This window comes from Streptomyces sp. NPDC056600, from assembly GCF_042792855.1.
Lineage (GTDB): Bacteria > Actinomycetota > Actinomycetes > Streptomycetales > Streptomycetaceae > Streptomyces.
In genome coordinates, this window is the sequence record NZ_JBHTVQ010000052.1 from 1 (window position 1) to 50,939 (window position 50,939).

Below are 50,939 nucleotides of genomic sequence, written 5' to 3' on the forward strand. Positions count from 1 at the left end.
GCCCCCGCGGCCGGGCCTTCGCGCGTCCGCACACGCCCTGAGCTCCGTCGCCCGCACGCCCTGACCGCCCTCGCCCGCGCGACCTGCCAGAATTGCCGCGCAACCTCGAGGCTTCAGAAGGCGGTACGGGATCGTGACGACACCCCTGGCAGCGTCCATCGAAGGCAGGATCGCCGAGGAACTCGGCGTACGGGAGCGGCAGGTCCAGGCCGCGGTGGATCTCCTGGACGGCGGGTCGACGGTGCCGTTCGTCGCCCGCTACCGCAAGGAGGCGACCGACGGGCTGGACGACGCCCAGCTGCGCACCCTGGAGGAGCGGCTGCGGTACCTGCGGGAGCTGGAGGAGCGCCGCACCGCCGTCCTGGAGTCGGTGCGCGAGCAGGGCAAGCTCACCGAGGAGCTGGAGGCCCGCATCCGGGAGGCCGAGACCAAGGCCCGCCTGGAGGACATCTACCTGCCGTTCAAGCCGAAGCGGCGGACCAAGGCGCAGATCGCCCGCGAGGCGGGACTGGAGCCGCTGGCCGAAGGGCTGCTCGCCGATCCGTCGGTGGAGCCGCTCGCCGCCGCGGCCGCGTTCGTCGACGCGGACAAGGGCGTCGCCGATCCGCAGGCCGCGCTGGACGGCGCCCGGGCGATCCTCACTGAGCGGTTCTCCGAGGACGCCGACCTGATCGGCGAGCTGCGCGAGCGGATGTGGACGCGGGGCCGGCTGGTCTCGAAGGTGCGGGAGGGCAAGGAGGAGGCCGGGGCGAAGTTCTCCGACTACTTCGACTTCGCCGAGCCGTTCGCCGAGCTGCCCTCGCACCGGGTGCTGGCGCTGCTGCGCGGCGAGAAGGAGGAGGTCCTCGACCTCGTCCTGGAGCCCGAGGAGCCGGTGGAGGGCCCCTCGTCCTTCGAGGGGATCGTCGCCCACCGCTTCGGCGTCGCCGACCGCGGCCGCCCGGGCGACAAATGGCTGAAGGACACCGTGCGCTGGGCCTGGCGGACCCGGATCCTGGTGCACCTGGGCATCGACCTGCGGCTGCGGCTGCGCACCGGCGCCGAGGACGAGGCGGTGCGGGTGTTCGCCGCCAACCTGCGCGACCTGCTGCTGGCCGCGCCGGCCGGCACCCGCGCCACGCTCGGCCTGGACCCGGGGTTCCGCACCGGCGTCAAGGTGGCCGTGGTGGACTCCACGGGCAAGGTCGTCGCCACCGACGTGGTCCACCCGCACGTGCCCGCCAACCGGTGGGACGAGGCGATCGCCAAGCTGGCCCGGCTGGCGAAGCAGCACGCCGTGGAGCTCGTCGCCATCGGCAACGGCACGGCGTCCCGGGAGACCGACAAGCTCGCCGGCGACCTGATCGCCCGGCACCCGGAGCTGAACCTGACCAAGGTGATGGTCTCGGAGGCGGGCGCCTCGGTGTACTCCGCCTCCGCCTTCGCCTCGCAGGAGCTGCCGGAGATGGACGTGTCGCTGCGCGGCGCGGTCTCCATCGCGCGGCGGCTGCAGGACCCGCTGGCCGAGCTGGTGAAGATCGACCCCCGGTCGATCGGCGTCGGCCAGTACCAGCACGACCTGTCCGAGGTGAAGCTGTCCCGTTCGCTGGACGCGGTGGTCGAGGACTGCGTGAACGGCGTCGGCGTGGACGTCAACACGGCCTCCACCCCGCTGCTCGCCCGGGTCTCGGGCATCTCCTCCTCGCTCGCGGAGAACATCGTCCGCCACCGTGACGAGAACGGGCCGTTCCGTTCGCGCTCGGAGCTGAAGAAGGTCGCGCGGCTCGGACCCAAGGCGTACGAGCAGTGCGCGGGCTTCCTGCGGATCCGCGGCGACGACCCGCTGGACGCCTCCAGCGTCCACCCGGAGGCGTACCCGGTGGTGCGCCGGATGGTGAAGACGACGGGGCAGGAGGTGGCCTCGCTGGTCGGCAACACCTCGGTGCTGCGCTCGCTGCGCCCCGAGCAGTTCGTGGACGACATCTTCGGTCTGCCGACGGTGACCGACATCCTGAAGGAGCTGGAGAAGCCCGGGCGCGACCCGCGGCCCGCCTTCCGCACCGCCAGCTTCAAGGACGGCGTCGAGAAGATCTCCGACCTGGAGCCGGGGATGATCCTGGAGGGCGTGGTCACCAACGTGGCCGCCTTCGGCGCCTTCGTCGACGTCGGCGTGCACCAGGACGGCCTGGTGCACGTCTCGGCGATGTCCCGCACCTTCGTCAAGGACCCGAGGGACGTGGTGAAGCCGGGTGACATCGTCCGGGTGAAGGTGCTGGACGTCGACATCCCGCGCAAGCGGATCTCGCTGACGCTGCGTCTGGAGGACGAGAAGACCGCGGAGCGTCCGGCTCGCGGCGAGCGGCAGCAGCAGCGCGGCGGGCAGCGTCCGCCGCAGCAGCGCCGGCCGAAGGAGGGCCGGGGCGGCGGCGGGGACGGCCGCCGCGCCCAGCCGCCCGCCGACAGCGCGATGGCGGACGCCCTGCGCCGGGCGGGCCTGCTCTGACCCCTGCCGTCGGGTGACCCCCGCCGGGAGGGGGCGACTGGGCGGGGCGGCTCACGCGCCGGGCGCCGGTACGGCCGGCGGCTCCCCCGCCGGCCGCCGGACGAGGGCGAGGGACGGTGCGACCTCGGCACCTCTGGTCGGGAGGCCCGGGCCGGGGCGGCTCCCGCGTCGGCCGCCGGGTCACGGGCCGGTTCGGGCGGCGGGGCCGGGGCGGAGCGTCCCCGGCCCCGGTGTCAGTGCGGGACGGCCGCGACCGTCAGTGCGGGACGGCCGCGACGCGGACCTCGCCCGAGGTGCGGGCGACCAGGAAGGCGTCGCCCCGTACCGCGCCGGGGTCCAGCGGGAGCCGGTGGCTGCCACGGGACAGCACGTTGTCGAAGGCGATGTGCTCGTGGGTGCGGCGGAGCCGGTCCATGCGGTAGACGGTGAGGCCCACGCGGCAGTCGGAGCTGACCTCGACCACCGCCTCGCGCTCGGTCGCCCGCAGCGCGGCGAGCCGGCGACGGTCCTCCGGGCGCCGGTCCAGCGCCTCCTCGGTCTGCGCCACCAGCAGCGGGATCACCGGGGCGAGGCCGTCGACGTACGCCACCTCGGCCCCCGCCCGCCGGAACGCGGCACGCACCTCGCGCCGCCGCTCCTCCCCCACCGCGCGTCCGAACGCCACCACCCCGTAGGCACGCAGTTCCTCCGGCGGCACCTCGGCCGGGTCGTCGCCGATGTCGGCCCCTATGCCGATGGAACGCAGGGCGGCGGCGAGCTTGTTGAGCACGGCGGCCCGCGCGCCGATCAGCAGCACCCGGCGGCCCTGCGCCTCGGTGCCGCGGGCGGACTCCAGGAGGTTGGTGAGGGCCTCGCGGTACTGCGCCCCGCGGAAGCGGAAGGGGCCGAGACCGTGGTAGCCGTTGAGCCGCAGGTCGGGGTGGTCGTCGCTCTGCCAGGCGAAGTCGCGCCACACGTAGTCCTCGCCGTCCCGCTCGATGACCGCCGTGACCGCCCCGCAGGCGAGGTCGGCGCACTCGGGGCAGCCGTAGACGAGGTACCGCCCGCCGGGCAGCGGGGCCGGCGCCTCCAGCAGCAGCGCGCGCACCTGCTCGGCGAAGATGACCGGCGGCACGTCGGCGGCGAGCGGGGAGACCGCGTCCAGGTCCGCGAGGCGGAAGAGCAGCGGACGCCCGTCGACGACGAAGTCGGTGAAGTCCCGGTGGGTGACGTGCGCCCCGTCGGCGAGGACCGCGCCCGCGCGGGTCGCGGGGGCGAGGGCGAAGGACGCGTGCGTCGCGTGCTCGGCAGCCATGGTCCGAGTATTCCCACAGTGCGGGCGCCCTGTTCCCGGTCCCCGGCATTCCGTTACGGTCCGCGGATGGAACGGGATCGACACGGTGAAGTGATCGTCGTCGGCGGCGGCGTCATCGGCCTGACCACGGCCGTGGTGCTGGCGGAGAGCGGCCGTCGGGTGAGGCTGTGGGACCGGGGCTCCGCGCTGCCGGCCGCCTCGGAGGTGGCGGGCGGCCTGTGGTGGCCGTACCGGATCGAGCCCGAGGAGCGGGTCGGCGACTGGTCGCTGGTCTCCTACGAGGTGTACGCCGCGCTGGCCGCCCGGCCGGAGGAGACCGGGGTGCGCATGGTGGCGGGTGTCCACGGCGGCGCCTTCCTCGGCGAGCTCGGCCCCTGGGCCGCGCGGGTTCCCGGGCTGCGGGAGGCGACGCCGGGGGAATGTCCTGGTGGCGGGCTGTGGGCGCGGGTGCCGCTGATCGACATGCGGGTCCATCTGCCCTGGCTGCGGGAACGTTTCCGCACGGCGGGCGGGATGGTGGAGCGGCGCGAGGCGCGCTCGCTGGACGAGCCGGCCGCCGAGGCGCCGGTGGTGGTGAACGCGACCGGGCTCGGGGCGCGGGAGCTGGTGCCGGACGGCTCGGTCCATCCCGTCCGGGGGCAGCTGGTGGTCGTGGAGAACCCGGGGGTGGACACCTGGCTGACCTCGGTCGCCGACGACCGGGAGGGCTCCACGTACTTCCTGCCGCAGCCCGGGCGGCTGCTGCTCGGGGGCACGGCGGAGGTGGGCGACTGGTCCACCGAGCCGGATCCGGCGACCGCCGAGGCGATCGTGGCGCGGTGCGCGGCGGTGCGGCCGGAGATAGCGGGGGCGCGGGTGCTGGAGCACCGGGTCGGGCTGCGGCCCGCGCGGCCGTCGGTGCGCCTGGAGCGGGAGACCCGCGCCGGGGGGCGTGTGCTGGTGCACAACTACGGCCACGGCGGCGCCGGCGTCACCGTCGCCTGGGGCTGCGCCCACGAGGCGGCGACCCTGGCGGGGTGACGGCGCGGTTCCGGGACCGGCTGCCGCCCGCGGACCTCGCGACTCCCCGCGCCGGTTCCGGCGCCGGGAAGTCGGCCCGGGTGGCGGCGTGGTCGGGCAGGCGGGCAGCGGGCGGGGTCAGCCCTCCAGCAGGGCGTGTCCGAGGGGCGTGAGGCTGTGCAGGACCGCCGTCCCGGTGCGGACGGTGTCGACCAGCCCCGCCGCCCGCAGGACCGCCGCGTGCCCGCTGGCCGCCGCGAGGGAGACGCAGGCGCGCTCGGCGAGCGCCGTGGTGGTGGCCGGGGAGCGCAGCAGGCCGAGCACGTGGGCCCGGGTGCGGCCGAGCAGTGCCGCGAGCGCCTCCGGCCGGCCGTCGTCGGCGGCGCCGTCGGCCCCGTCGTGCAGGGGATAGACCAGGACGGTCGACGCCTCGGGGCGGTACATCACCATCGGTCCGGTCGTGAACCACGACGGCAGGAGCAGCAGCCCTCGTCCGCAGAGGGGAACGTCGTACGTCGACGGCGAGGGCAGGTGCAGCGTCGGCGGCTGCCACCGCCAGGTCGTGCCCAGCGTCGTGAGCAGGGCGTCGACACCGCCACGGAGCACCATCTCCGACCGCAGCGCGCGGTCGGCGAGGGTGTCGCGGCGGATCCGCGGCCAGAGCGGTTCGACGTGCGTCTCGAAGTAGCGGCGGGTGTCCTCGCGCAGGGCGCGGGTCGCGGCCGACGGGCCCTGCGCGAGCTGGCGCGCCCAGCGGCCGGGGCGGGCCGGACCGCCGTGCCGGCCGAAGGCGTCCGGCACACCGAGGTCGAGTGCCAGCCGCTCCGGGGGCGTCGACGCGGCCGCGTCCAGGCCCTCCGCGAAGTCGTGCGCCGCGGGCTGGAGCAGGAAGTCGGGGAGGAACCCGTCCTCGGCGACCAGTTCCGCGAGCACACCGGCCCGGGCGGCGGCGCCCGGACGCAGGGACCGGTGCCACTCCCGGGCGGCGGACCGCGGGCGGTGCGCGGGCACGGCCCCTCGGCCCATGCCTCCCCGGGCCCCGAGGCGCAGGCTCAGCCGGACGCTCAGGGCGGTTTCGGACAGGGCGTTGGCCGCCGGAGCCAGCGTGATCCGGCGCAGGTCGTCGGCGGTGAAGTGAAGGCGGATCATGCCGGCCGATTATCCGCCCGGCGGAGCCTTTCACCCAGGGGTGAAAGGCAGTGTGTTCCGCGCGCGAAGCCCGCACGCTCCTTCCGACCGGCTCCTTCCCGCCGCCGGCCCTGGTCCCGCCGCTCGCCCGCCACTTGGCGCCGGGCCGATGCCCCGTTCCCACCGCCACATCCCCCCGGAGGTCACGCCGATGCGCCGCGTTCCCGCCCGAACAGCCTGCCTCGCAGCCGCGCTCCTGCTCGCGACCCTCGCCGGCGCGCCCGCCCCGGCCGTCGCACGGGACCTGCCGGACACCTACGTCGTCTCCCGGGAGGACGGTGTCCTGCCCGAGGGGATCACCGTCACACCGAACGGCACGATGTTCGTCTCGTCCGACGGCCTGGGCACCCTGTACCGGGGCCGTGTAGGCGACCCGGACCTGAAGCCGTTCCCGGCGCGCGGACTGGAGGAACGCTCCAGCACCCTGGGCGTCCACACCGACCGGCGCGGCCGTGTCCTGTCGGTCGGGGGCGCGACGTTGACGGTCCACGACCGTCACGGACGGCTCCTCGCCGGCCGTACGGCACAGGCGGGACCGCTCGGCGCCCCCCGCCTCAACGACCTGGCCGTGACGAAGGACGCGGTGTACGTGACCGACTGGGACAACCCCGTCATCCACCGTGCGGAGCTCCGGGGCTCCACACTGGGCCCCCTCGAACCCTGGCTGGACATCCGCTCCGCGTTCCCGCGGTTCCCGGCCCGCTACTGGCTCCTGAACGGCATCGTGGCCGACGAGTCGGGCAGCACGCTCCTCGTGGCCTCGAACGGCACCGAGGCCGTGTGGCGCGTCGACACCGACGACAAGGAGGTCACCCCGCTCGACCTCGGGGACCAGTCCTTCGGCGCCGACGGCATGGTGCTGCGCGGCCGGACGCTCTACGCCGTGCTCAACTACGGCGCCCCGCACGGCGTCTACATCGCCCGCCTCGACGCCGAGTTGCGGACGGGCACGGTGACCCACCGCCTCACCGACGGGGAGCTCGACCTGCCCACCACGCTCGCGGTGCACGGCTGCCGTCTCTACGTGGTCAACAGCCAGAACGACGAGCCGCCGGGCCGTCCCCCGTACACCGTGACCGCCCTCGCCGACCCCACCTGCGGCGACACCCCTTGATCCTGGATCCTCGGTGACGACCGAACGGCCCGGGCCCCGCACATCTCCGCCGGGGTCCGGGCCGTGGGGCAGCGTCAGATCGGGGAGTCGTCGGCCATCGTGGAGCCCGAGGCGGGGCCGTTGCCCTGGGCGGGTCGCACCTGCAGCTCGAAGTCGCCGTCGAACTTCCGGTAGCCGGTGACCACCGCGTCCTCCAGCGCCTCGCTGGCCGCCTCCTCCCGCAGCATCAGCGGGTCGCGCCGCAGGTCCCGCATCAGCGCCCAGCAGATCCCGATCATCACCAGTACGAAGGGCGCCGCGGCGAGGATGGTCAGGTTCTGCAGCCCGGTGAGCGCGTCCCCCTTGCCGCTGCCGACCAGCAGCATGATCGCGGCCACCGCGCCGGTGACCACGCCCCAGAAGACCACCAGCGGCTTCTGCGGCTCCAGCGCGCCGCGCTGCGACAGCGTGCCCATCACGATCGAGGCGGCGTCCGCGCCGGAGACGAAGAAGATCGCGACCAGGATCATCACCAGCAGCGAGGTGGCCGTGGCGATCGGGTATTCCCGCAGCACCGCGAAGAGCCGCCCCTCGACCGTGGACGCGTCGCCGAGCATGTCGCGCGCCTGCAGCTGCATGGCCGAGCCGCCGAAGATGGCGAACCAGATCAGGCTGACCGTGCTGGGGACCAGGATGACGCCGCCGATGAACTGGCGGATGGTGCGGCCGCGGCTGATGCGGGCGATGAACATGCCGACGAAGGGCGTCCAGGAGATCCACCACGCCCAGTAGAAGACCGTCCAGCTGGACAGCCACTCGTCGACGGTCGCTCCCCCGCTGATCTCGGTGCGCCCGGCCAGCTCCGGCAGGTCGCCCAGGTAGGCGAAGAGCGAGGTGGGCACCAGGTCGAGGATCACGATGGTGGGGCCGGCCACGAAGACGAAGACGGCGAGCACCAGCGCCAGGACCATGTTGGTGTTGGAGAGCCACTGGATGCCGCGTTCGACGCCGGAGACGGCGGAGAGGACGAAGGCCGCGGTCAGCACGGCGATGATGGCCACGAGCAGCCCGGTCCCGGCCTTCTCCAGCCAGCCGACCTCCTGCATGCCGGAGCCGATCTGCAGGGTGCCGAGGCCGAGCGAGGCGGCGGAGCCGAACACCGTGGCGACGATGGCCAGGATGTCGATGACCCGGCCGACGGCCCCCTCGGCGTGCCGGCGTCCGATGAGCGGGGTGAAGACGGAGCTGATGGTCTGCCGGCGCTTCTTGCGGAAGGTGCTGTAGGCGATGCCGAGGCCCACCACCGCGTAGATGGCCCAGGGGTGCAGGGTCCAGTGGAAGAGGGTGGTCGCCATGGCGGTCGACATGCGCTCGCCGACGCTGCCGGGCCGGGTGCCGGGCGGGGCGTCGACGAAGTGGGCCAGCGGTTCGCTGACGCCCCAGAACATCAGGCCGATTCCCATGCCGGCGCTGAACATCATGGCGATCCAGGAGACCGTGCGGAACTCCGGCTTCTCGTGCTCCGAGCCCAGGTGGATGCGGCCGTAGCGGCTGATCGCCAGCCAGAGGGCGAAGATCACGAAGCAGGAGGCGGCCAGCACGAAGGCCCAGCCGCAGTTGTGGATCAGCTCGCCGAGAAGCGTCCCGGAGACGTCCTCCAGCGAGTCCGTGCCGAACGCGCCCCACAGGACGAAGGAGAGGGTCAGCGCCGCGGTCACCCCGAAGACCACCCAGTCGGTGCCCTGGTGCTGAGGACCGGGCAGGCCGGCCTCGGTGCCGGGCAGGGAGCCCTTGTGGTGGTGTTGCGAGGGGTCGGGAACGTCTTGCGACACTGCGGCACCTTTCGCCGAGCGGATCTTGGTCTGGTTCCGCTACGCAGCTACCACCTATCCCGCGTTTCTCACCTGCGTAATCCTGGTGTCGCTCCCCGTGTGCGGCCGGGCGGGCGTCCCGGCCGCACACGGCGCGGGTCAGCCCCGCTCCGGGGCCGACCCCCCGGCGTCCTCCGGGTGGGTGACGCGACGGCGGACGGCGAACCAGCCGGCCACCAGCGCGGCGGCGACGACCGGGATCAGCAGCAGCGTCCTGCGCCCGACCTCGGGGTCGCCCCACATCAGGGCCAGCACGGCGAGCAGGAAGGCGATGGTGACGATCTCCGTCACCGGACTGCCCCACAGCCGGAAGGCGGGCCGGGTCAGCAGTCCGGCCCTGGCCCGGCGGACGAACACCAGGTGGCAGACCATGATGATCACCCAGGTGCTGATGATGCCCAACGAGGCCACGTTGAGCACGATCTCGAAGGCCTGCCCCGGCATCAGGAAGTTGAGGCCCACGCCCAGCACGCAGACCGCACCGGTGAGCAGGATGCCTCCGTAGGGCACCTGGTTGCGGTTCATCACGCCGGTGAACCGCGGCGCGGAGCCGGCCGCCGCCATGGAGCGCAGGATGCGGCCGGTGGAGTACAGGCCCGAGTTCAGCGAGGACATCGCGGCGGTCAGCACGACCAGGTTCATCACGTCGCCGGCCGCGGGGACGCCGATGCGGGAGAGCACGGTCACGAACGGGCTCTCGTCGCCCGAGTAGGCCGAGCCGGGCAGCAGCAGCGCGAGCAGCACCACGGAGCCGACGTAGAAGAGGCCGACCCGCCACATGATCGAGTTCACCGCGCGCGGGACGACCTTGCGGGGCTCCGCGGTCTCGCCGGCCGCCGTCCCGACCAGTTCCAGGGAGGCGTAGGCGAAGACCACGCCCTGCATCACCAGGACGACGGGCAGGACGCCGTGCGGGAGCAGTCCGCCGTTGTCGGTGATCACCGACAGGCCCGGGGTGGTGCCGCCGACGTCGTGTCCGGCGACCAGCAGGAAGATGCCCACCAGCATGAACACGACCAGGGTCGCGACCTTGACGATGGCGAACCAGAACTCCATCTCGCCGAAGTACTTCACCGAGATCAGGTTGGCGGTGAGCACGACCGCGAGCGCGGCCAGGGCGAGCACCCACTGCGGGATGTCGGAGAACAGGCTCCAGTAGTGCGTGTAGAGGGCCACCGCGGTGATGTCGGCGATACCGGTCGTGGACCAGTTGACGAAGTACATCCAGCCCGCGACGTAGGCGCCCTTCTCGCCGAGGAACTCCCGGGCGTAGGAGACGAAGGAGCCCGAGGAGGGGCGGTAGACGACGAGTTCGCCGAGCGCCCGCACGACGAAGAAGGCGAAGACGCCGCAGACCAGGTAGGCCAGGGCGAGGGCGGGGCCCGCGCTCGCCAGGCGGCCGCCGGCGCCGAGGAAGAGACCGGTGCCGATCGCCCCGCCGATGGCGATCATGTTGATGTGCCGGGCCTTGAGGTCCTTGCTGTAACCGGCGTCCCCGGCGTCCCCGGGGGGTTCCGCATCCGGGCGGGTGGCCGCCGGGCCGTCGAGGGGCTTCGTGACCGTGGCGGTCGCGACGTCCTTGCTCACGCGTGTTCCACTCTGTTGCTCCCCGGTGCGCTGGTGGCGCGGGGGTCGGACGGTACACGGCCCGCCACCGGCGCTTTTGGCGTCCTACGGGTGCGGGCCGGGAGTGAATGTCTCATTCCGCATGACGATGCGCAGTGGCGGAGTTCACACCGTGTCTTTCGCAGTGGTGGTGAGACAGCAATACTGTTGCGCATGAGGACCGACACCCAGGGGCCCACGCTCACGGTCGACGAGCTGGCCGCGCGCGCCGGCGTGACGGTCCGGACCGTGCGCTTCTACAGCACGCGCGGGCTGCTGCCGCCGCCCGAGATCGGCCCCCGGCGGGTCGGCAGGTACGGTCCGGAGCATCTGGCGCGCCTGGCGCTGATCGAGGAGTTGCAGCGGCAGGGCATGACGCTGGCCGGCATCGAACGTCACCTGCGCGGACTGCCGGACGACGTGACCGCCCATGACCTGGCCCTGGAGCGGGCCGTGGTGGCCTCCTGGGCCCCGGAGAACTCCGAGACGCTGGACCGCGCGGGCCTGGAGCGCCTGGCCGGGCGCCCGCTGGACGACCAGGACCTCGAACGGCTGGCCGAGCTGGACGTGGTGGACCGCCAGGGCGAGGACGCCTTCCGGGTGGACACCGGTCTGCTGCGCCTGTGCGTGGAGGTGCTGGACATGCCGTTCGCCCAGGAGACGCTGCTGGAGGCGCGCGCGGTGCTCACCGAGCACTCCCGGTCCGCCGCCCAGGCGTTGTCCGGGCTGTTGCGCGAGGCGTCGGCCGAGCGGGACGCCGAGTCGGTGCGGTCGCTGTCGGCGCACATGCAGCCGCTGCACGGGGGTCAGCGGGCGTCGGTGAAGACCTCGCCCTTCTCCGCCTTCTCGATCAGCAGCGCGGGGGGCTGGAACCGGTCGCCGTACTTCTCCGCCAGCTCGCGGGCCCGGGCCACGAAGCCCGGCAGGCCGCCCGGGTAGCCGTTGACGTACTGGAGCACGCCGCCGGTCCAGGCCGGGAAGCCGATGCCCATGATGGAGCCGATGTTGGCGTCGGCCACCGAGGTGAGGACGCCCTCCTCGATCAGCTTCACGGTGTCCAGGGCCTCGGAGAACAGCATGCGCTCCTGCATGTCCTCGAACGGGATGCGGTGGCCCGGCTCGGTGAAGTGCTCGCGCAGGCCCGGCCACAGGCCGGCCCGCTTGCCGTCCACGTAGTCGTAGAAGCCGGCGCCGCCGCTGCGGCCGGTGCGGCCGAACTCGTCGACCATCCGGTCCACCACGGCCTCGGCCGGGTGGGAGACCCAGGTGCCGCCGGCCGCCTCGACCGCCTCCCTGGTCTCCTTGCGGATCTTGCGCGGCAGGGTGAGGGTCAGCTCGTCCATCAGGTTGAGCACCTTGGCGGGGTAGCCGGCCTGCGCGGCCGCCTGCTCCACGGAGGCGGGCTCGATGCCCTCGCCGACCATGGCTACGCCCTCGTTGATGAAGTGGCCGATGACGCGGGAGGTGAAGAAGCCGCGCGAGTCGTTGACCACGATCGGCGTCTTGCGGATCTGGCGGACCAGGTCGAAGGCCCGGGCGAGGGCCTCGTCGCCGGTGCGGGCGCCCTTGATGATCTCCACCAGCGGCATCTTGTCGACCGGGGAGAAGAAGTGCAGGCCGATGAAGTCGGCCTGGCGCTCGACGCCCTCGGCGAGCTCGGTGATGGGCAGGGTGGAGGTGTTGGAGCACAGCAGCGCGTCGGGGGCGACGACGTCCTGGATCTCCTGGAACACCTTGTGCTTGAGCCCGGTGTCCTCGAAGACCGCCTCGATCACCGCGTCGCAGCCGGCCAGGTCCTGGACGTCGGCGGTCGGGGTGATGCGGGCCAGCAGGGCGTCCGCCTTCTCCTGGGTGGTGCGGCCGCGGGAGACGGCCTTGGCGCACAGCGTCTCGGAGTAGGCCTTGCCCTTGGCGGCGGCCTCGGCGGAGACGTCCTTGAGGACGACCTCGATGCCGGCCATGGCACAGGAGTAGGCGATGCCGGCGCCCATCATGCCCGCGCCGAGCACGGCGACCTTGGTGACCTTGCGCGGCTCGATCCCCTGGGGGCGGTTGGCGCCGGAGTTGACGGCCTGAAGGTCGAAGAAGAACGCCTGCGTCATGTTCTTGGCGGTCTGTCCCGCGGCGAGCTCCGCGAAGTAGCGGGACTCGATCACCTGGGCGGTCTCGAAGTCGACCTGGGAGCCCTCGATCGCCGCGGCCAGGATGGCGCGCGGGGCCGGGTAGGGGGCGCCGTTGGTCTGCTTGCGCAGGTTGGCCGCGAAGGCCGGCAGGTTGGCGGCGAACTTCGGGTTCGACGGGGAGCCGCCGGGGATGCGGTAGCCCGGCAGGTCCCAGGGCTGGGCGGACTCGGCGTGGGCGTCGATGAAGGCGCGGGCCCGGGCGGTCATCTCCTCCGGGGTGTCCACCACCTCGTCGACCAGGCCGTTGTCCAGGGCGCGGCGCGGGCTGTACTGGGTGCCCTGGAGCAGCACCTTGAGCAGGGCGTCGGTGATGCCGAGCTTGCGGACGGTGCGCACGACGCCGCCGCCGCCCGGCAGCAGGCCCAGGGTCACCTCGGGCAGGCCGATCTTGGAGCCGGGCGCGTCGAGGGCGACCCGGTGGTGGCAGGTGAGGGCGATCTCGTAGCCGCCGCCGAGGGCGGCGCCGTTGATCGCGGCGACGACCGGCTTGCCGAGGGTCTCGATGCGGCGCAGGTCGCGCTTCATCTCCAGGCCGCCCTCGAAGAGGTCGCGGGCGGTCTCCGGGGTGACCTTGATGAGCTCGCGCAGGTCGCCGCCGGCGAAGAAGGTCTTCTTGGCGGAGGTGACGACGACGCCGCGGATCGAGTCCTTCTCGGCCTCGAGGCGGTCGGCGACGGCGTGCAGCGCCTCGCGGAACGCCTGGTTCATGGTGTTGGCGGACTGGCCGGGGGCGTCCAGGACGAGCGTGACGACGCCGGTCTCGTCCTTCTCCCAGCGGATGGCGGTGCTGTCGGTCATGACGGGGGTCTCTCCGTTGGATTCGTGAGGTCTCGTGGTTCCGCCGGGCTGTGTCAGAGGCGTTCGACGACGGTGGCGATGCCCATGCCGCCGCCGACGCAGAGGGTGGCCAGGCCGTAGCGCTTGTCCTGCCGCTCCAGTTCGTCGATCAGGGTGCCGAGGATCATCGCGCCGGTCGCGCCGAGCGGGTGGCCGAGCGCGATGGCGCCGCCGTTGACGTTGACCTTGTCCAGGGAGAGCCCCATGTCCTTGACGTAGCGCAGGACGACGGCGGCGAAGGCCTCGTTGATCTCGACCAGGTCGATGTCGTCGATGGTCAGGCCGGCCTTCGCGAGCGCCTTGCGGGAGGCGGGGGCGGGGCCGGTGAGCATGATGGTGGGCTCGGAGCCGGAGACGGCGACGGAGACGATGCGGGCGCGCGGGGTGAGGCCGTACCGCTCGCCGGTCTCCTTGTTGCCGACGGCGACCAGGGCGGCGCCGTCGACGATGCCGGAGGAGTTGCCCGCGTGGTGGACGTGGTCGATCGACTCGACCCAGTGGTACTTCTGCAGGGCGACGGCGTCGAAGCCGCCCATCTCGCCGATGGCGGCGAAGGAGGGCTTGAGCCTGGCGAGGGAGTCGGCGGTGGTGCCGGGGCGCATGAACTCGTCGTGGTCCAGCACGGTGAATCCGTTGCGGTCCTTGACCGGGACGACGGACCGCTTGAAGCGGCCCTCCTTCCAGGCGGTGGCGGCCCGCTCCTGGGACAGTGCCGCGTACTCGTCGCACTCGCGGCGGGAGAAGCCCTCCAGGGTGGCGATCAGGTCGGCGCTGATGCCCTGCGGGACGAAGTCGGTCTCCAGGCTGGTCATCGGGTCCATCGCCCAGGCGCCGCCGTCCGAGCCCAGCGGGACGCGGGACATGGACTCCACGCCGCCGGCCAGGACCAGGTCCTCCCAGCCGGAGCGGACCTTCATGGCGGCCATGTTGACGGCCTCGAGACCGGAGGCGCAGAAGCGGTTCTCCTGCACGCCGGCGACGGTGTCGGGCAGGCCCGCGGCGATGGCGGCGGTGCGGGCGATGTCGGAGCCCTGGTCGCCGATGGGGCTGACCACGCCGAGCACGATGTCGTCGATCGCCGCGGGGTCGAGGTCGGGGAAACGGGCGCGGATCTCGTGGATCAGTCCGACCACGAGGTCGATCGGCTTGGTGCCGTGCAGGGCCCCGTTGGCCTTGCCGCGCCCGCGGGGGGTGCGGATCGCGTCGTAGACGTACGCTTCGGTGCTCACTGGTCAGCCTTTCGCAGGGGTGCGGAGTGGTCGTCGGGTGCGGCGGGGCGGTCGTGGTCGGGGGTGCGGCGGTCGTCGGCGCGGTCGCCCGCGGCGTGGCCCATGGCGGCACCGTCATGGGCGTGGCCGTCGGCGTGGTCGTCGCGGGAGCCGGCCAGGAGGGCGGGCAGGTCCCAGTCGCGGGCCACCTCCTCGGTGCCGGATCCGGAGCGCACCGGGCCGGTCCGCACGCTCCCCGGGGTGAGCGAGAAGCGCGGGGCGGGCGCCGGCTGGACGATGCCGGAGTGCTCGACGAAGGTCGACCGGGCGGCGAGGTGCGGGTGGTGCGGGGCCTCGCGCAGCGAGAGGACCGGGGCCACGCAGGCGTCGGATCCCTCGAAGACGGCCGCCCACTCGTCGCGGTCACGGGTCGCGAAGCGCGCGGCGACGGCCTCCCGCAGGGCGGGCCAGCGGGACAGGTCGACGTGCGCGTCCCGGAACTCCGGCAGGCCCAGCAGGTCGAGGAACCGGGCGTAGAACTGCGGTTCCAGGGCGCCGACCGCGATGTGCCCCCCGTCCGCGCAGGCGTACACGCCGTAGTAGGGGCAGCCGCCGTCGAGCAGGTTGGCCCCGCGCCGGTCCTGCCACTGCCCGCCGGCGAGCATGCCGTGGATCAGCGCCGACAGATGGGCCACGCCGTCGACGATGGCGGCGTCGACCACCTGTCCGGCTCCGGTGGCGCGGGCGTGGTGCAGGGCCGCGAGCACGCCGGTGACCAGGTAGAGGGAGCCGCCGGCGAAGTCCCCGAGCAGGTTCACCGGGACCACCGGGGGCCGGCCGGCCTCGCCGATCATGCCGAGGACGCCGGTGGGGGCGAGGTAGGAGATGTCGTGGCCGGCCCGGTCGGCGAGCGGGCCGTCCTGGCCCCAACCGGTCATCCGGCCGTAGACCAGGCGCGGATTGCGGGCGTGGCACGCCTCGGGGCCCACTCCGAGGCGTTCGGCGACGCCGGGGCGGTAGCCCTCGACCAGGATGTCGGCGCGTTCGGCCAGGTCGAGGACGCGCTCGGCACCGTCGGGCGACTTGAGGTCGAGCACCACCGACCGCTTGTTGCGGTGGGTGACGTCGTACCGGGGGTCGGGGGCGACGGCGATGCCACCGGGCCGGTCGACCCGGACCACGTCGGCGCCGAGGTCGCCCAGCAGCATGGCGGCGAACGGGCCGGGGCCGATGCCCGCCAGTTCCAGCACGCGCACACCGTCCAGCGGTCCTCGCGGACCGCCCGTCCCGGGGCCGTCTCCCGGGCTTCGTGGCGTGTTCGCCACCGTCATCTCAGCCCCCACTGTTCGCGGCGCGCGGTCCCGGTGCGACCCCGGCCCGCATGTGACACAACTGATGTAACACCGGTGATGCTACGAAGGCGGGGGGCACCGCACAAGAGCCTGGAAAGCAAGCGCTCAGTCGGATGCCGGTCGTGCAGCGGTTCCCGGAGGCGGTCACGGCCGCGCCAGGGCCTCCCTGAGCGCCCTGCGGCACAGGGCGTCGGCGTGCCGGGTGGTCTCGGGCAGGCGGTAGCGGGGGGTCAGCGCCAGGGTGTGGGCGCAGGCGTCGTCCAGGGAGATCCGGTGGCCGGCCGAGACGAAGACCGGCTTCACGCCCGCGCGGGTGCGCAGCGCCCGGCCGACCTCCTCCCCGTCCAGGCGCAGCGGGGTGTGGTCGCCGCGGCCGGGGCCGGGCGGGTCGGCGGCGAGGACGAAGGGGTTCTTGGCGACGCCGACGGCGGGCAGTCCGGTGAGCACCCCCACGTGGCAGGCGAGGCCGAAGCGCCGGGGGTGGGCGAGGCCGTAGCCGTCGCAGACCACCAGGCCGGGCGGGCCGGGGAGGGCTTCCAGGGCGGCCAGGACGGCGGGGACCTCGCGGAAGGCGAGCAGCCCGGGGACGTAGGGGAAGGGGACCGGCCCGACGGCGACGGCGCGGCCGGTCACCTCGAGGGTGGCCGCGTCCAGGGTGACCGCGGCGGCCGCGACCACCCCGCGCCCGTCGTCGTAGGCCACGTCGACGCCGGTGACGGGGCCGGTTCCCGGGGGCGGGCCCTCCTCGTCCAGGAGGAGCCGCGCGCGCAGCTCCTCCTGGACGGCCAGGGCGGCCTCCTCGGTGGTGGGCCAGCCCTCGGGAACTCCTGCGGTGGCCGCGGTGACGGCCTGGGTGTCGGTCACGGCCGAAGAGACTACGGCCCCTCGGCGGTCACTTGCCCAGGGCCTTGCGCAGCTGCTCCTTGTTCATGTCGGAGCGGCCCTGGACGTTCTCCTTCCGCGCCTCCTGGTAGAGCTGGTCGTACGTCGGCCCCTGCGAGCCGCTGCCGGAGCGCTGTCCTCCCCGTTTGCCGGACGACATGTCCTGGGTGGAGGTGCGGCTCGCGGTCCTCGACTCGCCGGAGCGGGCGCGTTCCTTGTTGACCGTGCGTGCGGCGATCTCCTCGGCGCGGTCGGTGGAGGCGCCGCGGGACTTCTCGCTCTCCTTGATGTGTTCGTACTGCCTCTCCCGCTTGGGGCTGGAACCACGGGGCATGGTCACGCACTCCTTCATGTCGGCATGTCGGGAATCTGCGGAGACAGGTCGGATACCCATGTTCCGTACGGTCATGGAGGGGGCGCCATGCGGCGGAGACCGGACGGCGCGACGGCGCAGGGCGCATGGGAACGCCGATGCGGGGGACGAGTCCTGGAGATGCCGTGGGGGAATGGTGGCGGGGGGAATGGCCTCGGTGACGCAGGTCACGTGGCGGGGGTGTACGGATTTCCGCCGTCCGGCCTCTGTTCCATTGCGCGGGTCCGACCAGCCCGGCGTCCGGTCAGTCGACTTCCAGGGGAGCAGCCGTCTTGTCCACCGTCATCGAGCACCCGGTTCAGGCCCGTCTCGTCGCCGCGGTTCCGCGGATGACGGTGATCCCGTCGACGCTGCACTACGACACCGACGACCCGTTAGCGGTGCGGATGACCTTCCCCGGCCCTGCCACCCTGGAGGGGGTGGAGGTGTGCTGGACGTTCGCCCGGGAGCTGCTGACCGAGGGGCTGCGTGACGCGCACGGTCTGGGGGACGTGCGGGTGCTGCCCTACGCGGAGGGGCGTACGGCGCTGGAGTTCCACTCCCCCGAGGGCGCCGCGGTGGTGCACGTGGCGACCGACGAGCTGCGCCGGTTCCTCGCCGCCTCCGCCGCGGTGGTGCCGTTCGGCTGTGAGCACCTGCACCTGGACCTCGACGAGGACCTGGCCGAGCTGATGCGCGACGTGCTCTGAGGGGGCCGGGCGAAAACGACTCGCCCCGCGTCGGGCGGTCCGGGTACCCTGGGGGTGCTTCTGCTGCCGTCGATCGGAGAAGGACGTTGCTCGTCTGAGGTCATGAGACACCGCGCCGCACCCCCGTGTACCCCGGGGCTGTTCGCGTCGCGTGTGCGACCTCGGACGCCATGAGCCGTCCTCCGCCTGCAGGGCCTTTTCTCTCTCCCGGCCTCGGCACGGTGTCTCGATACGCGATCACCCGACCGCATCACACCACCGCGAGGCCACGTGTCAACCACCTCCGCACCTTCCGTCACCGCAGCGTCCCTGTCCTTCGCCTGGCCGGACGGCACCCCGGTCCTGGAGGAGCTGGACGTCTCCTTCACCGCCGGCCGCACGGGACTGGTCGGCGTCAACGGCGCCGGGAAGTCCACCCTGCTGAAACTGATCGCCGGGGAGCTCATCCCGACCGACGGGTTCCTCCGGGTGACCGGCGAGCTCGGCTACCTCCCGCAGAACGTCACGCTCGACACCTCGCTCCGTGTCGACCAGGCGCTGGGCATCGAGGCCAAGCGCGCCGCGCTGCACGCCATCGAGTCCGGCGACGTCTCCGAGGAGCACTTCGAGACCGTCGGCGACGACTGGGACGTCGAGGAGCGCGCCCTGGCCACCCTGGGTGAACTCGGCCTAAGCCACCTGGGCCTGGACCGCGCCGTCGGCGAGCTGTCCGGCGGCGAGTCGGTGCTGCTGCGGCTCACCGCGCTGCTGCTGCGCCGCCCCGACGTGCTGCTGCTGGACGAGCCCACCAACAACCTGGACGTCTTCGCGCGCCGCCGGCTCTACGACACCGTGGCGGGCTGGGGCGGCGGTTCCCGCGTCGTGGTCATGGTCAGTCACGACCGCGAACTGCTGGAGCTGACCGACCGGATCGCCGATCTGCGCGCCGGCGAGGTCACCTGGTACGGCGGCAACCTCACCGCCTACGAGGAGGCGCTGGCCGCCGAGCAGGAGGCCGCCCAGCGCACGGTGCGCGCCGCCGAGGCGGACGTGCGCCGCCAGAAGCGTGAACTGGTCGAGGCGCAGACCAAGTTGGCCAAGCGTAAGAAGTACGGCCAGAAGATGAACGAGCAGAAGCGCGAGCCGAAGATCGTGATGGGGCTGCGCAAGAACGCGGCCGAGCAGTCGGCCGGCAAGCATCGGGCGATGCACCAGGAACGCCTCGCCGGGGCCAGGGAGCGGCTGGACGAGGCGGAGCTCGCCCTGCGTGAGGACGACGAGATCCGCGTCGACCTTCCCGCCACGGCCGTCCCGCCGGGCCGGACCGTGTTCACCCTTGAGGACCTGCGGGTGGTCCACGGGGCGTCCCTGGACGGCGTGTTCGAGGTGCGGGGGCCCGAGCGCGTCGCTCTGGTCGGCCGCAACGGTTCCGGCAAGACCACGCTGTTGCGGACCCTGGCGGGCGAGCTGGCGCCGGTGGAGGGCGCGGCGGTCACGCACGTGCCGGCCCGCTTCCTGCCGCAGCGGCTGGACATCCTCGACGAGGAGCTGTCGGTCGCGGGCAACGTGGCGCGGTTCGCGCCCGGCGCCACCGTCAACGAGGTGCGGGCGCGGCTCGCCCGGTTCCTGTTCCGCGGGGCGCGGGCGGAGCAGCTCGCCGGGTCGCTGTCCGGCGGCGAGTGCTTCCGGGCGGCGCTGGCCGCGCTGATGCTGGCGGAGCCGGCGCCGCAGCTGCTGATGCTCGACGAGCCCACCAACAACCTGGACATGGCGAGCGTGCGGCAGCTGACCCGGGCGCTGGAGGGGTACCGGGGGGCGCTGCTGGTGGCCAGTCACGACCTGCCGTTCCTCGACTCGATCGGCGTCACCCGGTGGCTGATGGCCGACGGCGAGCTGACCGAGGTCACCCGGGAGGACCTGGAGCGGCCGTGACTCCACGGTCGGCGGGGGTGCGCGGTGCACACTCGGCGGTACCCGCGGCGCGCGCGCCGCGCTCCGCGCACCCCTGACGATCGTGAGGCAACGATGCTGACCACCGCCTTCGTCCCCGGCTCCCCCAACTGGGTCGATCTGGGGACGCCCGACATCAACGTGGCGATGACCTTCTACGGCGGCCTCTTCGGCTGGCAGTTCGGCTCGGCCGGCCCGGACGCCGGGGGCTACGGGTTCTTCACCTCGGGCGGCCGGACGGTGGCGGGCGGCATGGAGACCCGTGACGCCTCCGGCGCGTGGACGGTCTACTTCGGCTCCGACGACGTGGACGCCACCGCGCGGGCGGTCCGCGGGGCCAAGGGGTCCGTGCTGATGGAGCCGGACGACGTCATGGACAAGGGCCGCATGGCGATCTTCGCCGACCCGATGGGGGCGTCGTTCGGCGTGTGGCACGCGGGAACGCTGACCGGGCTCGAGGTCACCGGCGAGGCCGGGGCCCTGTGCTGGGTGGAACTGCACACCACGGACGTGGCGGGGGCGGCGGGCTTCTACCACTCGGCGCTCGGCTGGGAGACCTCCTCCGTCTCCTTCCCGGGCGGCGTCTACACCGCTGTCAACCCGGCGGGCGTCGGGGAGGACGCGACGTTCGGGGGTCTGGTCGGCTCGGCGGACGACCCGGCGGAGGGCGGCACGCACTGGCTGCCCTACTTCGCGGTGACGGACGTCGACGCGGTGACCGGCCGTGCCCGTGAGCGGGGCGGCTCGGTGGACCTCGGTCCGGTCGACGTCGAGGGCGTCGGCCGGATGGCCCGCCTCGCGGACCCGCACGGCGCCCGCTTCGCGGTGCTGCGTCCGGAGCCGCCCCGGGGGTGAGCGGGGGCGCCTCGGCTCCGGCGCCGTCCGCCGACGACGCCTCGGCCGGGCGGCTGCCGCGCCTGCCATGCCTGCCGCGCCTGCGGTCGGCTGGGCCGCCAGGGGGCGATGGGGGACCCCCTGGACGAAGTCCTTGGGGTGGCGGGCGCAGGGGCGGTGCCTCCGCGGCGAGCGGCTCGCCCCATCGTGCACAAGCCGACGGCCAGGTACCGCTGCCAGGTGCGTCCAGGGCAGAGGCAGCCGGGCCGGCAGCGAACGGGCAGGCAGCGAACGGCGTGCCCGCGGCGGCCGGCGGGCCCCCACTCAGGCCTTCCGGGCCCGGCTGGGCTGCACCCGCTTCGGCTCGCCGGGCATCTTCGGATGGTCCGGCGGGTAGGGCAGGTCGCCGAGCCCGTGCTCGGCCTCGTCGCGCCGCGCCAGCTCCAGCAGTGGCTCCAGGGAGAAGGCGTGGTCCTCCATGTCCGCGTGCACGTCGCCCACCTCGGCGTACCGGGCGGCCATGGTCCGGATGTCGAAGTCCTCGGGCCGGGCCTCCCCCACCTCCTCCCAGCGCAGCGGCGCCGAGACGGGGGCGTGCGGCCGGGGCCGGACGGAGTAGGCGGAGGCGATGGTCCGGTCACGCGCGGTCTGGTTGTAGTCGACGAAGATCTTCTCGCCGCGCTCCTCCTTCCACCACCGGGTGGTGACCTGCTCCGGCATCCGCCGCTCCAGCTCCCGACCGGCGGCGATCGCCGCACGCCGCACCTCGGTGAAGGTCCACCGCGGCTCGATCGGCACGAACACGTGGATGCCGCGCCCTCCGGAGGTCTTCGGCCAGCCGCGCAGCCCGTACTCCTCCAGGACCTGGCGCAGCGCGTGGGCCGCGGTGACCGCCTCCGTGTACCCGGTGCCGGGCTGCGGGTCGAGGTCCAGGCGCAGTTCGTCCGGCCGGTCGACGTCCGTCCCGCGGACCGGCCAGGGGTGGAAGGTCAGGGTGTTGAACTGCACGGCCCAGATCACCGCGGCGATCTCGGTGGGGCACATCTCGTCGGCGCTGCGGCCGCTGGGGAAGGTGATGTGGGCGGTGGGGATCCAGTCGGGATGGTTCTTGGGGACGCGCTTCTGGAAGAACCACTCCCCCTCGACGCCGTCGGGGAAGCGCTGCAGGGTGGTGGGCCGCTCGCGCAGTGCGCGCAGGACGCCCGGTCCGACGGCGAGGTAGTACTCCGCCACGTCCCGCTTGGTATGGCCCTTCTCCGGGAAGAGCACCTTGTCCGGGTGGGACAGGCGCACCTTCCGTCCTCCGGCGTCCAGTTCCACGGCGTCGTCACCCATGTGTGCCACGGTAGGCGTGCCCCGGGCGGCGCGCACACGCAGAATCGGCCCCATGGACCTGCCGGTGATGCCGCCCGTGAAGCCGATGCTCGCCAAGTCGGTGGCGAAGATCCCCGAGGGGATGCACTACGAGGCCAAGTGGGACGGCTTCCGCGCGATCGTGTTCCGCGACGGCGAGGAGGTGGAACTCGCCAGCCGCACCACCAAGCCGCTCACCCGCTACTTCCCGGAGCTGGTGACCGCGCTGCGGGAGCGGCTGCCCGAGCGGTGCGTGGTGGACGGGGAGATCGTCGTCGCCCGCGGCGGGCGGCTGGACTTCGACGCGCTGACCGAGCGCATCCATCCGGCGGACTCCCGGGTCCGCACCCTGGCGGAGCGCACCCCGGCCTCGTTCGTCGCCTTCGACCTGCTGGCGCTGGACGACGAGTCCCTGACCGGCCGTCCCCTCACGGAGCGCCGGGCCCTGCTGGAGCGGATGCTGCGCGACGTCGACCCGCCGGTGCACCTGGCCCCCGCGACCGGGGACGTCGAGGTGGCGCGGCGGTGGTTCGAGCAGTTCGAGGGGGCGGGTCTGGACGGGGTGGTGGCCAAGCCGCCGACGCTGCGCTACCTGCCGGACGAGCGCGCCATGTTCAAGATCAAGCACGAGCGGACCGCGGACGTGGTGGTGGCCGGCTACCGGCTGCACAAGAGCGGTCCGGTGGTGGGCTCCCTGCTGCTGGGGCTCCACGACGACCAGGGGGTGCTGCAGCACGTGGGGGTGTGCGCGGCGTTCACCATGAAGCGCCGGGCGGAGCTGGTGGAGGAGCTGGAGCCACTGCGGCTGGACGACGTCTCCGGGCACCCCTGGGCGGCATGGGGGGACGCGGCGGCGCACGAGAGCGCCCGGCTGCCGGGGGCGCCGAGCCGCTGGTCGGGGAAGAAGGACCTCTCGTGGGTGCCCCTGCGGCCCGATCTGGTCGTGGAGGTGGCGTACGACCACATGGAGAACGGGGCGCGGTTCCGGCACACCGCGCGTTTCCGCCGGTGGAGGCCGGACCGCACCCCGGAGAGCTGCACCTTCGCCCAGTTGGAGGAGCCGGTGCGCTACGACCTCGCGGAGGTGCTGGGCGTCAAGGGTTGATGACGACCTTGACCGCGCCGTCCCGCTTCTTCTGGAACATGTCGTACGCCTCCGGCACCGCGGAGAGCGGGACGTGGTGGGTGGCGAAGTCGTCGACGCCCAGCGGGTCCTCGTCGGTGAGCAGCGGCAGGATGTCGTCGGTCCAGCGCCGGACGTTGGCCTGGCCCATCCGCAGCTGGATCTGCTTGTCGAAGAGGGTGAGCATCGGCATGGGGTCGGCCATGCCGCCGTAGACGCCGGAGAGCGAGATGGTGCCGCCGCGCCGCACCAGTTCGATGGCGGTGTACAGCGCCGCCAGGCGGTCGATGCTGAACCGTTCGGCGAGCGGGCCGCTGATCTTGTTGGGCAGCAGCGCGGTGGCGTTCTGCGCGAGGCGGGCGACGGCGCTGCCGTGCGCCTCGGTTCCCACCGCGTCGACCACCGAGTCGGGGCCGCGACCGCCGGTGACGTCACGGATCGCGGCGACCAGTTCCTTCTCGCTGTCGAAGTCGCGCAGGTCGAAGGTCTCCACCCCGCGCTCGCGGGCCCGGCGCAGGCGGTCGCCGACCAGGTCGACGCCGATGACGCGCTCCGCGCCCTGGTGCAGGGCGATGCGGCAGGCCATGTCGCCGATCGGTCCGAGGCCGAGGACGGCGAGGGTGCCGCCCTTGGGGACGGAGGCGTACTGGACGGCCTGCCAGGCGGTGGGCAGCACGTCGGAGAGGTAGAGGAACCGGTCGTCCGCCGGGCCCTCCGGCACCTTGATCGGCCCGAAGTGGGCCTGCGGCACACGCAGGTACTCGGCCTGCGCGCCGGGGACGGCGCCGTAGAGGCGGGTGTAGCCGAAGAGCTGGGCGCCCATGCCCTCGCCGGTCACCTGCGTGGTCTCGCACTGGGTGTAGAGGCCCTGGCCGCACATCCAGCAGCTGCCGCAGGAGATCTGGAAGGGCACCACCACGCGGTCCCCCGGCATCAGGTTGGTGACCTCCGATCCGACCTCCTCGACGATGCCCATGGGCTCGTGGCCGAGGATGTCACCGGGGGTCATGAACGGGGTGAGGACCTCGTAGAGGTGGAGGTCGGAGCCGCACAGTCCGGACGAGGTGATCCGGATGACCGCGTCCGTGGGTTCCTCGATGCTCGGATCGGGGACGGTCTCCACCCGGACGTCCCGCTTGCCCTGCCAGGTCACTGCCTTCATCGCGTCGGACTCCCTGCTTCCGCATGCTCCTGTCCGTGCGACGGGTACCCGGACGGCCTACGCGAAACCGGCCGAACCGGCACGGTTCGGCCGCCGGAGGTGCGGTGGAGGGCACGGCAGGGTAGGGCACCACGGACCGGTGCACCCTGAGAGACCGACGGATCGGCGGGCGGTAGGCAGTGGGCGTGGGACTGCGGAAGTGGCGGCGGCAGCGGGTGGGGGCACGGGTACGACCGCGGTCGCGGTCGGGGCGGCGCGGCGGAGCGGGTGGTCGCGCCGTCGGGACGAGAACGGTGCTCACGGCCGCGATCACCGCTCTCGCCCTGACGGGCGGATGCACCAGCCCGGGCGGCCAGGACGACACCGACCCCTCCCCCACCCCGAAAGCGGCCTCCGGCGTACTGGCCGTCAAGATCGACAACGTGCTCCCGGCGAGGCCGCAGACCGGACTGGCGCAGGCCGACGTGATCTACACGGAGCAGGTCGAGGCGGGCCTCAGCCGGCTGATGGCCCTCTACTCCACCACCTTCCCCACGGCGGTGGGCCCGGTGCGCAGCGCCCGGGAGACCGATCTGCGGCTGCTGCGTGAGTTCGACGAGCCGGTGCTCGCCTACTCCGGCTCGCAGAGCCGGCTGCGGCCGCTCATCGAGGCCGCGCCGCTGCGTGCGGAGACCCCCGGGCGCCACCCGGACGCCTGGTACCGGGGCGACGAGCATCCCGCCCCGCACAACCTCTACCTGCGGCCCGGGCGCCTGGTGAAGTCGCCCGCCGGTGCGGCGGCGCTGGCCGCGGCGGGCTTCCACGAGGGCCCGGCCCCGGCGGGCGGCACGAGGGAGGAACGGCGGACGGTGCGCTTTCCTTCGGCCCGGTTCGCCTTCACCTGGTCCGCGGAGCGGCACGGCTGGCTGGTGGAGACCGACGGCCGTCCCACCACCGACGGCGGACGTCAACTGGCCCCGCCGACCGTGGTCGTCCAGTACGTGACGGTGCGCCAGTCCCGTTTCCGGGACCGCGGGGGCAACACCACGCCGTTCAGCGAGACGGTGGGCTCCGGCAGTGCCGACCTGCTGCGGGACGGGAAGGTCTGGCCGGTGCGCTGGCAGCGGCCGACCGCGGCCGACGGTACCCGTTTCACCACCGAGGACGGCGGCGCCGTGAACACGGCGGACGGTCAGGTGTGGGTGGTGCTGGCCGAGCGGTGAGGGCCGGGCGCGGCCGGGGCCGGTCAGCGCAGCAGGCGGGTGGGCACCGCGTCCGCCATCGCCTTGTAGCCGGTCGGGTTGAGGTGCAGGTGGTCGCCGGTGTCGTAGGCGGGCAGCAGCTTGGTGGGCGCCTGCGGGTCGCGGACCGCGCGGTCGAGGTCGACCACCGCGTCGAACACGCCGCTGTGGCGGATCCACTCGTTGACGCGCTGCCTGGCCCGCTCGCGGTGGCCGTCCGGGTCGTCGTACGCCTCGTTGCCGCCGATGGGCGTGAGGGTGGCGCCGTACACGGCGATCCCCTTGGCGTGGGCGCGCTCGACGATCTGGCGGTACGCGGCGATCAGGTCGTCCGCGGTGGCGCGCTGGGCCGCCTCGGTGGCCTCCGCGGTGCCCAGGTCGTTGACGCCCTCGAAGACCAGCGCCCACTTCACCCCGGTGCGGGCGAGGAGGTCGCGGTCCAGGCGGGCGAGCACGTTGGGACCGAGTCCGTCGTGCAGGACGCGGTTGCCGCCCGCCGCCTCGTTGAGGACGGCCACGTCGTCGGTGGCGGGAGAGCGCAGCAGCCGCTTGTGCAGCTGGTCGGGCCAGCGGTCGTTGCCGTTGGTGGTGGAACCGCGGCCGTCGCTGAGCGAGTCGCCGATCACCACGAGTCCGGCGGCGCGCGGCTCGTCGGTCCAGGTCTCCGCGCCGCTCAGGAAGTACCAGTGGTCGGTGCGGGTGGCGCCGGGCAGGTCGGCGTCGGTGGTGTGGTCGCCCTTGACGAGGTGCGAGGAGGTGCGGGAGCCGGGGTGGGAGGTCACCGACGAGGACGCCTGTCCGTCGGCCAGGTACACCGTGACGGTCAGGTTGGTCCCGGCCGGGACCTTCATGTCCACGGGGTCGGAGACCGTCTGGGCGCCCATCGGCACCACGGTCGAGGTCCGTCCGCCGAAGGTGACCTGCCGGGAGGTTCCGGGCTCGATCCCCGGGGCCCCCGCGGCGCCGTCGGCCGGAAGGGCCACGGAGACGCGGGTCAGGGGGAGTTCGGCCCCGCCGAACGCGTTGGAGAAGCGCAGGCGGAGCTTGTCGCCGGCCACGGTCGTGCGGATGGTCTGGCGCAGGGTGCTGTCGTCCAGGACCGACTCGCCGTCCGTGAAGGGCGCGGGCGGCATGTTGTTCGGCTCGGTGAGCTGCGGCATGGACGCCCAGGTGTCGACCCAGTGGGCGCCGCCCGGGCCGATCCCGGGGGTCCGGCCGCCGGCCTGGCTCTCGCCGGGCGCGCCGGTGGCGGTGGCGGTGACGGTCACCACGACGGCCACCGAGGCCACCGCGGCGGTGCGGAGCAGGGAGCCGGCGCGCTCCTGCAGCCGGAGCCGGGAGGCGGCCCGGTTGCGTCTATCGCGGAACGGGGTCGAGGACGACATGGGGGGCTCCCTCACGATGCGCGACTGCGCGCCCCGCGCCCGATGCCGGTGCGACGCGGGAACGCCTGGTTCGAAACTTTCGAGAATTACGCGAAAGTTTCCGCGAGGGAAGCTACGGAGCGCGGTCGCGAGCGTCAACACCTGGGACCGAATTGGCCGTTGGTGCGCGGCCGACATGTCCGGAACGCCCCGGTGGCCGCGTCGCGCCTTCCTCTGATCGGAGCCCTACGCGATCGAGGCCCCGGGCCGGCCGCACGGGCCTCGCCCCGTGCGTGCAGGAGGCGGCGGTCCTGGCCCACGAAGGCGATGCCCTCACGCGGCACGCCCTGGACGGCCGCGGCACGGTCGAGAAGCGGCTCGCCGCCTGGGGCGACGACATGCCGGAGGGCGACGTCCGGTGAGCGGCGCAACCTCGCGCCGCCTCCGCACACGGTCCACAGCGGGGTGGGCCAGGGTCCCGCTCGGCCGGAACCGCGGGACGCGCGCCGCGAGGCGAGGCGCGGTGGGGCCCTACAGGGGCCGCGGCGGCGCCTGGACCGGCTGCCGGAGTTCCTCGGCGGCCTCCGAGACGCGACGGATGAGGTCGACGAAGACGCCCTGTTCCTCGGAGCTCAGCGGGGCGAGGAGCACCTGGTTCATCCGGGCCGCGCGGAGCGTGAGCCGGCGGTGGACGCGTTCGCCCTCCTCGGTCAGGCGCAGCAGGTAGCGGCGCCCGTCCTCGGGGTCGCGGACCTTGTCCAGCAGCTCGCGCCGGATGAGCCGCCCGACCACCTCGGCGACCGTGGAGCGGTCCAGCGAGACCCGCTCCCCCACCGTGCGCTGGTCGAGGCCGGGCTCGGCCGTGACGGCGTTCATGACGGCGAACTGGGGCGAGGTGATCTCCTCGGACACCATCGCGTTCCACAGCAGGGTGTGGGCCTGCTGCAGCCGCCGGGCGAGGTGCCCGGGATGGGTGGTCAGGTCCACCGCGGCCATGCGCTCTCCCTGGGTGCGAGGTGATCGGTACACGGAACGATACCCGGTGACCTGCCTTTCCGCCCGTTCCGGGCCCACCTCGCTGCGGCGTTGAATTCCGCAGGTGGGATGGTTGTCCCTTGACGCCCGGGCAGAGCCGATGAAAGCGTGGACCAGCCCCGAGGAATTAGTCAGTGTCCTGAGTAAATCGACCTCCCCGGGGTCATGACTGCGGCAGGCGTGGTCCGAAGGGGAGTGCCGGCCTCTTCGGCCCGCGCCCCGCCCTCACGCAGGCCGACCGCACGAAGGCCGCCCGACCGAAGGAGGTCGCCGCCACCATGGCCCTCACCCAGCACGACATCGACGCGGAGATCGCCGCCGAGCGCGAGGCCTACGAGCAGCGCGTCGCCGGCGGCGCTCCGGTGGAGCACCACCCCGACCGCGGTTACGCCCCGTACCGCTCCTCGGTGCTGCGCCACCCGAAGCGGCCGCCGGTGAACATCGACGTCACCAAGGACCCCGAGCTGGTGGAGCTCTCCTCCCCCGCCTGGGGCGAGCGGGACATCACGGAGATCGACAACGACCTCACCCGTCAGCACCGCGGCGAGCCGATCGGTGAGCGCATCACCGTCGAGGGCCGTCTGCTCGACCGTGACGGCCGCCCGGTCCGCGGCCAGCTGGTCGAGATCTGGCAGGCCAACTCGGCCGGCCGCTACGCCCACCAGCGCGAGCAGCACGACGCCCCGCTGGACCCCCACTTCACCGGCGCCGGCCGCACCATCACCGACGGCGACGGCTTCTACCGGTTCACGACGATCCAGCCAGGCCCCTACCCGTGGCGCAACCACACCAACGCCTGGCGCCCCGCGCACATCCACTTCTCGGTGTTCGGCCGGTCGTTCACCCAGCGCCTGGTCACCCAGATGTACTTCCCGAACGACCCGCTGTTCCCCTACGACCCGATCCTGCAGTCGGTCACCGACGACGCGGCGCGGCAGCGGCTGATCGCGACCTACGACCACGACCTGTCGGTGCCGGAGTTCTCCCTCGGCTACCGCTGGGACATCGTGCTCGACGGCCCTAGCGCCACCTGGATGGAAGAAGGACGCTGACCGCCATGACGAAGATCGACCCCAGCCGCCCCGAGACGGTGCTGCCCACCCCGTCCCACACGGTCGGCCCGTTCTACGGCTACGCCCTGCCCTTCCCCGGCGGCCCCGAGGTCGCGCCGCTGGGCCACCCCGACACGGTCACCGTCCACGGCCACGTGTACGACGGCGAGGGCTCTCCGCTGCCGGACGCGCTCCTGGAGATCTGGGGTCCCGGCCCCGACGGCTCGGTGCCCGCGGCCACCGGCTCGATGCGCCGTGATCCGGCCTCGGGCGGCTTCGTCGGCCGCAACGGCCTGGAGTTCACCGGCTTCGGCCGCATCCAGACGGACGCCGACGGCCACTGGGTGGCCCGCACGCTGCGTCCCGGCGCGCGCGGCGGCAACGCCCCGTACATCGCCGTCTGCGTGTTCGCCCGCGGGCTGCTGATGCACCTGTTCACCCGGATCTACCTGCCGGGCGACGACGCCGCGCTGGCGGCCGACCCGGTGCTCCGGCAGGTGGCCGGGGACCGGCGCCGCACGCTGATCGCCACCGAGCAGTCGCCCGCGACGTACCGTTTCGACATCCACCTGCAGGGCGAGAACGAAACGGTCTTCCTGGAGTTCCAGTGACATCGCCGTCCCACCTCCCACAGCTCCCACAGTCCGAGGCCGGTCTGCTCTCCCCGGGGCGCGCCGGCTCCCCGGTGGCCGGGGCCACCGGCGACACCGCCATCCTGGCGGCGCTGCTGGACGCCGAGGCCGCGCTGACCCGCGCCCAGGCCTCGCTGGGCCTGGCGCCTGCCGAGGCCGCCGCCGCGGTGACCGACGCCGCCGTCCCGGACCGCTTCGACCTGCTCTCGCTGGCCCGACGGGCCGCGGCCGGCGGCAACCCGGTGATCCCGCTGGCGGCCGACCTCACGGCGGCCGTCGGCCCTGCGCACGGCCCGTACGTGCACCGGGGAGCCACCAGCCAGGACATCATGGACACCGCCACCATGCTGGTGGCCGCCCGTACCCTGGACCTGGTCCTGGCCGACCTGGACCGCACCGAGGGCGCGCTGGCCCGGCTGGCCGCCGCACACCGCGACACGCCGATGCCGGGGCGGACCCTGACCCAGCACGCGGTGCCCACCACCTTCGGGCTGAAGGCCGCCGGGTGGCGCTCCCTGGTGCTCGACGCCCGGGACCGGCTGAGCGCCGTCCGTGGCGCACTGCCGGTGCAACTGGGCGGGGCGGCGGGCACCTTGGCCGCGTTCGGCGCCTACGGGGCGGACGACCCGCTGCCGCTGGTGGCCGCCTACGCCCGCGAGCTGGAGCTCGCGGAGCCGTCGCTGCCCTGGCACACGCTGCGCACCCCGGTCGCCGACCTCGCCGGGGCGCTGGCGTTCACCGCCGGGGCCCTGGGCAAGATGGCCGCCGACGTCCTGACGCTGGCCCGCACCGAGATCGCGGAGCTCGCCGAAGCGAGCGGCGGCGGGTCCTCCGCCATGCCGCACAAGGCCAACCCGGTCCGCTCCACCCTGATCGCCGCCGCGGCCCGCCGCGCCCCCCAGCTGGCGGCGACGCTGTTCGGCTCGATGGCCGCCGAGGACGAACGCCCGGCGGGCGCCTGGCACGCCGAGTGGGAGCCGCTGCGGGACCTGCTGCGGGCGGCGGGCTCGGCGGCCGAGCAGGCCGCCGAACTCACCGAGGGGCTGCGGGTGGACGCCGCGGCGATGCGCGCCCATCTGGGGGCGACCCACGGCCTGATCGTCTCCGAGCGGCTCTCCGTGGCGCTGGCGCCGGTGCTGGGGCGCGCCCGGGCCAAGGAACTGCTCACCGCCGCCGCGCGCCGCGCCTACGCGGAAGGGCTGCCGCTGCTCGAGGTGCTGCGGGCGGAGCCGGACCTCGAGGGCCTCGACCTGGAGTCGCTCACCGACCCCGCCGACTACACGGGCAGCGCCGCCGCCCTCACCGACCGTGCACTGGAGCGACGTTGACGAACAAGACGCTGAACCACCGCGCCGAGGGCCCCACTTCGGCCGGTCCGCTGCTGCTGGGTCCCTCGCTGGGCACCTCGCTGGCCCTGTGGGACGCGCTCGCGCCCGAACTGGCCGTGAACCACCGGGTGATCCGCTTCGACCTGCCCGGGCACGGCGGCTCCCCGGCCGGGCTGATCGGTCCCGGAGCGACGGTGGGCGACCTCGCCGACCTGGTGCTGGAGCTCGCCGACGAGCTGGGCCTGGAGCAATTCGCCTACGCCGGCGTGTCGTTGGGGGGCGCGGTCGGGCTGCACCTGGCGGTGCACCATCCGGAGCGCGTCTCCTCGCTGGCCGTGCTCTGCTCCTCGGCGCACTTCAACGGGGCGCGGCCCTGGGAGGAACGCGCGGCGGCGGTCCGGGCGGGCGGTCCCGCCGCGATGCGGGAACTGGCGGGCTCGGCCGACGCGCGTTGGTTCACCTCGGGCTTCACGGTGGAGCGGCTGGTGGACGACCACCGCGCGGCCGACCCGGACGCCTACGCGGCGTGCTGCGACGCGCTGGCCGCCTTCGACCTGCGCGAGCGTCTCGCCGAGGTGCGCACGCCCACGCTGCTGGTCGCGGGCCGTGAGGACCCGGCGACCCCGCCGGCCCATCTGCGGGAGATCGCGGACGCGGTCCCCGGGGCGTCGCTGACCGAGATCCCCGGCGCCTCGCACCTGGCGCCGGCGGAGCGTCCCGAGGCCGTGCTGGCCGCGCTGCGAGGGCACTTCACGGGGTTCGCGGAGCGGGGTGTCGCGGTACGCCGGGAGGTGCTGGGCGACGCCCACGTGGACCGGGCGCAGGCCCGGCAGACGCCGTTCACCGCGCGCTTCCAGGACTTCATCTCCCGCTACGCCTGGGGCGAGATCTGGACCGATCCCACGCTGACGCGCCGCGAGCGGTCCCTGGTGACGCTGACCGCCCTGGTGGCGCACGGTCACCTGGACGAGCTGGCGATGCACGTGCGGGCGGCCCGGCGCAACGGGCTCTCCGTCGACGAGATCGGCGCGGTGCTGCTGCAGGCCGGCGTGTACCTGGGCGTCCCGGCCGCCAACTCCGCCTTCGCGGTGGCCCAGCGGGTCCTGGCGGAGGACGGCGACATCTGACGGCGGGTGCGGCGCGGCCCACCGCCGCCACGCCCCGGCGTCCGCCGCCCGGTTCCCGCGCTCCGCACGTCCGGGTGCCCGCGCCCCGTACGCCCGGCTCCCGCACTCCGCACGTCCGGGTGCCCGCGCCCCGTACGCCCGGCTCCCGCACTCCGCACGTCCGGGTGCCCGCGCCCCGAACACCCTGGTGCCGGTACTCCGGCGTCCGCCGCCCGGGTGCCGGTACTCCGGCGTCCGCCGCCCGGGTGCCGGTACTCCGGCGTCCGCCGCCCGGGTGCCCGCGTCCGGGCGCGCGGCCGGGAGCCGCAGCGGGTCAGTCGAAGGCGCCCAGCCTGCGCAGGGCCGCGCGGGCGCGGCGCGCCACCGCGTCGGCGCCGCAGGCGTCGGCGAGGTCCAGGCCGCGGCGGAGTTCGGCGACGGACTCCGCCAGCTCCCCGTACTCCACGCGCGCCGCGGCGTGTTCGTACTGGCACGGGGAGTCCTCGAGCATCTTGGCCGCCCGCCCCGCCAGTTCGAGGGCCCGGTGCCTGGGAGCGAGGGCGGCCTCGCAGCGCAGCGCCTCGCCGATCGCCGTCCAGGTGCCCGATCTCTCCGCGCCGGCCCGCACCGTCGCCGCCAGCTCGGCGGCGCGGGCGGGGTCCCGGTCGGCGAGCGCCCTGGCCAGGTCCGCCGCCCAGGGGGCGACCAGATGGTTGCGGTGCCCGCGTTCGGCGGCCGTCCGGCCGGCCGCCTCCAGTTCCTCGATGCCCTCCTCGGTGCGGCCCACCGCTAGGAGCAGCCGGCCGCGGATCGAGCGGGCGTCGGGCAGCAGGATCGTCGAGGGGTAGGGCGCGCCGAACTCGTAGCGCTCGGCGACCTCCATCGCCTCCTCGGGGCGGCCGCGGGCGATCAGGGTGTCGACCAGGTTGCAGAACGCGGTCCAGTGCAGCGGCAGCCGGCGTCCCACCCGGTCGGCGAGCCGCAGCGACTCGCGCAGGGTGGTCTCCGCCTCCCGCAGGCGGCCGCGGCGGCGCAGCGCGAGGCCGAGGTATCCGTAGGAGAGCGAGACGTGGCCGCCGCTCCAGCCGGCCGTCTCGTACTCGCGGACCGCCTCGGCGAAGAGCGCCTCGGCGCGGTCGAGGCGGTCGGTGTAGGCGTAGATGGCGGCGATCATCAGCGGAAGCTCGAAGCCCCAGCCGCTGTCCGTCCAGCCGACGCCGGGGGCGAGCCGGCCGTTGACCAGGGCGCGGTCGCAGATGGCGACGACCTCGTCGGCGTCGCCGCCGCGCATCATGACGTCGAAGCCGTGCACGATCAGCAGGGCGCGCTCGGCGTTGTCCCGGCCGGTGCAGGCGGAGGCGAGCTCGGCCAGGTGCCGGGAGCGGTCGGGCGAGTCGGCCTCGGCCGCGTGGATGCCCTCCCACAGGAACTGGCAGGCCTTCAGCCGCAGCCTGGCCGGTCCGTGTTCGTGCCGTGCGGCCTCCGCCCGCACGGTGCGGATCGCCTCGCCGACCTGGTCGTTGTGGAGCAGTGCCTGGGAGAGCCGGACCACGGCGTCGACGCGGTCGCAGACGTCCAGCCCCGGCAGGGCGAGCGCGTCGCGCAGGTGGCCGATGGTGACGGCGGGCGCGGTGAGCAGGGTGGCGCAGCCCAGTTCGTAGAGCACCCGGGGGTGGGCCTCCGGGCTCGGCGGCTCCTTCAGCGCGCGTTCCAGGCAGGCCCGGGCGGCGGCGGGGGCGCCGACGGCGAGGTGCGCGCGGGCCGCCTCGCGCAGCTGCTCGACGACCTCCTCGTCGTCGTCGGGGTGGACCTGCAGCAGGTGCCGGGAGGCGGCCGCGGCGCCGCGGCCGGAGTCGGTGACGACCCGGGCGGCGATGCCGTGCATGGCGGTGCGCAGGCTGTCGGGTATCGAGTTGTAGACGGCGGACTCGATGAGCGGGTGGGTGAACTCCAGCTCTCCGCCGGCGGGCTGCCGGCCGAGCGGGTCGGGGGCGGTGAGGATGCGGGCCTCGCACAGGATCCCGGCGCAGCGCACGGCCACCGCCGGGCGCAGCGTGGCGAGTTCGGCCACCAGGTCGACGGTGATGCCGGCGCCGAGGATGGCGGCTGCCCAGGCGAAGCGGGTGGCCTCGATGCCGAGTTTGTCGAGGCGGGAGACGAGACCGCCGCCGCGGGCGGCGCGGTTGAGGTCGCGCAGTTCGTGGGCGGAGGACTCGACGGGTTCCATCTCCGCGTCGCGGACCTTGGCGAGCAGTTCGACGGTCTCGTACGGGTTTCCCCCGGTGACCGCCCACACCTCGCGGCAGAACGGGTCGTCGGCGTGCCGTCCGACGGTGTCGCGGGTGAGGCCGGCGGTGGCGTCGGGGGTGAGGGTGCGCAGGGAGGTGACCGCGCCCGCGGCGTCGACGACGCGCTGGAGGTACTCGGCGCGTTCCCCGCTGATCTCGCCGGGGCGGCTGGTCACCAGGACCAGGACGGAGGTGTCCTCCAGGCGCACGCACAGCTCGGCGAGCCACCGCAGGGTCTCCAGGTCTGCCCAGTGCGCGTCGTCGACGAGCAGGACCAAGGGGTACTCGCGGCGCGCGAGCCGGCGCACGACCCGTACCAGGCCGTCGCAGACGGAGCCGGGGTCCGGGTTGCGGCCACCGGGCTCGGCGATGCCGAGGGCGGGGCCCGCGATGTCGAACCAGTCGCCGAGGTACTCGCGGGCCTCCTCGGGGAGCAGGGCGAGCAGCGCGGGCTGAAGGAGCTGGCGCACCACGTTGTACGGCACCGAGCGGAGGGTCTCCCCGGCGCGCGCCGACCAGACGGTGCAGCCGCGGAGCTCGGCGATGCGGTGGGCCTCGCCCAGCAGGGCGGTCTTGCCGAGGCCCGCCTCGCCGCGCAGGACGAGGAAGCGGCCCGCGGGGGCGTGCCCGGTGCACAGGCTGTCGACGGCCCGCTCGATCGCGGCGACCTCTTCGTCACGTTCCCAGAGCAAGGCCGAACCGGGCCGTTCCTCGGTCACTTCCGTTCCCTCCCCAGGTCACCCGGACGACGTGCGCCTTGTGAGCCTAGCCCGCCGCGGGGCTGGGCACACGCTCCGCTCCGCGGGACGTGTCGCGGGACACGGCGCACGGCGGGGGACTTCAACCCCGTTGCAGCGGGGCGGTGTTGAGAGCACGGGTGGTTCTTCGACGACCCTCCCGCGACTCCTTCACCGTTGCCCCATACCTTTGACGCATGACGCAGGCTATTCCTCCCGGGTGGTACCCGGATCCCGGGCACACGACCGACGGCCCCAGCGGCGTGCGGTGGTGGGACGGCGGCGCGTGGACGCAGCACACGCTGCCGGCCGGCGCCCCCGTCCCGCCGGGCCCGCCCGCGGCCGACTCCTCCGCGCAGGCGATCGCCGCGCATCCCACCCTGGCCGGGGGCGACCTCTCGGCGCCGGGGCAACCGGCGTTCCCCGCCTACCCTGCCTATCCGGCGTACGGCGTCCAGCCGCCGCCCCGGAAGCGGCGCGGGGCGCTGGTGGCCGTGATCGTGGCCGCGGTCTTGGTGGTGGCGGGCGGCGCGGTCGGGGGCGTCCTGCTGCTCGACCGCGGTGACGACCGGGCCGGACCGCAGCCCCGGGAGACGCGCGCGCAGGACGGCGCGCCGGGTGAGGAGGAGGCGCCCGGGAGCCCGGAGGAGATCACCGAGGGGCCGGTGCCGGACCCGGCGAACGGCATCAGTCTTCCGCTGCCGGACGGCTGGACGGGTTCGGCGCACGAGGCGGGCGCGCAGGTGGGGGCCGACAAGACGTATCCCTGCCCGGGCACCCCGTCCAAGGACTGCACCCCGGGCGGCGCCTACTCGCTGCCCGCCGAGGGCCTGGGGCTGCAGGGCACCGCCGAGGCGGTGGCCCGCGCGGACATCGCCGCCAACATGGAGGACTCCTACGGCGGTGACACCTACGGGTCGATCACCTCGCACAAGGAGCTCGACGCCGGCCCGGTGACGGTCGCCGGGCAGAAGGGCTACCGGGTCCGCTGGTCGGCGGTGACCGAGGAGGGCGCGGACGGCGTCGTCGAGTCCCTGGCCTTCCCGTCCCCGGCGGACCCGGAGCGGATGGTCCTGGTGCGGTTCGGCATCGACGCCGGCCAGGACCTCTCGGTGATCAAGGAGATCACCGAGGGCATCGAGAAGTCCGAGCTGGGTGCCGCGCCGGGGTCCGGCGAAGAGGTCTGACAGCACTCCGAAGGCCGGTTCCGCGCGCCCACGGCGGCGCGGAACCGGCCTTCCGGCATGTCCCGGGGCCACCGGGCGGTGTCGAACCGGCCCGCGTCCGCAGCCGTGTTCCCTGATGGGACGAGCCGGCGGCCAAACTGTCAACAATTCTGTCAGCCGATCCATTGACCTGGGGCGGCCCGCGATCTACCGTCACGCAGCAAGCGCGCCCCACCGCGCGGCAGAACCCAGCATCGCACCCGCCTCCTCCCTTCTTCGCCCCGTTCTGGAGTAGCCATGCGTCGTCTGCTCGCCGGTATAGCCACCGGCGCCCTCCTGCTCACCGTGACGGCCTGCGGCTCGTCCGACGACTCCTCGTCGGACAAGGGCTCCTCGGCCGGCGGGGTCACCACCGTCAAGGTCGGCGTCATCCCGATCGTGGACGTCGCGCCCCTCTACCTGGGGCAGGAGAAGGGCATCTTCAAGAAGCACGGGCTCGAGCTCGAGATGACGCCCGCGCAGGGCGGCGCGGCCATCGTGCCCGGAGTGGTCAGCAACCAGTTCCAGTTCGGCTTCTCCAACATGGCCTCGCTGATGATCGCCCAGTCCAACGGCGTCCCGGTGAAGGCCGTGGTCAACGGCGTCGCCACCACCGGCGAGAAGGGCAAGGACTTCGGCGCCCTGGTGGTGAAGGAGGACAGCGGCATCACGTCCGCCAAGGGGCTCGAGGGCAAGAAGGTCGCGGTCAACACCCTGAAGAACATCAACGACACCACCGTGCGCGAGTCGGTGCGTGAGGCGGGCGGCGACCCCTCCAAGGTGAAGTTCGTCGAGATCGCCTTCGACCAGATGCCGGCCGCCCTGGACTCCGGGGAGATCGACGGCGCCATGGCCGTGGAGCCCGCGCTGAGCACGGCGAAGAGCCAGGGCGCGAAGGAGGTCTCCTCCTCCTACGTGGACGTGTCGGACAAGCTGACCGTCGCCATGTACTTCACCTCCGCGCAGTACGCGCAGCAGAACCCGAAGGTGGTGGAGAAGTTCACGGCGGCCACCAAGGAGGCGCTGGCGTACGCCGACGGCCACCCGGAGGAGGTGCGCGAGATCCTGACCGCGTACACGAAGATCCCCCCGAAGCTGCTGCCCGGGCTGACCCTGCCGAAGTGGCCGGCCGACGCGGACCGGGCCTCCATCGAGACGCTCCGCGACCTCGGTGAGAAGGACGGGCTGTACACGAAGACCCCGGACCTCGACGCGCTGCTGCCGTGAAGCACGTCGACCTCGTTCTCGGCGCGGCCGGGCTCTCGGCCTTCCTCGCCCTCGGCGAGGCGGTGCCGCGGCTCGGCATCGTCAAGGAGGCGTACTTCCCGCCGGTCAGCACCATCGCCGGGGCCCTCGCCGAGGAGCTGTCCGACCCCGCCTTCTGGACGGCGCTGGGCGACACCCTGACGGGCTGGGCCGTCGGCCTGGCCCTCGCGGTGGCCGGCGGCCTGGTGGCGGGGATCCTCCTGACCGTGGTGCCGTACCTGCGGGAGGCGACCGCCTCGACGGTGGAGTTCCTCCGCCCGATCCCCTCGGTGGCCCTGATCCCGCTGGCCGTCCTGCTCTACGGAACCGAACTGCGGTCGGTGCTGCTGCTGGTGGTGTACGCGGCCTTCTGGCAGGTCCTGATCCAGGTGCTCTACGGGGTGCGGGACGTCGACCCGGTGGCGGACGCCACCGCCCGCAGCTACGGGCTGGGGCCGCTGGCCCGGGTGCGGTACGTGCTGTGGCCGACCGCGCTGCCCTACGTGATGACCGGTGTGCGGCTGGCCGCCGCGGTGGCCCTGGTCCTGTCGGTCACGGCCGAACTCGTCATCGGCGCGCCCGGTCTGGGCGCCCGCATCGCCGTCGCCCAGACCTCGCAGGCGGTGCCGGAGATGTACGCGCTCGTCGTGGTGACCGGTCTGCTGGGGCTGCTGATCAACGTGGGTGCGCGCACGGTGGAACGACGTGCGCTGGCCTGGCACCAGTCGGTGCGTGGGGAGGTGGCGGTATGAGCGTGGCGACGCGCGTGCTGAGGCGGCTGCTGTTCGTGGTGGCGCTGCCCGCGGTGCTGCTGGCCCTCTGGTGGTTCGCCTCGGCGGACAGCACCGACGTCTACCGGCCCCCGCTGAGGACGGTCCTGGCCGCCTTCCCCGACGTCTGGAACGCCGAACGGCTGCGGGCGGATCTGGTGCCCAGCCTGGTGCGGCTGCTGTCCGGGTACGCGCTGGCCGCGGTGGCGGGCGTCGCCCTGGGCACGCTGATCGGCTCCTACCGGAAGGTGCGCGCCTTCTGCGAGCCGGTGCTGGAGTTCCTGCGCGCGGTGCCTCCGCCGGTGCTGGTGCCGGTGATCATGCTGTTCGCCGGGATCGGCGACGGCATGAAGATCGTGGTGATCGCGGTGGGCTGCGTGTGGCCCGTGCTGCTCAACACGGTCGAGGGCGTCCGCGCGGTGGACGCCGTGATGACCGACACCTCCCGCTCCTACGGCATCACGGGCGCGGCCCGGCTGCGGTACCTGGTGCTGCCGTCGGCGAGCCCCCAGATCTTCGCGGGCCTGCGGCAGTCGTTGTCCATCGGCATCATCCTGATGGTCATCAGCGAGATGTTCGCCGCGAGCAACGGGCTGGGCTTCGCCGTCGTGCAGTTCCAGCGCGGGTTCGCGATCGCCGACATGTGGACCGGGATCCTGGTCCTCGGCCTGCTCGGCTTCCTCCTGTCCGTCCTCTTCCAGCTGGTCGAGCGACGGGTGCTGTCCTGGTACCACGGCCTGCGGGAGTCCTCCCGGCGGTCGCCGTGAGCCCGGCGGCGGACGACATCACGGTGAAAGGGCGTTCCATGCTCGACGTACGCGGGCTGCGCAAGGTCTACGAGGGCTCGGGCCGCACGGTGGAGGCCGTGCGCGACCTGACCTTCTCGGTGGCCGCCGGTGAACTCGTGTGTCTGGTGGGCCCGTCGGGCTGCGGCAAGACCACGCTGCTGCGGTGCGTCAGCGGTCTGCTCGCGCCGACGGGCGGCGAGGTCCTGCTGGACGGCCGGCGGGTGACCGGCCCGCCGCCCGGCATGGCCTTCGTCTTCCAGGAGTACGGCCGCAGCCTCTTCCCCTGGATGCGGGTCGGCCAGAACGTCGAACTGCCGCTGAAGCAGAAGGGGCTGGCCAAGGAGCGGCGGCGGGCCCTGGTCGCCGACGCGCTGGAGTCGGTGGGACTGGCGGACGCGGCCAGGGCCTACCCGTGGCAGCTGTCCGGCGGCATGCAGCAGCGGGTGGCGATCGCCCGGGCGCTGGCGTACGAGCCGCAGGTGCTGCTGATGGACGAGCCGTTCGCGGCGGTCGACGCGCAGACGCGGGCCGATCTCGAGGATCTGGTGCGGCGGTTGTGGCGGGAGCGCGGGATCACGGTCCTGTTCGTCACCCACGACATCGACGAGGCGGTGTACCTGGGCGAGCGGGTGGTGATCCTGTCGGCCTCGCCGACGGTGGTCCAGGAGGAGCTGACCGTCGACCTGCCGGTGGAGCGCGACCAGTTGCGCACCCGGGTGGAGCCGAGGTTCGCCGAACTGCGGACGCGGGTCTACGAGCAGATCCAGGCCGCCAAGCGGGGCGGTGCGCCGGACACGCCCGCGGCCGCCCCCGGCGCGCCGGCGGTCGCCGTCGAGAAGGAGTGAGCGGACCGTGCCCACCGGCCGGGCGGCGGGTGGGCCGCCCGGCCTCGGGCGGCCCAGGAGGACGCCGGAGGGCACGGGGCCCCGCCGTGCCCTCCCCGGCCCGTGTCAGTCGTCGGAGGCGGCGCTGTGGACCAGGGAGAGGTGTCCGCGCCCCCGCGCCGGGCGACGGGCCGCGACGGCGGCGGGCTCCCCCGCCGGGTCCGCTTCGGGCTCGGGGTGGGGGCCGGGGTCGGGCAGCACCAGCGTCATCCGCTCGTACCCCAGCTCCGACAAGGCGGCGGGCGTCTCGACCACGAGGCGGCACTCGCGCACCGTCCGTCCGGCCCCGGGACCGAGCAACGGACGCAGCGAGCCGTCGTGTTCGCGCGCGGCGCGCTCACCCACCGTGTGCACCCAGTGCGGGAGCCCCTGCCGGTAGGCGGCCTCCATCAGCGGGTCCTCGGCGATCTCCCGGCGGACGGCCTGGAGCACCGGGTCGTCCGCGAAGCGCTCGACGAGGAAGGCGAACCGGGCCAGCGCCGGCAGGCACCACCGGACCTCCCGGTCGGCGAGCACCAGGGACGCGTCGGGGTGGAAGAGGACGAACCGCAGGAAGTTGTCGTGCGGCATCGCGGTGGGATGCGGCCCCACGGCGCGGAAGAGTTCGGTGAACGCCTCGTTGGCGAGCACCACGTCCCAGCGCCGGTCGAGCAGCACCGAGGGGAACGGCACGCCCTCCAGGAGTGCGGCGTAGTCCCTCAGGTAGTCCTCGTCGGGCCCCGGCCGCGGTTGCGGGCGCCGGCCTCCTGCCCGAGCTGTCATCGGGAGGTTCCCCCTCTCGGCTCCGGCCCCATCGGCGGCCCCGATCCTCGCCGCCTTGAGGCGCGCGTGTCAACCATTGTGGCATTTCAGGGGTGTTGGCGACGGGATCCGGCCACAGTTGTGGCGGAACCTGGAGGGTCGCACGGTGCCCCGCTAGTCTCACCGGGTCCGGACGGACAGGACGCGGGAGTGACTGCGGTGGCTGGTGACATGGAGAACCGGGGCGCCGGGCAGGCCGCCCCGCTGCGGGCCGTGGCCGCCCGGGTCTCCTCGCTGGCCGACCGGCTGGGGGTGCCGCGCGAGGAGGTCTTCGACGTCTCGCGGCTCTCGGCGGCCTCCGGTGTTCCCGAGGGCGCCGTCAAGGCCCTGCTGAACGGCCGGCCCGGCGGCGAGCGCGACGTGCAGACGCGGTTCCTTCAGCGGCTCGACCTGCTGCGCCGCACCCGGCTGAGGCCGGACGGCCGCCGCTACACCCAGCGGGAGATCGCCGACGGGGCCGGCATGTCGCGCCAGCAGGCCGGCGCCCTGCTCAACGGCGACCGGCGGCCCACCATGGAGCACTGCGACGCCCTGCAGCGGTTCTTCGGCGTGCACGCCGGGTTCCTGACCGCGGAGGACCCGGAGGCGCTGACCGGTGCGCTGCAGCGCACCGAGCGCGAACTGCTGCGCCGGCTGGCGGACCGCGAGGCGCGGCCGCCCTCCCCGGACCTGGCGGCCGGCTCCGTCCCCGCCCGGTCGCACGCCGGGACGGACGTCGCCGAGGACGCGCTGGAGCGTCTGCTGCGCGACCACGGGGTGCGCGGCATCGCCTGGCGGGCGGCGCAGCTCCCGACCGACCAGCACCGGGACAAGGTCGCCGAATGGCTGGACATGCTGCTGGAGAGCGTCCGACGGCCGGGGTCGTGACATTGGGCTTCGTCAGGGGAGGAACCGGCTGCGTCGGTCAGGCGCTGGCGCGGACTGCCGCGGGACGGCTCCGGGCGCTGCGCGTGCGCCGGGAGATGACACGGTTGTGCGAGGCGTTGCTGTCGGGGCTGTCCCTGCCGGCCGAGGCCGGGCCCGAGGAGACGCACCGGGCGCTGTGCTCGGTGATGAGCGGTCTGCGGGGCCGTCCGGTGCGCTTCCGCACCGCGGTCTTCCCGCCGGGCACGGCCAGCGGCCTGTGGCTGGCCTTCGACGACCAGGACGTCGTCGTGGTCGAGGAGCGCACCGCGCCCAACCACCAGCTGGTGATCCTCGGGCACGAGCTGTGGCACATGGCGGCCGGCCACCGTGGCGGTCCCGTGGACGGGGTGCCGGTGGCGGCCCGGACCCGTTTCGACCGGTGGGAGGAGGCGGAGGCCGAGCGCTTCGGCCTGCTGCTGGCGAGCCGCTTCCGCGCCTGGACGCCGACCGTTCCCGCGGCGCCCGCCGCGGCCGCCCCGCCGGGGCGCGACCCGTCGTGGCCGGACGGCCTGGTGCGCCGGATCGAGGCGTCGCTCGGCGGCGACCGTCCTGCCTCCCGGCACGGGGCTGACGGTCCGTGAACGACGTCAGCTACTACGTCCCCGCCATGGCGATGGCGGTGCCGCTGGTGCTCAAGGGCCGCAGCACCGCGTCCTGGCGGGATCCGCTGCTGCGGTCGGTGTGCGCGCTGCTGCTGCTCACGGCACTGGCCTTCGCCTTCGCCGCGCCGCCCAGCATCGCGGCGGTGAACCGTCTCACCGGCGTCCCGAACGCCTCGGCGCCCTTGGTCTACGCGCTGTTGACAGCGGTCTGCGCGGCCAGTCTGGTGCTGATCGTCAGCTGGCGCGGCGGTCCGCCCGGCACCACCCGGCGTCTGACGGTGCGGTGCACGACAGGCTTCGGCGCGGTGATCGTGGTGATGTGCGCGCTGTTCGCGCTGGGCGACGCGCCGGTGGAGCGGCTGCGGGACTTCGACACCTACTACGCGACCACGCCGTACCTGCGCGAGATGGTGCTGCTGTACCTGCTGTCGCTGTTCGCCTCGGGTGTGGCGATGAACGTGCTGTGCCTGCGCTGGCTGGGCCGGGTGGGCGGCCGGCCGCTGCGCACCTCGCTGCTGCTGATCGCGCTGGGCTTCGGCTTCTGCGCGCTGTACGCGGTCGCCAAGCTCGTCGCGGTGGGGGCTCGCTGGGCGGGTGGCGACCTCGACGAGCTGAGCACCTCGGTGGCGCCGACTTTGGCGGCCGTCGGCGGGGTCCTGAGCGCGGCCGGGTTCTCCCTGCCGCTGCTGTGGTCGGTGCCGGCCCGGCTGCTCGGCGACGCCTGGTCGGCGTGGCGCTCGTACCGTGCGCTGGCGCCGCTGTGGCGGGCGCTGCGGCCGGTGTCGGCGGCGGGCGACGAGGGTCGGGCGGCGGTGCGGGTCGGCTGGTGGTCGCCGCCGTCCCTGCGGGCGGTGCAGCGGCAGGCGGAGATCCACGACGCGCTGCTGGTCCTGTGCCCGCACTTCGACCCGTCGGTACGCGAGCGGGCCCTGGCCGCCGCGGTGGCGGCGGGCGCGGCGACGGAGCGGGCGTACGCGCAGGCGGACGCGGTGATGGTCGTGGAGGCGGTGCGGGCCCACGGCAGGGCCGCGGACGCGGCGGCCGACGACGCGGTGGCGGGGCCGCCCGCCGAGGGGCCCGAGGACCTGGTCCGGCTCTCCCGGGCGTTGCGCGCCATGCGCGGGTGACGTCCTGTCAGTGGCGCCCGGCAGGCTGGGGGGTGAGAGTTGCGCGACCGCCCGAGGAGTTGCCGAGGATGACCACCACCACCGTGCCCACCGACCGTGAGCGGCGCGCCGCGCAGGCGTACCTGCGGCTGCTGAGCGCGGTACGGGCCGCGTTCGCCGAGGCGGGACCCGGCCCCGTCGTGGTGCCGCCGTCGGTGCTCGCCGAGGCGGACCGCGCGCTGCGCGAGGCGGGCCTGACGGGCGCCGAGGAGGTCTTCCTGCGGCGGGTGGGCCGTCACGCCGCGTCGCGGACGTAGCGCCGCCGGGCCCGCGTGCGGGAGGCCGCGGCTCAGCCCGCCCTGGCCGGTTCCTCCTCCTGGCTCGCGGGGGCGATGCCCCGCAGCCGGACCTCGAGGCGGCCGTCGACCACCCGGGTGTCGAACGCGGGCTGCGGCGCCGTGGCGGGTCCCCGCACGTTCCAGCCGTCCTCGAGCCGGAACACGCTCCCGTGCCAGGGGCACCGCACGCAGCCGTCGGAGATCTCCCCCTGCGAGAGCGGACCCGCCAGGTGGCTGCACTGATCGGCGAGCACCCGGACGGTGTCCTCGTCGACCCGGACGACCATCACCGGGACGTCGTCCACCTTCCGCCGGACCGCCTGTCCGATCGGAAGGTCGGACACGCCGCCGAGGCCGTGCCAGCCCGGCCGCACCAGGTGGGGCACCTGTTCGGCGTGGTTGGCTCCCGCCGCCTGACGGTAGGCGAGGTGGCCGCCGAGTGCGCCGCCGACCGAGACGGCCGTCAGTCCCGCCACCGCCAGGCCCCGGCCGAGCCCCTGACGTCCGCTCCGCCGCGCCGCGTAGGAGCCCGCGTACAGCCAGACGGCGGCGTTGTTGAGCGCCGCGTGCAGGAGCCCCACCCGCCGCTGCTGGCGTTGCAGGTCGGCCCAGTCCACCCAGCCGGCGACCGCCGCGGGTCCGGCCACGGCGAGGCCCACCCCGACGAGCCGCCGCGCGGCCCTCTCCTGTCCGGGCAGCAGGTCCAGGACCGCCGTGGACATCCACGCGCCGACGGGCACCTGGACCAGCACGGGATGCAGCGGGTGACCGATCGGCAGCCCGTGCAGGAGGTCCCGGCCGCGGCGTCCCAGGGGCGCCGCCCGCACCACCTTCTGCACCGCGTCCGCCAGCCGGTCCGCCCCGCCCCACCGCTCCAGGCCGTCCAGCAGCGAGGCGACCCGCCCGGGTCCGCGACTCTTCGCACACGTCTCGTCACGTTCGGTTGTGTCCATGCGGCGCGAGTAGCCCCCGCGCACGGAAGGAAACGTGGATCGCGCGGACTCCTCCACGCCGCCCGGAACGGGGCGACACGCGGGAGGAGAAGCCGTAACACGCCCGTAGCGGTACGCGTCCCGTGAAGCTCTATGATCGGCCCGACACCGCCGCACCGGGCCCCTGGGCCCTCACCTCGCGACCCGGTGTCCCTACCCGCGTGTTCCCCGGCAGGGCCCGGCTGCCTCGCCGTGCCCGCACACCTGAAGGGCGGCCTGAATGATCTCTCGCGTACGCGTCTGGCTCAACCGCACGTACGCGGAGAACGTCTTCTTCATGGAACAGCTGCGGAGAAATCCGCAGGACCGGGCGGTGGAGATCCACGCCACCCACGGCGACCCCGACTCGCCGGTGCTCGCCGCCGCGGACACCGCGGCGATGGAGCCCGAGGGCCTCTCCCCCGCCGCGTACGCCGAGTTCGCGCTGGACCAGTGCGTGCGGCGCGGCATCGACGTGTTCGTGCCGCGGCTGCACCAGGAGGCGGTCGTCGCCCACCGCGCGGAGTTCGAGGCCGTGGGCACGGCCCTGCTGGCGCCGGCCGCGCGAGGGGTGGCCGCGTTCCAGGACAAGGCGACCGCCTACGAGCGGGTGGCCGAGCTGGGCGTGCCGGTCCCGCCGTGGTTCCGGGTGCGCACCGCGGACGAGCTGCTCACCGCCGTGGAGAAGCTGGAGGCGGACGGGCACCAGGCCTGCTTCAAGCCGGCCGCGGGCGCGGGCGGCGTGGGCTACCGGGTCGTCACCCGCGAGCCGTTCTCGACGGACCAGCTCGACGGCTTCCCGAGCCCGCGCGTGCCGCTGGCCATGGTGCTCGGCGCGCTGCGCGAGAGCGGCGAGGAGGTCGACTGGCTGGTGATGCCGAGGCTGGAGGAGCCGGAGGTGTCGGTGGACTGCCTCACCGGGACGGACGACCGCGTGCGGATGGCGGTGGGCCGGACCAAGAACGGCCGGCGCCGCGGGTTCACCCTGGACGAGCGGTGGCTCGCCCCGGCCCGCCTGGTCGCCGAGCGGTTCGGCCTGCACCACCTGTCGAACATCCAGTTCCGCGAGTTCGGTGAGGAACCGGTTCTCCTCGACGTCAACACGCGCCCGGCCGGCGGGCTGCACCAGCTGTCCCTGTGCGGCCTCAACGCTCCCTGGGCCGCGGTCCGGCTGGCCCTGGGCGAGGACCCGGGGAGCCTGGAGCCACCCTTCCTGGGCGCCGACTACGCCGTGGTGGCGGCCCCCCAGCGTCTGCGGGCGGCGGGGCCGGTCCGCGCCGAGGACCCCGCGCCGGCCGCCGCGGTGACCGTCCCGGCGCAGGCGGCGCCGCCCGCCGCCGCCGGGGCCGTCGCGGCCTCCTCCTCGTCCTCGACGGCGGCCGCGCCCGCCTGAGCCGGGCCCGGTCCGGGCCGTGGCGCGGTACCCGACGGGGGCCGTACGGACGTCCACGGAATTTTTTTCCGCGGGGGTGTATCAATCCGCGTATCCGGCGCTCTTAACGGTGCGGGGGATGGGGCGGGTGGCCGCGCCCGGGGGGAGCGCGGCCGTCCGCCCCACCATGACCGGGGGGGGAGCCGGAGCCGGGCCTCACTCGAAACGAGTGAGGCCCGGATGGGCTTCCCGGTAACCGTCCATCAGCCGCCGGGCGACGGCGACGGAGTCGATCAGCGGGTGCAGCGCGAAGGCCTTCACCGCGGCGGCCCGGGAGCCCGTCAGGGCGGCGGTGATCACTTCCCGTTCCACCGCCTTGACCGCGGACACCAGGGCGGCAGCGTGCTGCGGCAGGGGGGCGGCGGTCGGCGGGTGCGCTCCGTTCGCGTCCACCAGGCACGGGATCTCGACCACCGCGTCGTCGTCCTGTCCGGGCAGGGCGCCGCGGTTGCGGACGTTGAGGACCAGGGTGGCCCGCTCGTCCCGGGCGATCGCCCGCATCAGGGCGAGGGCCACCTTCTCGTAGCCGCCGGAGAGGTCCTCCTCCTCGCGCTCCCCGGCCCCCGCCGCGTCCCGGTTCTCCGCCATGTAGGTCGCCTCGCGCTCGGCGCGAGTGCGGTTCCACAGCTGGAGCGCGGGCGCTCCGGGACGGCCGGCCTCCTCGTAGAAGCGAGCCTGCTGGTCGCGCAGGAAGACCCCACGGGTGCGTTCGGCCCGCCGGTAGGCGTCGACGGTCTCCCGGTTGAAGTAGTAGTAGTGCAGGTACTCGTTGGGGATGGCGCCCAGCGCCCGCAGCCAGTCGGCGCCGAACAGCCGGCCCTCCTCGAACGACTCCAGCAGCGCGCGGTCGGCGAGCAGCCGGGGCAGCTGGTCGCGGCCGTCCACGCGCACGGCGCGGACCCAGCCGAGGTGGTTGAGGCCGGCGTAGTCGACGAAGGCGCGGGCCGGGTCGACCCCGAGAACCCGGGCGAGACGGCGTCCGAGGCCCACCGGGGAGTCGCAGATGCCGATCACCCGGTCGCCGAGGGTGCGGGACATCGCCTCGGTGACCAGGCCGGCCGGGTTGGTGAAGTTGATGACCCAGGCGTCCGGGGCGAGGCGCCGCACACGGCGGGCCAGGTCGACCGCCACGGGGACGGTGCGCAGGCCGAAGGCGATGCCGCCGGCCCCGACGGTCTCCTGGCCGAGGACGCCCTCGGCCAGGGCGACACGCTCGTCCGCGGCCCGGCCCTCGAGGCCGCCGACCCGCATCGCCGAGAAGACGAAGTCCGCTCCGGTCAGCGCCTCGTCCAGGTCGGTGGTGGTGACCACCTCGGGCGCGTCGGGCACCTCCCGGGCCTGCTCGGCGAGCACCCGGCCGACGGCGGCCAGCCGCCCGGCGTCGACGTCGTGCAGCACCACACGGGTGACGCGCCCGGGTGCCCGGTCGGCCAGCAGCGCTCCGTACACGAGCGGCACGCGGAAGCCGCCCCCACCAACGATCGTGAGCCTCATCCCGCCAACCTAACGCGGGGGGCCTGAGGGAGGACGCGTGAACCGGCACGGTGTGGGGCGGCGTCAGGACGGGAACCCCTTCCGGGGTGACCGGCGACCCCGTCCTGACCTGCCCGGATGGTCCGGGAGGGCGCCGCGCCCGCATGGCCGCCCCCGGGCGCGGTACTCGGCCCTCACCCGTCCGACGAGAAAGTAGATGATCACATTGACCGAAGCGACCGGAACGGTGGGCGCCGCGCCGCGCGGGGCCGGCGGCCCTCTCCTGGGCAGGGTCAATCCGTTGCGCGATCCCCGCGACCGCCGGCTCCCCCGGATCGCGGGCCCGTCCGGACTCGTCATCTTCGGCGTCACGGGCGACCTGTCCCGCAAGAAGCTGATGCCCGCGGTGTACGACCTCGCCAACCGGGGACTGCTGCCTCCGGGTTTCTCGCTGGTCGGCTTCGCCCGGCGTGAGTGGGCCGACCAGGACTTCGCCCAGGTGGTGCACGACGCCGTCGAGCAGCATGCGCGCACCCCCTTCCGGGAGGAGGTCTGGCAGCAGCTGGCCCAGGGCATGCACTTCGTCCCGGGCGACTTCGACGACGACCACGCCTTCGAGCAGCTGCGCGAGGCCGTGGAGCAGCTGGACACCTCCCGCGGCACCAGCGGCAACTACGCCTTCTACCTGTCGGTGCCGCCCCGGTTCTTCCCCCGGGTGGTGCAGCAGCTGGAGAAGCACGGACTGGCCGAGGCGCCTCCGGGTTCCTGGCGGCGCGCGGTGATCGAGAAGCCGTTCGGCCACGGCCTGGCCAGCGCCCGCGCCCTGAACGCGCTGGTGCACGAGGTCTTCGCCCCCGACCAGGTGTTCCGGATCGACCACTACCTCGGCAAGGAGACCGTCCAGAACATCCTGGCGCTCCGCTTCGCCAACCAGATGTTCGAGCCTGTCTGGAGCCGGTCGTACGTGGACCACGTACAGATCACGATGGCCGAGGACATCGGCATCGGCGGCCGGGCCGGCTACTACGACGGCATCGGCTCGGCCCGGGACGTGATCCAGAACCACCTGCTGCAGCTGCTGGCGCTGACCGCGATGGAGGAGCCCGCCGCCTTCGACGCCGAGTCGCTGCTCACCGAGAAGCTCAAGATCCTCAAGGCGGTCAAGCTTCCGCAGGACCTGGGCGAGCACACGGTGCGCGGCCAGTACACGGGGAGCTGGCAGGGCGGTGAGCGGGTGCTGGGCTATCTGGAGGAGGACGGCATCGACCCGTCCTCCATGACCGACACCTACGCCGCGATCAAGCTGGAGATCGACAACCGGCGGTGGGCGGGCGTCCCGTTCTACCTGCGCACCGGCAAGCGCCTGGGGCGCCGGGTCACCGAGATCGCGGTGGTCTTCCAGCGCGCCCCGTACTCGCCGTTCGACTCGACGGCGACCGAGGAGCTCGGTTCCAACGCGATCGTGATCCGGGTCCAGCCGGACGAGGGCATGACGGTACGGTTCGGTTCCAAGGTGCCGGGCACCTCCATGGAGATCCGGGACGTCTCGATGGACTTCGCCTACGGCGAGTCCTTCACCGAGTCCAGCCCGGAGGCCTACGAACGGCTCATCCTGGACGTGCTGCTGGGCGACGCCAACCTGTTCCCGCGCACCGAGGAGGTCGAGGAGTCCTGGCGGATCCTGGACCCGATCGAGGAGTACTGGGCCACCCACGGTGTGCCCGCCAAGTACCCGGCGGGCAGCTGGGGTCCCCCGGAGGCCGACGAGATGCTCGCACGAGACGGACGGAGCTGGCGCAGGCCATGAAACTGGACCTCAACGACACCACGGCCGGAGACGTCAACAAGGCGCTGCTCCAGGCCCGCAGGGCCTCCGGCACGCCTGCCGTCGGCATGGTGCTGACCATGGTGGTCGTGATCGACGAGGAGTACGCCTACGACGCCATGAGGGCGGCGCAGCAGGCCTCGCAGGAACACCCCTCGCGCACCGTGGTGGTGATCCGCCGTCATCCGCGCAGCCCGCGCGACCGGACCCACTCGCGGCTGGACGCGGAGGTGCGGCTGGCGGCCGACGCCGGGCCGGGCGAGACGGTGGTGCTGCGGCTCTACGGCGAGGTGCGCGACCACGCCCAGTCGGTGGTGCTGCCCCTGCTGCTGCCGGACGCGCCGGTGGTGGTGTGGTGGCCGGTGGACGCGCCCGACAACCCGTCGGAGGACCCGCTGGGCGCGCTGGCCCAGCGCCGGATCACCGACATGGACGCCTGCCCGGACCCGCTGGCGGAGCTGGAGAGGCGGGCCGCCGCGTACGCGCCGGGCGACACGGACCTGGCGTGGACCCGGCTGACGCTGTGGCGTTCGGCGCTCGCCGCCGCCCTGGACCAGGAGCACGCGCCGGTGCGCGCGGTGGCCGTCGAGGCGGAGCCGGGCAATCCGAGCGCGGAACTGCTGGCGCGCTGGCTGTGCGCCCGCCTCGGGGTGCCCGGCGAGGTGGGGCCGTCGGCGGGTCCGGCGATCACGGCGGTGCGGCTGGACACCGAGCGCGGCGAGGTGTCCGTGGTCCGTGGGGACGGCCCGCTCGCCACGCTCACCCTGCCCGGCCAGCCGCCGCGCAGTCTGGCGCTGAAGATCCGGCCGACCTCGGAGCTGATCGCCGAGGAGCTGCGGCGCCTGGACGCCGACGACATGTACGAGATCGCCCTGCGCGGCGCCGGGGAGACGTCCGGTTCCGCCGGCTCTCCCGCGGAGCCGCGAGCCGTCTGACGGCCGGCGAACCCCCGAACCACAGGAAGAAGTGAACGACATGCAGCTCGGACTCATCGGTCTCGGCAAGATGGGCGGCAACATGCGCGAGCGCATCCGCCGGGCGGGTCACGAGGTCATCGGGTACGACCGCGACCCCGATCTCTCCGACGTGGCGAGCCTGGCCGAACTGGCCGACTCGCTGACCGCGCCGCGCGTGGTGTGGGTGATGGTGCCGGCCGGTCCGCCGACCCAGTCCGTGATCGACGAACTCTCCGGACTGCTCGACGCCGGTGACGTGGTGGTCGACGGCGGTAACTCGCGCTGGACGGACGACGAGAAGCACGCCGCGGAGCTGGCCGAGAAGGGCATCGGCTTCGTGGACTGCGGCGTCTCCGGCGGCGTGCACGGCCTGGCGAACGGCTACGCGCTGATGTACGGCGGCGAGGCCGCGGACGTG

At 73.9% G+C, this 50,939-nt stretch carries 42 protein-coding genes and 2 pseudogenes; 27 read left to right on the forward strand and 17 right to left on the reverse strand.

Going from position 1 to position 50,939, the window contains the following annotated elements; translation table 11 throughout:
* Positions 1-133: 133 nt before the first annotated feature.
* Positions 134-2,482, forward strand: a complete 2,349-nt coding sequence (locus ACFRAV_RS23555; RefSeq protein WP_382558240.1) for a Tex family protein — start codon at positions 134-136, stop codon at positions 2,480-2,482.
* Positions 2,483-2,738: 256 nt separating this feature from the next.
* Here the strand turns inward: ACFRAV_RS23555 and ACFRAV_RS23560 are convergent, their stop codons facing one another.
* On the reverse strand, positions 2,739-3,776 hold the full coding sequence (locus ACFRAV_RS23560) for an oxidoreductase (RefSeq protein ID WP_382558241.1): 1,038 nt from the start codon (positions 3,774-3,776) through the stop codon (positions 2,739-2,741).
* 66 nt (positions 3,777-3,842) lie between these two features.
* Here ACFRAV_RS23560 and ACFRAV_RS23565 point away from each other — a divergent pair, with 66 nt between their 5' ends.
* On the forward strand, positions 3,843-4,796 hold the full coding sequence (locus ACFRAV_RS23565) for an FAD-dependent oxidoreductase (RefSeq protein ID WP_382558242.1): 954 nt from the start codon (positions 3,843-3,845) through the stop codon (positions 4,794-4,796).
* A gap of 117 nt (positions 4,797-4,913) precedes the next feature.
* On the opposite strand, the gene ACFRAV_RS23570 is transcribed toward ACFRAV_RS23565, so the two are convergent.
* The gene (locus ACFRAV_RS23570) at positions 4,914-5,924 is read right to left on the reverse strand and encodes an ArsR/SmtB family transcription factor (RefSeq protein WP_382558243.1); all 1,011 of its coding nucleotides are present in this window, start codon (positions 5,922-5,924) and stop codon (positions 4,914-4,916) included.
* 190 nt (positions 5,925-6,114) lie between these two features.
* On the opposite strand from ACFRAV_RS23570, the gene ACFRAV_RS23575 reads away from it, so the two are divergent.
* Entirely contained in the window at positions 6,115-7,077 is a 963-nt protein-coding gene (locus ACFRAV_RS23575) for a hypothetical protein (RefSeq protein WP_382558244.1), read from the forward strand.
* Positions 7,078-7,151: 74 nt separating this feature from the next.
* Here ACFRAV_RS23575 and ACFRAV_RS23580 read toward each other — a convergent pair whose 3' ends face one another.
* Both ACFRAV_RS23580 and ACFRAV_RS23585 read right to left on the reverse strand, forming a co-directional pair.
* Positions 7,152-8,888, reverse strand: a complete 1,737-nt coding sequence (locus ACFRAV_RS23580; RefSeq protein WP_382558245.1) for a BCCT family transporter — start codon at positions 8,886-8,888, stop codon at positions 7,152-7,154.
* A 138-nt stretch (positions 8,889-9,026) separates the two neighbouring features.
* Positions 9,027-10,514, reverse strand: a complete 1,488-nt coding sequence (locus ACFRAV_RS23585) for an amino acid permease (protein ID WP_382558246.1) — start codon at positions 10,512-10,514, stop codon at positions 9,027-9,029.
* Positions 10,515-10,706: 192 nt separating this feature from the next.
* On the opposite strand from ACFRAV_RS23585, the pseudogene ACFRAV_RS23590 reads away from it, so the two are divergent.
* Positions 10,707-11,330 (forward strand): annotated as a pseudogene (locus ACFRAV_RS23590) (MerR family transcriptional regulator); the annotation flags it as partial.
* An 8-nt stretch (positions 11,331-11,338) separates the two neighbouring features.
* On the opposite strand, the gene ACFRAV_RS23595 reads toward ACFRAV_RS23590, so the two are convergent.
* From ACFRAV_RS23595 to ACFRAV_RS23615, 5 genes are all read right to left on the reverse strand, one after another.
* A complete protein-coding gene (locus ACFRAV_RS23595; RefSeq protein ID WP_382558247.1) occupies positions 11,339-13,513 on the reverse strand; it encodes a 3-hydroxyacyl-CoA dehydrogenase NAD-binding domain-containing protein in 2,175 nt (724 codons plus the stop codon).
* 53 nt (positions 13,514-13,566) lie between these two features.
* The gene (locus tag ACFRAV_RS23600) at positions 13,567-14,781 is read right to left on the reverse strand and encodes an acetyl-CoA C-acetyltransferase (RefSeq protein ID WP_382558248.1); all 1,215 of its coding nucleotides are present in this window, start codon (positions 14,779-14,781) and stop codon (positions 13,567-13,569) included.
* Entirely contained in the window at positions 14,778-16,091 is a 1,314-nt protein-coding gene (locus ACFRAV_RS23605) for a CaiB/BaiF CoA transferase family protein (RefSeq protein ID WP_382558249.1), read from the reverse strand. The genes ACFRAV_RS23600 and ACFRAV_RS23605 overlap by 4 nt, the downstream gene beginning before the upstream one ends.
* 165 nt (positions 16,092-16,256) lie before the next feature.
* Positions 16,257-16,976, reverse strand: coding sequence for an endonuclease V (locus ACFRAV_RS23610; protein ID WP_382558250.1), 720 nt, complete (start codon positions 16,974-16,976; stop codon positions 16,257-16,259).
* Between the two features lie 28 nt (positions 16,977-17,004).
* Positions 17,005-17,328 (reverse strand): plasmid stabilization protein, encoded by a 324-nt coding sequence (locus ACFRAV_RS23615; RefSeq protein WP_382558251.1) that lies wholly within the window; start codon positions 17,326-17,328, stop codon positions 17,005-17,007.
* Between the two features lie 311 nt (positions 17,329-17,639).
* Here ACFRAV_RS23615 and ACFRAV_RS23620 point away from each other — a divergent pair, with 311 nt between their 5' ends.
* From ACFRAV_RS23620 to ACFRAV_RS23630, 3 genes are all read left to right on the forward strand, one after another.
* Positions 17,640-18,056, forward strand: coding sequence for an SsgA family sporulation/cell division regulator (locus ACFRAV_RS23620; protein ID WP_382558252.1), 417 nt, complete (start codon positions 17,640-17,642; stop codon positions 18,054-18,056).
* A gap of 270 nt (positions 18,057-18,326) precedes the next feature.
* Positions 18,327-19,967: an ABC-F family ATP-binding cassette domain-containing protein gene (locus tag ACFRAV_RS23625; RefSeq protein ID WP_382558253.1), complete on the forward strand. Its 1,641-nt coding sequence runs from the start codon at positions 18,327-18,329 to the stop codon at positions 19,965-19,967.
* A gap of 93 nt (positions 19,968-20,060) precedes the next feature.
* On the forward strand, positions 20,061-20,840 hold the full coding sequence (locus ACFRAV_RS23630; RefSeq protein WP_382558254.1) for a VOC family protein: 780 nt from the start codon (positions 20,061-20,063) through the stop codon (positions 20,838-20,840).
* Between the two features lie 303 nt (positions 20,841-21,143).
* Here the strand turns inward: ACFRAV_RS23630 and ligD are convergent, their stop codons facing one another.
* Positions 21,144-22,154: a non-homologous end-joining DNA ligase gene (ligD, locus tag ACFRAV_RS23635; protein WP_382558255.1), complete on the reverse strand. Its 1,011-nt coding sequence runs from the start codon at positions 22,152-22,154 to the stop codon at positions 21,144-21,146.
* Positions 22,155-22,206: 52 nt separating this feature from the next.
* Between ligD and ACFRAV_RS23640 the strand changes: the two genes are divergently transcribed.
* Entirely contained in the window at positions 22,207-23,277 is a 1,071-nt protein-coding gene (locus tag ACFRAV_RS23640; RefSeq protein WP_382558256.1) for an ATP-dependent DNA ligase, read from the forward strand.
* Here the strand turns inward: ACFRAV_RS23640 and ACFRAV_RS23645 are convergent.
* Complete coding sequence (locus ACFRAV_RS23645; RefSeq protein WP_382558257.1) at positions 23,267-24,457, reverse strand: zinc-dependent alcohol dehydrogenase; 1,191 nt, start codon at positions 24,455-24,457, stop codon at positions 23,267-23,269. The genes ACFRAV_RS23640 and ACFRAV_RS23645 overlap by 11 nt on opposite strands.
* 293 nt (positions 24,458-24,750) lie before the next feature.
* Here ACFRAV_RS23645 and ACFRAV_RS23650 point away from each other — a divergent pair, with 293 nt between their 5' ends.
* On the forward strand, positions 24,751-25,659 hold the full coding sequence (locus ACFRAV_RS23650; protein WP_382558258.1) for a DUF3048 domain-containing protein: 909 nt from the start codon (positions 24,751-24,753) through the stop codon (positions 25,657-25,659).
* Positions 25,660-25,682: 23 nt separating this feature from the next.
* On the opposite strand, the gene ACFRAV_RS23655 is transcribed toward ACFRAV_RS23650, so the two are convergent.
* The gene (locus ACFRAV_RS23655) at positions 25,683-27,062 is read right to left on the reverse strand and encodes an SGNH/GDSL hydrolase family protein (protein WP_382558259.1); all 1,380 of its coding nucleotides are present in this window, start codon (positions 27,060-27,062) and stop codon (positions 25,683-25,685) included.
* A 272-nt stretch (positions 27,063-27,334) separates the two neighbouring features.
* Between ACFRAV_RS23655 and ACFRAV_RS23660 the strand changes: the two genes are divergently transcribed.
* Entirely contained in the window at positions 27,335-27,463 is a 129-nt protein-coding gene (locus ACFRAV_RS23660) for a hypothetical protein (protein ID WP_382558260.1), read from the forward strand.
* A 109-nt stretch (positions 27,464-27,572) separates the two neighbouring features.
* On the opposite strand, the gene ACFRAV_RS23665 is transcribed toward ACFRAV_RS23660, so the two are convergent.
* A complete protein-coding gene (locus tag ACFRAV_RS23665; protein ID WP_382558261.1) occupies positions 27,573-28,037 on the reverse strand; it encodes a MarR family winged helix-turn-helix transcriptional regulator in 465 nt (154 codons plus the stop codon).
* 317 nt (positions 28,038-28,354) lie between these two features.
* Here ACFRAV_RS23665 and pcaH point away from each other — a divergent pair, with 317 nt between their 5' ends.
* The 4 genes from pcaH to pcaD are packed head-to-tail and all read left to right on the forward strand — an operon-like array spanning position 28,355 to position 32,215.
* A complete protein-coding gene (gene pcaH, locus ACFRAV_RS23670) occupies positions 28,355-29,128 on the forward strand; it encodes a protocatechuate 3,4-dioxygenase subunit beta (RefSeq protein ID WP_382558262.1) in 774 nt (257 codons plus the stop codon).
* A gap of 5 nt (positions 29,129-29,133) precedes the next feature.
* Positions 29,134-29,739, forward strand: a complete 606-nt coding sequence (gene pcaG, locus ACFRAV_RS23675; protein ID WP_382558263.1) for a protocatechuate 3,4-dioxygenase subunit alpha — start codon at positions 29,134-29,136, stop codon at positions 29,737-29,739.
* On the forward strand, positions 29,736-31,088 hold the full coding sequence (gene pcaB / locus ACFRAV_RS23680; protein WP_382558264.1) for a 3-carboxy-cis,cis-muconate cycloisomerase: 1,353 nt from the start codon (positions 29,736-29,738) through the stop codon (positions 31,086-31,088). The genes pcaG and pcaB overlap by 4 nt, the downstream gene beginning before the upstream one ends.
* Complete coding sequence (gene pcaD, locus ACFRAV_RS23685) at positions 31,085-32,215, forward strand: 3-oxoadipate enol-lactonase (protein WP_382558265.1); 1,131 nt, start codon at positions 31,085-31,087, stop codon at positions 32,213-32,215. The genes pcaB and pcaD overlap by 4 nt, the downstream gene beginning before the upstream one ends.
* 313 nt (positions 32,216-32,528) lie before the next feature.
* On the opposite strand, the gene ACFRAV_RS23690 is transcribed toward pcaD, so the two are convergent.
* Positions 32,529-35,201, reverse strand: a complete 2,673-nt coding sequence (locus ACFRAV_RS23690; RefSeq protein WP_382558266.1) for an ATP-binding protein — start codon at positions 35,199-35,201, stop codon at positions 32,529-32,531.
* Positions 35,202-35,416: 215 nt separating this feature from the next.
* Here ACFRAV_RS23690 and ACFRAV_RS23695 point away from each other — a divergent pair, with 215 nt between their 5' ends.
* From ACFRAV_RS23695 to ACFRAV_RS23715, 5 genes are all read left to right on the forward strand, one after another.
* Complete coding sequence (locus ACFRAV_RS23695; protein ID WP_382558267.1) at positions 35,417-36,406, forward strand: DUF2510 domain-containing protein; 990 nt, start codon at positions 35,417-35,419, stop codon at positions 36,404-36,406.
* 276 nt (positions 36,407-36,682) lie between these two features.
* Complete coding sequence (locus ACFRAV_RS23700; protein WP_382558268.1) at positions 36,683-37,651, forward strand: ABC transporter substrate-binding protein; 969 nt, start codon at positions 36,683-36,685, stop codon at positions 37,649-37,651.
* The gene (locus tag ACFRAV_RS23705) at positions 37,648-38,421 is read left to right on the forward strand and encodes an ABC transporter permease (protein WP_382558269.1); all 774 of its coding nucleotides are present in this window, start codon (positions 37,648-37,650) and stop codon (positions 38,419-38,421) included. Before ACFRAV_RS23700 ends, ACFRAV_RS23705 begins: the two co-directional genes overlap by 4 nt.
* Positions 38,418-39,206: an ABC transporter permease gene (locus tag ACFRAV_RS23710; protein WP_382558270.1), complete on the forward strand. Its 789-nt coding sequence runs from the start codon at positions 38,418-38,420 to the stop codon at positions 39,204-39,206. Before ACFRAV_RS23705 ends, ACFRAV_RS23710 begins: the two co-directional genes overlap by 4 nt.
* Positions 39,207-39,244: 38 nt before the next feature.
* Complete coding sequence (locus ACFRAV_RS23715; protein WP_382558271.1) at positions 39,245-40,072, forward strand: ABC transporter ATP-binding protein; 828 nt, start codon at positions 39,245-39,247, stop codon at positions 40,070-40,072.
* A gap of 105 nt (positions 40,073-40,177) precedes the next feature.
* Here the strand turns inward: ACFRAV_RS23715 and ACFRAV_RS23720 are convergent, their stop codons facing one another.
* A complete protein-coding gene (locus tag ACFRAV_RS23720) occupies positions 40,178-40,873 on the reverse strand; it encodes a hypothetical protein (protein WP_382558272.1) in 696 nt (231 codons plus the stop codon).
* A gap of 210 nt (positions 40,874-41,083) precedes the next feature.
* Between ACFRAV_RS23720 and ACFRAV_RS23725 the strand changes: the two genes are divergently transcribed.
* From ACFRAV_RS23725 to ACFRAV_RS23740, 4 genes are all read left to right on the forward strand, one after another.
* The gene (locus ACFRAV_RS23725) at positions 41,084-41,779 is read left to right on the forward strand and encodes a helix-turn-helix domain-containing protein (protein WP_382558281.1); all 696 of its coding nucleotides are present in this window, start codon (positions 41,084-41,086) and stop codon (positions 41,777-41,779) included.
* Positions 41,780-41,874: 95 nt separating this feature from the next.
* Positions 41,875-42,399, forward strand: a complete 525-nt coding sequence (locus ACFRAV_RS23730; protein WP_382558273.1) for a toxin-antitoxin system, toxin component — start codon at positions 41,875-41,877, stop codon at positions 42,397-42,399.
* Positions 42,396-43,547, forward strand: a complete 1,152-nt coding sequence (locus ACFRAV_RS23735; protein WP_382558274.1) for an MAB_1171c family putative transporter — start codon at positions 42,396-42,398, stop codon at positions 43,545-43,547. The genes ACFRAV_RS23730 and ACFRAV_RS23735 overlap by 4 nt, the downstream gene beginning before the upstream one ends.
* 68 nt (positions 43,548-43,615) lie before the next feature.
* Positions 43,616-43,843 carry a hypothetical protein gene (locus tag ACFRAV_RS23740; protein ID WP_382558275.1) on the forward strand — a complete coding sequence of 76 codons (228 nt, stop codon included), beginning with the start codon at positions 43,616-43,618 and terminating at the stop codon, positions 43,841-43,843.
* A gap of 32 nt (positions 43,844-43,875) precedes the next feature.
* Here ACFRAV_RS23740 and ACFRAV_RS23745 read toward each other — a convergent pair whose 3' ends face one another.
* Positions 43,876-44,817 carry a Rieske 2Fe-2S domain-containing protein gene (locus tag ACFRAV_RS23745; protein ID WP_382558276.1) on the reverse strand — a complete coding sequence of 314 codons (942 nt, stop codon included), beginning with the start codon at positions 44,815-44,817 and terminating at the stop codon, positions 43,876-43,878.
* A 259-nt stretch (positions 44,818-45,076) separates the two neighbouring features.
* Between ACFRAV_RS23745 and ACFRAV_RS23750 the strand changes: the two genes are divergently transcribed.
* Positions 45,077-46,228 carry an ATP-grasp domain-containing protein gene (locus ACFRAV_RS23750; RefSeq protein WP_382558277.1) on the forward strand — a complete coding sequence of 384 codons (1,152 nt, stop codon included), beginning with the start codon at positions 45,077-45,079 and terminating at the stop codon, positions 46,226-46,228.
* A gap of 195 nt (positions 46,229-46,423) precedes the next feature.
* Here the strand turns inward: ACFRAV_RS23750 and ACFRAV_RS23755 are convergent, their stop codons facing one another.
* Positions 46,424-47,761, reverse strand: coding sequence for a 6-phospho-beta-glucosidase (locus tag ACFRAV_RS23755; protein ID WP_382558278.1), 1,338 nt, complete (start codon positions 47,759-47,761; stop codon positions 46,424-46,426).
* Between the two features lie 196 nt (positions 47,762-47,957).
* Here ACFRAV_RS23755 and zwf point away from each other — a divergent pair, with 196 nt between their 5' ends.
* The 3 genes and pseudogenes from zwf to ACFRAV_RS23770 form a co-directional block, all read left to right on the forward strand.
* Positions 47,958-49,547 (forward strand): glucose-6-phosphate dehydrogenase, encoded by a 1,590-nt coding sequence (gene zwf / locus ACFRAV_RS23760; protein ID WP_382558279.1) that lies wholly within the window; start codon positions 47,958-47,960, stop codon positions 49,545-49,547.
* Positions 49,544-50,500, forward strand: a complete 957-nt coding sequence (gene opcA, locus ACFRAV_RS23765; protein WP_382558280.1) for a glucose-6-phosphate dehydrogenase assembly protein OpcA — start codon at positions 49,544-49,546, stop codon at positions 50,498-50,500. The genes zwf and opcA overlap by 4 nt, the downstream gene beginning before the upstream one ends.
* Positions 50,501-50,522: 22 nt before the next feature.
* Positions 50,523-50,939, forward strand: a pseudogene (locus ACFRAV_RS23770) (NAD(P)-binding domain-containing protein); the annotation flags it as partial.

Bases quoted from the DNA above. Each gene is read 5' to 3' on its own strand.
- ACFRAV_RS23560 (WP_382558241.1), bottom strand. From the start codon at position 3,776: ATGGCTGCCGAGCACGCGACGCACGCGTCCTTCGCCCTCGCCCCCGCG.
- ACFRAV_RS23565 (WP_382558242.1), top strand. From the start codon at position 3,843: ATGGAACGGGATCGACACGGTGAAGTGATCGTCGTCGGCGGCGGCGTC.
- ACFRAV_RS23570 (WP_382558243.1), bottom strand. From the start codon at position 5,924: ATGATCCGCCTTCACTTCACCGCCGACGACCTGCGCCGGATCACGCTG.
- ACFRAV_RS23575 (WP_382558244.1), top strand. From the start codon at position 6,115: ATGCGCCGCGTTCCCGCCCGAACAGCCTGCCTCGCAGCCGCGCTCCTG.
- ACFRAV_RS23595 (WP_382558247.1), bottom strand. From the start codon at position 13,513: ATGACCGACAGCACCGCCATCCGCTGGGAGAAGGACGAGACCGGCGTC.
- ACFRAV_RS23605 (WP_382558249.1), bottom strand. From the start codon at position 16,091: ATGACGGTGGCGAACACGCCACGAAGCCCGGGAGACGGCCCCGGGACG.
- ACFRAV_RS23615 (WP_382558251.1), bottom strand. From the start codon at position 17,328: ATGCCCCGTGGTTCCAGCCCCAAGCGGGAGAGGCAGTACGAACACATC.
- ACFRAV_RS23630 (WP_382558254.1), top strand. From the start codon at position 20,061: ATGCTGACCACCGCCTTCGTCCCCGGCTCCCCCAACTGGGTCGATCTG.
- ligD (WP_382558255.1), bottom strand. From the start codon at position 22,154: ATGGGTGACGACGCCGTGGAACTGGACGCCGGAGGACGGAAGGTGCGC.
- ACFRAV_RS23640 (WP_382558256.1), top strand. From the start codon at position 22,207: ATGGACCTGCCGGTGATGCCGCCCGTGAAGCCGATGCTCGCCAAGTCG.
- ACFRAV_RS23645 (WP_382558257.1), bottom strand. From the start codon at position 24,457: ATGAAGGCAGTGACCTGGCAGGGCAAGCGGGACGTCCGGGTGGAGACC.
- ACFRAV_RS23655 (WP_382558259.1), bottom strand. From the start codon at position 27,062: ATGTCGTCCTCGACCCCGTTCCGCGATAGACGCAACCGGGCCGCCTCC.
- ACFRAV_RS23665 (WP_382558261.1), bottom strand. From the start codon at position 28,037: ATGGCCGCGGTGGACCTGACCACCCATCCCGGGCACCTCGCCCGGCGG.
- pcaH (WP_382558262.1), top strand. From the start codon at position 28,355: ATGGCCCTCACCCAGCACGACATCGACGCGGAGATCGCCGCCGAGCGC.
- pcaG (WP_382558263.1), top strand. From the start codon at position 29,134: ATGACGAAGATCGACCCCAGCCGCCCCGAGACGGTGCTGCCCACCCCG.
- ACFRAV_RS23695 (WP_382558267.1), top strand. From the start codon at position 35,417: ATGACGCAGGCTATTCCTCCCGGGTGGTACCCGGATCCCGGGCACACG.
- ACFRAV_RS23700 (WP_382558268.1), top strand. From the start codon at position 36,683: ATGCGTCGTCTGCTCGCCGGTATAGCCACCGGCGCCCTCCTGCTCACC.
- ACFRAV_RS23710 (WP_382558270.1), top strand. From the start codon at position 38,418: ATGAGCGTGGCGACGCGCGTGCTGAGGCGGCTGCTGTTCGTGGTGGCG.
- ACFRAV_RS23715 (WP_382558271.1), top strand. From the start codon at position 39,245: ATGCTCGACGTACGCGGGCTGCGCAAGGTCTACGAGGGCTCGGGCCGC.
- ACFRAV_RS23720 (WP_382558272.1), bottom strand. From the start codon at position 40,873: ATGACAGCTCGGGCAGGAGGCCGGCGCCCGCAACCGCGGCCGGGGCCC.
- ACFRAV_RS23725 (WP_382558281.1), top strand. From the start codon at position 41,084: ATGGAGAACCGGGGCGCCGGGCAGGCCGCCCCGCTGCGGGCCGTGGCC.
- ACFRAV_RS23730 (WP_382558273.1), top strand. From the start codon at position 41,875: ATGACACGGTTGTGCGAGGCGTTGCTGTCGGGGCTGTCCCTGCCGGCC.
- ACFRAV_RS23740 (WP_382558275.1), top strand. From the start codon at position 43,616: ATGACCACCACCACCGTGCCCACCGACCGTGAGCGGCGCGCCGCGCAG.
- ACFRAV_RS23745 (WP_382558276.1), bottom strand. From the start codon at position 44,817: ATGGACACAACCGAACGTGACGAGACGTGTGCGAAGAGTCGCGGACCC.
- ACFRAV_RS23750 (WP_382558277.1), top strand. From the start codon at position 45,077: ATGATCTCTCGCGTACGCGTCTGGCTCAACCGCACGTACGCGGAGAAC.
- ACFRAV_RS23755 (WP_382558278.1), bottom strand. From the start codon at position 47,761: ATGAGGCTCACGATCGTTGGTGGGGGCGGCTTCCGCGTGCCGCTCGTG.
- zwf (WP_382558279.1), top strand. From the start codon at position 47,958: ATGATCACATTGACCGAAGCGACCGGAACGGTGGGCGCCGCGCCGCGC.
- opcA (WP_382558280.1), top strand. From the start codon at position 49,544: ATGAAACTGGACCTCAACGACACCACGGCCGGAGACGTCAACAAGGCG.